48 protein-coding genes and 1 riboswitch (1 of these 49 only partly in view) are annotated in these 57671 nt (G+C 68.7%); of the genes, 33 read left to right on the plus strand and 15 right to left on the minus strand.

Annotated elements, in window-relative coordinates; all coding sequences use genetic code 11:
- The first annotated feature begins 175 nt into the window (after positions 1-175).
- From pedF to AC731_RS09610, 3 genes are read left to right on the plus strand one after another with little or no spacing between them, the layout of a single operon-like run.
- On the plus strand, positions 176-613 hold the full coding sequence (gene pedF, locus AC731_RS09600) for a cytochrome c-550 PedF (RefSeq protein ID WP_004261492.1): 438 nt from the start codon (positions 176-178) through the stop codon (positions 611-613).
- The gene (locus AC731_RS09605; protein WP_048705594.1) at positions 603-1460 is read left to right on the plus strand and encodes a substrate-binding periplasmic protein; all 858 of its coding nucleotides are present in this window, start codon (positions 603-605) and stop codon (positions 1458-1460) included. Before pedF ends, AC731_RS09605 begins: the two co-directional genes overlap by 11 nt.
- 56 nt (positions 1461-1516) lie before the next feature.
- On the plus strand, positions 1517-2410 hold the full coding sequence (locus tag AC731_RS09610) for a transporter (protein ID WP_048705597.1): 894 nt from the start codon (positions 1517-1519) through the stop codon (positions 2408-2410).
- A 63-nt stretch (positions 2411-2473) separates the two neighbouring features.
- Here AC731_RS09610 and AC731_RS09615 read toward each other — a convergent pair whose 3' ends face one another.
- The 4 genes from AC731_RS09615 to katG form a co-directional block, all read right to left on the minus strand.
- A complete protein-coding gene (locus AC731_RS09615) occupies positions 2474-3052 on the minus strand; it encodes a histidine phosphatase family protein (RefSeq protein ID WP_004261482.1) in 579 nt (192 codons plus the stop codon).
- Positions 3049-3297 carry a hypothetical protein gene (locus tag AC731_RS09620; RefSeq protein WP_156480692.1) on the minus strand — a complete coding sequence of 83 codons (249 nt, stop codon included), beginning with the start codon at positions 3295-3297 and terminating at the stop codon, positions 3049-3051. The genes AC731_RS09615 and AC731_RS09620 overlap by 4 nt, the downstream gene beginning before the upstream one ends.
- A 14-nt stretch (positions 3298-3311) precedes the next feature.
- A complete protein-coding gene (locus AC731_RS09625) occupies positions 3312-4184 on the minus strand; it encodes a bactofilin family protein (RefSeq protein ID WP_048705600.1) in 873 nt (290 codons plus the stop codon).
- Between the two features lie 624 nt (positions 4185-4808).
- A complete protein-coding gene (gene katG / locus AC731_RS09635) occupies positions 4809-6983 on the minus strand; it encodes a catalase/peroxidase HPI (protein WP_048705606.1) in 2175 nt (724 codons plus the stop codon).
- A gap of 525 nt (positions 6984-7508) precedes the next feature.
- Between katG and bioA the strand changes: the two genes are divergently transcribed.
- The 11 genes from bioA (at position 7509) to AC731_RS09690 (ending at position 19849) form a co-directional block, all read left to right on the plus strand.
- Positions 7509-8846, plus strand: coding sequence for an adenosylmethionine--8-amino-7-oxononanoate transaminase (bioA, locus tag AC731_RS09640; protein WP_048709945.1), 1338 nt, complete (start codon positions 7509-7511; stop codon positions 8844-8846).
- Positions 8812-10035 (plus strand): 8-amino-7-oxononanoate synthase, encoded by a 1224-nt coding sequence (gene bioF, locus AC731_RS09645; RefSeq protein ID WP_048709947.1) that lies wholly within the window; start codon positions 8812-8814, stop codon positions 10033-10035. Before bioA ends, bioF begins: the two co-directional genes overlap by 35 nt.
- Positions 10032-10790: a dethiobiotin synthase gene (gene bioD, locus AC731_RS09650; RefSeq protein ID WP_048705608.1), complete on the plus strand. Its 759-nt coding sequence runs from the start codon at positions 10032-10034 to the stop codon at positions 10788-10790. Before bioF ends, bioD begins: the two co-directional genes overlap by 4 nt.
- On the plus strand, positions 10787-11797 hold the full coding sequence (gene bioB, locus AC731_RS09655) for a biotin synthase BioB (protein ID WP_048705610.1): 1011 nt from the start codon (positions 10787-10789) through the stop codon (positions 11795-11797). Before bioD ends, bioB begins: the two co-directional genes overlap by 4 nt.
- Complete coding sequence (locus tag AC731_RS09660) at positions 11797-13095, plus strand: cytochrome P450 (protein WP_048705612.1); 1299 nt, start codon at positions 11797-11799, stop codon at positions 13093-13095. The genes bioB and AC731_RS09660 overlap by 1 nt, the downstream gene beginning before the upstream one ends.
- Before the next feature lie 89 nt (positions 13096-13184).
- The gene (locus AC731_RS09665; protein ID WP_004261460.1) at positions 13185-14444 is read left to right on the plus strand and encodes an Hsp70 family protein; all 1260 of its coding nucleotides are present in this window, start codon (positions 13185-13187) and stop codon (positions 14442-14444) included.
- Between the two features lie 288 nt (positions 14445-14732).
- Positions 14733-16532 carry a methanol/ethanol family PQQ-dependent dehydrogenase gene (locus tag AC731_RS09670; RefSeq protein ID WP_048705614.1) on the plus strand — a complete coding sequence of 600 codons (1800 nt, stop codon included), beginning with the start codon at positions 14733-14735 and terminating at the stop codon, positions 16530-16532.
- Between the two features lie 65 nt (positions 16533-16597).
- On the plus strand, positions 16598-17065 hold the full coding sequence (locus AC731_RS09675; protein WP_082794298.1) for a cache domain-containing protein: 468 nt from the start codon (positions 16598-16600) through the stop codon (positions 17063-17065).
- Positions 17062-17883, plus strand: coding sequence for a quinoprotein dehydrogenase-associated SoxYZ-like carrier (locus AC731_RS09680; protein WP_053085812.1), 822 nt, complete (start codon positions 17062-17064; stop codon positions 17881-17883). The genes AC731_RS09675 and AC731_RS09680 overlap by 4 nt, the downstream gene beginning before the upstream one ends.
- Positions 17880-18860: a quinoprotein relay system zinc metallohydrolase 1 gene (locus tag AC731_RS09685; RefSeq protein WP_082794299.1), complete on the plus strand. Its 981-nt coding sequence runs from the start codon at positions 17880-17882 to the stop codon at positions 18858-18860. The genes AC731_RS09680 and AC731_RS09685 overlap by 4 nt, the downstream gene beginning before the upstream one ends.
- A gap of 101 nt (positions 18861-18961) precedes the next feature.
- Positions 18962-19849 (plus strand): trypsin-like serine peptidase, encoded by an 888-nt coding sequence (locus tag AC731_RS09690; protein ID WP_156480693.1) that lies wholly within the window; start codon positions 18962-18964, stop codon positions 19847-19849.
- On the opposite strand, the gene AC731_RS09695 is transcribed toward AC731_RS09690, so the two are convergent.
- Together AC731_RS09695 and AC731_RS09700 are read right to left on the minus strand one after the other, a co-directional pair.
- A complete protein-coding gene (locus tag AC731_RS09695) occupies positions 19762-20325 on the minus strand; it encodes a DUF2242 domain-containing protein (RefSeq protein WP_048705616.1) in 564 nt (187 codons plus the stop codon). The two genes, AC731_RS09690 and AC731_RS09695, sit on opposite strands and share 88 nt — an antisense overlap.
- A 96-nt stretch (positions 20326-20421) precedes the next feature.
- Complete coding sequence (locus AC731_RS09700) at positions 20422-21930, minus strand: acetyl-CoA hydrolase/transferase family protein (RefSeq protein ID WP_048705618.1); 1509 nt, start codon at positions 21928-21930, stop codon at positions 20422-20424.
- 217 nt (positions 21931-22147) lie between these two features.
- Here AC731_RS09700 and gcvA point away from each other — a divergent pair, with 217 nt between their 5' ends.
- The 7 genes from gcvA (at position 22148) to AC731_RS09735 (ending at position 33217) form a co-directional block, all read left to right on the plus strand.
- A complete protein-coding gene (gene gcvA, locus AC731_RS09705) occupies positions 22148-23071 on the plus strand; it encodes a transcriptional regulator GcvA (RefSeq protein WP_048705619.1) in 924 nt (307 codons plus the stop codon).
- Positions 23072-23101: 30 nt separating this feature from the next.
- A complete protein-coding gene (locus tag AC731_RS09710) occupies positions 23102-24016 on the plus strand; it encodes a ketopantoate reductase family protein (RefSeq protein ID WP_048705622.1) in 915 nt (304 codons plus the stop codon).
- A 121-nt stretch (positions 24017-24137) separates the two neighbouring features.
- Positions 24138-25286, plus strand: coding sequence for an AI-2E family transporter (locus tag AC731_RS09715; protein WP_048705624.1), 1149 nt, complete (start codon positions 24138-24140; stop codon positions 25284-25286).
- Between the two features lie 123 nt (positions 25287-25409).
- A riboswitch (cobalamin riboswitch) is annotated at positions 25410-25613 on the plus strand.
- A 156-nt stretch (positions 25614-25769) separates the two neighbouring features.
- Positions 25770-26327 (plus strand): GNAT family N-acetyltransferase, encoded by a 558-nt coding sequence (locus AC731_RS09720; RefSeq protein ID WP_053085813.1) that lies wholly within the window; start codon positions 25770-25772, stop codon positions 26325-26327.
- A 93-nt stretch (positions 26328-26420) separates the two neighbouring features.
- Positions 26421-29210 (plus strand): ribonucleoside-diphosphate reductase subunit alpha, encoded by a 2790-nt coding sequence (locus AC731_RS09725; RefSeq protein ID WP_237266635.1) that lies wholly within the window; start codon positions 26421-26423, stop codon positions 29208-29210.
- Positions 29207-30379: a ribonucleotide-diphosphate reductase subunit beta gene (locus tag AC731_RS09730; protein ID WP_048705628.1), complete on the plus strand. Its 1173-nt coding sequence runs from the start codon at positions 29207-29209 to the stop codon at positions 30377-30379. The genes AC731_RS09725 and AC731_RS09730 overlap by 4 nt, the downstream gene beginning before the upstream one ends.
- A 192-nt stretch (positions 30380-30571) precedes the next feature.
- Positions 30572-33217 (plus strand): molybdopterin-dependent oxidoreductase, encoded by a 2646-nt coding sequence (locus tag AC731_RS09735; RefSeq protein WP_048705630.1) that lies wholly within the window; start codon positions 30572-30574, stop codon positions 33215-33217.
- 74 nt (positions 33218-33291) lie between these two features.
- On the opposite strand, the gene torT is transcribed toward AC731_RS09735, so the two are convergent.
- Positions 33292-34464, minus strand: coding sequence for a TMAO reductase system periplasmic protein TorT (gene torT / locus AC731_RS09740; RefSeq protein WP_205626649.1), 1173 nt, complete (start codon positions 34462-34464; stop codon positions 33292-33294).
- Between the two features lie 17 nt (positions 34465-34481).
- Here torT and AC731_RS09745 point away from each other — a divergent pair, with 17 nt between their 5' ends.
- Positions 34482-37445, plus strand: coding sequence for an ATP-binding protein (locus AC731_RS09745; RefSeq protein WP_048705633.1), 2964 nt, complete (start codon positions 34482-34484; stop codon positions 37443-37445).
- Positions 37446-37451: 6 nt separating this feature from the next.
- Here AC731_RS09745 and AC731_RS09750 read toward each other — a convergent pair whose 3' ends face one another.
- The 3 genes from AC731_RS09750 to aroG are packed head-to-tail and all read right to left on the minus strand — an operon-like array spanning position 37452 to position 40824.
- Entirely contained in the window at positions 37452-38198 is a 747-nt protein-coding gene (locus tag AC731_RS09750; RefSeq protein ID WP_004291430.1) for a response regulator, read from the minus strand.
- A 32-nt stretch (positions 38199-38230) separates the two neighbouring features.
- Positions 38231-39688, minus strand: coding sequence for an NADP-dependent succinate-semialdehyde dehydrogenase (gabD, locus tag AC731_RS09755; RefSeq protein ID WP_048705637.1), 1458 nt, complete (start codon positions 39686-39688; stop codon positions 38231-38233).
- A 50-nt stretch (positions 39689-39738) separates the two neighbouring features.
- Positions 39739-40824 (minus strand): 3-deoxy-7-phosphoheptulonate synthase AroG, encoded by a 1086-nt coding sequence (gene aroG, locus AC731_RS09760; protein WP_004291433.1) that lies wholly within the window; start codon positions 40822-40824, stop codon positions 39739-39741.
- Positions 40825-40996: 172 nt separating this feature from the next.
- Here aroG and msrP point away from each other — a divergent pair, with 172 nt between their 5' ends.
- Entirely contained in the window at positions 40997-41935 is a 939-nt protein-coding gene (gene msrP / locus AC731_RS09765; protein ID WP_048705640.1) for a protein-methionine-sulfoxide reductase catalytic subunit MsrP, read from the plus strand.
- Between the two features lie 89 nt (positions 41936-42024).
- Complete coding sequence (locus tag AC731_RS09770) at positions 42025-42705, plus strand: protein-methionine-sulfoxide reductase heme-binding subunit MsrQ (RefSeq protein WP_048705643.1); 681 nt, start codon at positions 42025-42027, stop codon at positions 42703-42705.
- 34 nt (positions 42706-42739) lie between these two features.
- On the opposite strand, the gene AC731_RS09775 is transcribed toward AC731_RS09770, so the two are convergent.
- Genes AC731_RS09775 through yjgA form a run of 3 tightly spaced genes read right to left on the minus strand, consistent with a single transcriptional unit; the run spans position 42740 to position 45143 of the window.
- Positions 42740-43891, minus strand: coding sequence for a methyltransferase (locus AC731_RS09775; RefSeq protein WP_048705649.1), 1152 nt, complete (start codon positions 43889-43891; stop codon positions 42740-42742).
- Between the two features lie 5 nt (positions 43892-43896).
- Positions 43897-44487, minus strand: coding sequence for a molybdopterin adenylyltransferase (mog, locus tag AC731_RS09780; protein ID WP_048705652.1), 591 nt, complete (start codon positions 44485-44487; stop codon positions 43897-43899).
- Positions 44488-44531: 44 nt separating this feature from the next.
- Positions 44532-45143, minus strand: coding sequence for a ribosome biogenesis factor YjgA (yjgA, locus tag AC731_RS09785; RefSeq protein ID WP_048705655.1), 612 nt, complete (start codon positions 45141-45143; stop codon positions 44532-44534).
- A gap of 63 nt (positions 45144-45206) precedes the next feature.
- Here yjgA and pmbA point away from each other — a divergent pair, with 63 nt between their 5' ends.
- Entirely contained in the window at positions 45207-46553 is a 1347-nt protein-coding gene (gene pmbA / locus AC731_RS09790; protein WP_048705658.1) for a metalloprotease PmbA, read from the plus strand.
- Between the two features lie 107 nt (positions 46554-46660).
- Positions 46661-47806 carry a TRAP transporter substrate-binding protein gene (locus AC731_RS09795; RefSeq protein WP_004291440.1) on the plus strand — a complete coding sequence of 382 codons (1146 nt, stop codon included), beginning with the start codon at positions 46661-46663 and terminating at the stop codon, positions 47804-47806.
- Between the two features lie 115 nt (positions 47807-47921).
- On the opposite strand, the gene AC731_RS09800 is transcribed toward AC731_RS09795, so the two are convergent.
- Both AC731_RS09800 and AC731_RS09805 read right to left on the minus strand, forming a co-directional pair.
- Positions 47922-49559, minus strand: coding sequence for a TRAP transporter large permease (locus tag AC731_RS09800; RefSeq protein WP_048705661.1), 1638 nt, complete (start codon positions 49557-49559; stop codon positions 47922-47924).
- Entirely contained in the window at positions 49556-50155 is a 600-nt protein-coding gene (locus tag AC731_RS09805; protein ID WP_048705664.1) for a TRAP transporter small permease subunit, read from the minus strand. Before AC731_RS09805 ends, AC731_RS09800 begins: the two co-directional genes overlap by 4 nt.
- 132 nt (positions 50156-50287) lie before the next feature.
- On the opposite strand from AC731_RS09805, the gene AC731_RS09810 reads away from it, so the two are divergent.
- The 7 genes from AC731_RS09810 to ribD all read left to right on the plus strand — a co-directional run.
- Positions 50288-50962 carry a histidine phosphatase family protein gene (locus tag AC731_RS09810; protein ID WP_048705666.1) on the plus strand — a complete coding sequence of 225 codons (675 nt, stop codon included), beginning with the start codon at positions 50288-50290 and terminating at the stop codon, positions 50960-50962.
- A gap of 131 nt (positions 50963-51093) precedes the next feature.
- A complete protein-coding gene (locus AC731_RS09815; RefSeq protein WP_048705669.1) occupies positions 51094-52176 on the plus strand; it encodes a TRAP transporter substrate-binding protein in 1083 nt (360 codons plus the stop codon).
- Positions 52177-52320: 144 nt separating this feature from the next.
- Positions 52321-52911, plus strand: a complete 591-nt coding sequence (locus AC731_RS09820) for a TRAP transporter small permease subunit (RefSeq protein WP_048705671.1) — start codon at positions 52321-52323, stop codon at positions 52909-52911.
- On the plus strand, positions 52908-54722 hold the full coding sequence (locus tag AC731_RS09825) for a TRAP transporter large permease (RefSeq protein ID WP_048705676.1): 1815 nt from the start codon (positions 52908-52910) through the stop codon (positions 54720-54722). The genes AC731_RS09820 and AC731_RS09825 overlap by 4 nt, the downstream gene beginning before the upstream one ends.
- Before the next feature lie 124 nt (positions 54723-54846).
- Positions 54847-56097, plus strand: a complete 1251-nt coding sequence (gene glyA, locus AC731_RS09830) for a serine hydroxymethyltransferase (protein ID WP_004291447.1) — start codon at positions 54847-54849, stop codon at positions 56095-56097.
- Between the two features lie 60 nt (positions 56098-56157).
- Positions 56158-56670: a transcriptional regulator NrdR gene (gene nrdR, locus AC731_RS09835; RefSeq protein WP_004291448.1), complete on the plus strand. Its 513-nt coding sequence runs from the start codon at positions 56158-56160 to the stop codon at positions 56668-56670.
- Positions 56651-57671, plus strand: partial view of a bifunctional diaminohydroxyphosphoribosylaminopyrimidine deaminase/5-amino-6-(5-phosphoribosylamino)uracil reductase RibD gene (ribD, locus tag AC731_RS09840; protein ID WP_048705680.1) — the 5' portion only. Its footprint extends 74 nt past the window's final position; 1021 of the gene's 1095 nt are visible here — the first part of the coding sequence; it begins with the start codon at positions 56651-56653; the stop codon falls past the right edge of the window. Before nrdR ends, ribD begins: the two co-directional genes overlap by 20 nt.

Here is a 57671-nt window from a genome sequence, read left to right on the forward strand (position 1 = left end):
CGCGCTGCAACCCGCGCCAGCGCAAGGCTTGCAGCGCGAACGTCCGGTCCCGGCCTTCGCTTGCGCCATCCGAGTGGCACAGCCATTGCACCCCTGCGGCAGGCCGGCCGCTGCGGGGTCGAGGCTTCGCTCCCGCGGCTGCTCCAGATCGACCAGTACAACAACGGAGGAAGACATGACCCATTCCCTCAACGGCTGCCGCAGCCTGCGAACGACCATCCTCGCGGCCACGCTGTCGGCCTGCGCTGCCCTTGCCCATGCGCACGGCGACGTCACGCCGCAGGCGGTCGACACCTCGGCGCTGAAGCAGATCGGCGGCGACTGGCTGGAACAGAACCCCTACCGCAAGAACCCCGACGCCATCCGCATCGGCGATTCCGCCTACAACCAGAACTGCGCCCGCTGCCACGGGCTGGGCGCGGTTTCCGGCGGCATCGCGCCGGACCTGCGCATGCTGCCGCTCGGCGACGAAGGCGACGAGTACTTCATCCAGCGCATCCGCAACGGCGTGACCCGCAACGGCGCGGTCTACATGCCGCCCTTCGAAGGCACGCTGACGCAGGAAGCGATGTGGGCGATCCGCGCCTGGCTGGAGACCGTCCATGAAGAATGACCGCCGCCGCCTCCTGCTGGCCGCCGGTGCCGTGCTCGCCCAGGCCGCCCTGCCCGGTGCCGCCCGTGCGCTCGCCGCGGACACCACGGTCGAAACGCAGCAGCCCGGCGCACTGCGCATCGCGGTGTATGCCGACTTCCCGCCCTACTCGGCGCGCGGCAAGGGCGTGGATGTGGCGCTCGGCAAGGCGCTGGCCGAGAAGCTCGGACTGCGCGCCGAATTCGTCGAGTTCCCCCCCGGCGAAGACATGGGCGACGACCTGCGCAACATGGTGTGGCGCGGCCACTATCTCGGCACGCGTCCGGGCGACTTGATGCTGCACGTGCCCGTCGATGCGCGCTTCGCCGCACAGCACGACAAGGTGAAGATTTTCGGCCCCTACCACCTCGAGACCATGGCCATCGCCCGCAACCCGGCACGTGTGCCGCCGGTCGCCGGATCGGCCGCGGTGGGGCTGGAGGTCTTCACCCGCGAAGCGATCGGCGCCGAGGTGGACACGCACGCCAGCGACTTCCTGCTGCACGTGCTCAACGGCCGCCTGCGCGAGCAGGTACGGCACTTCCGTTCGCTCGCCGAAGCCGTCGAGGCGATGCGGCGCGGGGAGGTCGCCGCCGTAATGGGCACGCACACCGAACTGCAGGGCGCGCTGGGTGGCGAGGGCAACTTCGCCCTCGACCGCCTAACGCTGCCCGAGATGCGCGCCAGCCAGTGGCCGATCGGCATGGCGGTGAAGGCCGATGCCGGACCGCTGGCCGATGCGCTGGCGGGCGCGCTCGCCGAGTTGCAGCGCTCCGGCGCGCTTGCCCGGCTCTATGCCGAACACGGCCTGAGCCTCAACACGCCCTGAGCTCGAGAACCTTTTCCACCCGCAGCAAAACGACAACACAAAGAGGAGACAACACGATGAATCCATCCAAGCGCCTGCGCACCGCCCTCGCCCGCAGCGCCCTCGCCGGCTATGCGCTGGCCGCGTCCGGGGCCGCCTCGGCCCTCGACGTCGATGCCGGCGACTACACCGCGCTGCCCGAAGGCACGCAGCTCGCGCTGGTGTACTACCAGCATGCCGAGATCGACCATCTCTACGCCGACGGTCGCAAGGGGCCGGGCAAGCTCAGCACCGATGCGGCCTTGTTCCGCTACGTCTACTTCACCCGCATCGGCGACTACATCATCGACCCGCAGATCATCGTCCCCTACGTCGGCATCGACGCCAAGGGCGCGCTGGCCGATGCCGGTGTCAACAGCCCGAGCGGCTTCGGCGACACCCTGCTCGGCGCCACGCTGTGGCTGCACAACGACCCGAAGGCGGGCGACTACTTCGGCCTCACCTATTTCCTGTCGGTGCCCACCGGCGACTACGACCGCCACGACGCCCTCAACATCGGCGCCGACCGCTACAGCCACATCCTGCAGGCCGGCTACATCAAGCGCCTGAGCCCGAAGTGGACGATGGACCTGGTGCTGGACGCCACGATTCACGGCGACAACAAGAAGGCCAACGCCGCCGGCGACACGCTGGAGCAGGACACGACCTGGCAAGCCCAGGCCTGGCTGCGCTACCACGTGTCGGACACGCTCGACCTGCGCGCCAGCGTGTCGCGCTACTGGGGCGGCGAGACGAAACTGGGCGGCGTGTCGCAGGACGATGAAACGAATCGCTCGAAGTTCACGATCGGTACGGCCTGGTTCGTCGAACCCAGCCTGCAGCTGATCGCCAACGTCGGTCGCGACATCTCGGTGGACAACGGCGCCAAGGAAGACAGCCGGCTCAACCTGCGCCTGCTGAAGGTGTTCTGAGCATCCGCCGGCGGACCGTGCATCGGTCCGCCGGCCTGAGCGGGCTTTTGCGCCGGCGCGTTTTCAGTCGTCCGCGCGCATCCGCCCGACCACCGTCAGCGCATCGCCGTCGGCACGCAACACTACGATCTCGCCCGACGCCGGAACGATGCCGCTGAGCGCGGTGATGTTGACCTGATGCGTGACGAGCACCAGCGGCCCCTGCGCGGGCGCGCCCGACGCCAGCTCGCGCGCGATCAGCGCACGCACTTCGGCCGTCTGCACGGCTTCGCGCGCCCCGTCGCGGAAGAAGGAATTCAGCCCGGCGAATGGCGTGATCTCGCCCAGGTCCAGCAAGCGCGCGGTATCGAGGCAGCGGCACCACTGGCTGGCGTAGACGCGCGCGGCGGCGATACCCTGCGCCCGAAAACGCTCGCCGATGCGCCGCGCCTCGTCACGACCCACCGCCGACAGGTTGCGCTGGGTAGCGCAGTCCTCGACCTTGAACCCGTCCGGGTCACCCACCCCCGGCGCGGTGGCATGGCGCATCAGCGCGACATGTCCGCCGCCGCGCAGCGCGGCCCACAAGGCATCCGCCGCCAGCACGGGGGCGGCGGCGAGGAGGCTGGCAAGGAGGAGCGTGGTGGCGACAAGGGCATTCATGTGCCCTCTGACACGCACCCTGGCGCCGAGTTTTCCGCCGGGCGCAGCACACCGCTTGCCTGCAGGCGGCTCGGGCTCCAGCCCGCGCCGAACAGGATCATGCGCGTGTTCAGGTCCTCGCGCAGGCGGGGATCGGCCTCGCTGCCGAGGTCGTGCAGGCGCTTGTCGAGGATCGCGACGTAGCGCAGGGGCGGCGGCTGCGGGAAAGCACCCGACGCCCGCGGGGAAATGGCCAGTGCGTTCACCTCCGACCCCTCCCTCAGCACAATGCCGGGCCGGCCCACCAGCCACTCATCAAGCCTGCGGGCTTCTCGGGGGCGCTGACGCGCGCACTGCTTTCCCACGACTCGACCTGCACATCCAGGCCGGCGAATACGCCGTAGCCCTTGCCCGCGCGGATGCCCTCCCCCGCTTGCAGGCTTTCGCCCGCACGGATCGCCGCTTCGGCGCTAATCAGTCCGCCGGCCTTGATGCCCCAGCCCGCCTCCAGGTGCATGGCGCCATGGACCGAGCCGCCGGCGGCAATGCCCTGACCGACGCGGACATTGGCTTCGGCGCGGATGTCACCGCCGACCTGCAGCCCCTTGCCACAGCGCAACTCGCCTTCGCTGTGCAGCTCGAGCCCGATGAAGGCATTACCGTCGATCCGCAAGCGGCCGCCGCAACGCAAGTCCCAGCCGATGCGCGCCTCGCCACCGCAGTGCAGGTCGCCAGCCGACTCCACACCCCAGCCGGCACGCAGATCGCCATCGATGGTGACGCGGCCCTCGCCCCGGACGTTGCCCTCGACGCGCAGGTCGCCACCGACGATCAGGTCGCCGCCGACGCGCACGCCGCCATCGACCTGCAGCCCGCCGCCGACATGCAGCTTGCCTTCGACGTCGACATTGCCGCGTACCTGCAGCGTGCCGGCAAACACGACGGCATCCGCCTCGATCGCATCGACCACGCGCACCTCGCCGGTCGGCCCGAACTGTTCGAGCAGCCAGCACGCATCGCCGACGCGGCCGGCGGCCACCATCGTGTCGAGCAACTCCTGATAATTTCCGCCTTCGTCGAACTGGCGCACGAACCAGCGGAATCCGTCGGTGCAGGGACGCTTCGCCCTGACGAAACTACGTGTGAGAACCATGAGACATCACCCAAGTGCAGATCGCCGCCGCGCATGCAGCGCGGCGATTCGGTTGCAGCCCGGGCGAGGAAAGGGTTCCGCCTGAAGAGGGTCTCATCCCTGAATGGGTCAGGGAACTGGCCGGTCAAGGCCTTGAGGTATCGAGGAAAGCTTCAGGTTCCCGCGCTGGCTGCACGTTGATCAGGACACGAACGACATGTGTCCTGGCAAGGTGCCGTGCGGGGTGGCCTGGGATCAGTCCCGGTTCCGGCCCCGCACGGCCGAGAAAAGCACGGCCGGGGACCCTGTGACCTTGAATGCCTGCGCCAACCTGATGGTGTCGCGGCACGATGCGGCGCTCAGCCGGCCGCCCACGCGCTGTCCCGCGGCGTCGAACGCGTGCGAGAACGGGGAGGCAGCGGAAAGCGGCATGGCAGATGGGAAGTGATGCGAAAACGAGCAGGCGGGAGTATACGCCAAAGTCCGCGCCCGGTCCGCCCGCGGAGGAAACCCGCTGCGGGCGGCGCTGGATGCGCGCCCGGAACGAAAACGGGGCACCCGAAGGTGCCCCATGCCGGCGTTCACCCGCCTGCGCCGGTCAGCGCGACCCGGATGGCCGCCCCGACCGGCGCAGGCGCACCGCGATCACTTCAGGTCGAAACGGTCGGCGTTCATGACCTTCGTCCAGGCCGCGACGAAGTCCTTCACGAACTTTTCCTTGCTGTCGTCCTGGGCATACACCTCGGCGTAGGCGCGCAGGATCGAGTTCGAACCGAAAACCAGATCGACCCGGGTCGCGGTCCACTTGGTGGCGCCGCTCTTGCGATCGACGATGGCGTAGCTGTTGCGCCCGGAGGGCTTCCAGCTGTAGCGCATGTCGGTGAGATTGACGAAGAAGTCGTTCGTCAGCGCACCGACGCGATCGGTGAAGACGCCGTGCTGGCTGCCACCGTGGTTGGCGCCGAGCACGCGCATGCCACCGATCAGCACCGTCATCTCCGGCGCGGTCAGGCCGAGCAACTGGGCGCGGTCGAGCAGCATCTCCTCGGGCTGGACCACGTAGTCCTTCTTCTGCCAGTTGCGGAAGCCGTCATGCAGCGGCTCGAGTACCTCGAAGGATTCGACGTCGGTCTGCGCTTGTGTCGCGTCGCCGCGGCCCGGGGCGAACGGCACCTCGACACTGAAGCCCGCGGCCTTGATCGCCTGTTCCAGACCGACGTTGCCGCCCAGCACGATCACGTCCGCCACGCTGGCACCGGTCTCGGCGGCGATCTTCTCGTACGCTGCCAGCACCTTGGCCAGGCGCGCCGGCTCGTTGCCCTCCCAGTCCTTCTGCGGGGCCAGGCGGATGCGCGCACCATTGGCGCCCCCCCGGTAGTCCGAGCCGCGGAAGGTGCGGGCGCTGTCCCACGCGGTGGCGACCATCTCGCTCACCGACAGGCCGGCAGCGGCGATCTTCGCTTTCACCGCGGCCACGTCATAGCCCTTGTTGCCGGCAGGCACGGGGTCCTGCCAGATCAGATCCTCGGCAGGTACGTCCGGGCCGATGTAGCGCGCCTTCGGCCCCATGTCGCGGTGCGTCAGCTTGAACCACGCACGGGCGAAGACCTCCTCGAAGTAGGCCTGGTCGTTGCGGAAACGCTCGGCGATCTTGCGGTACTCGGAGTCGAAACGCAGCGCCATGTCGGCATCGGTCATGATCGGCTTGCGGCGGATCGACGGGTCTTCCACGTCCACCGGCATGTCCTCTTCCTTGATGTTCACCGGCTCCCACTGCCAGGCCCCGGCCGGCGACTTCTGCAGCCACCAGTCGTGCTTGAACAGCATGTCGAAGTAGCCGTTGTCCCACTTCGTCGGATGCGTGGTCCACGCACCTTCGATGCCGCTGGTCACGGCGTTGCGTCCGATGCCGCGGGTGGTATGGTTCATCCAGCCGAAGCCCTGCTCCTCGAGATCCGCCCCTTCGGGCGCCGGGCCGAGGTTGGCCGCGCTGCCGTTGCCGTGCGTCTTGCCGACGGTGTGGCCACCGGCGGTCAGCGCCACGGTTTCCTCGTCGTTCATCGCCATGCGGGCGAAGGTCACGCGCATGTCGTGCGCGGTCTTGATCGGGTCGGGCTTGCCATCGACGCCTTCCGGATTCACGTAGATCAGGCCCATCATCACCGCGGCGAGCGGGTTCTCGAGGTCGCGCTGACCGGAGTAGCGCGAGCCCTCGCTGCCGCTGGGCGCAAGCCATTCCCGCTCCGAACCCCAGTAGATGTCCTTCTCGGGGTGCCAGATGTCCTCGCGACCGAAGGCGAAGCCGAAGGTCTTGAATCCCATCGATTCGTAGGCCATGTTGCCCGCGAGGATGATCAGGTCGGCCCAGCTGATCTTGTTGCCGTACTTCTTCTTGATCGGCCACAGCAGGCGGCGCGCCTTGTCGAGGTTGCCGTTGTCCGGCCAGGAGTTGAGCGGGGCGAAGCGCTGGTTGCCGGTGCCGCCGCCACCGCGGCCGTCGGCGATGCGGTAGGTGCCCGCGGCATGCCAGGCCATGCGGATCATCAGGCCGCCGTAGTGGCCCCAGTCGGCCGGCCACCATTCCTGGCTGTCGGTCATCAGGGCCTTGAGGTCGTTCTTCAGCGCGTCGACGTCGAGCTTCTTCAGCTCCTCGCGGTAGTTGAAGTCCGCACCCAGCGGATTGGTCTTGGTGTCGTGCTGGTGGAGGATGTCGAGGTTAAGCGCCTTCGGCCACCATGCCATGACCGAATTGGCCGCGGCGGTGTTACCGCCGTGCATCACCGGGCACTTGCCCGCCGTGTTCATGCTGTTCTCACTCATTTCGTTCTCCTGTCGTCACGTCGTTGGCTCAAGTCCGCGAGTAACACGATCGCCCCGATATGTCCCCGGGCCAGGCACGATCGTTCCCGTCCGCACGCATTCCGTGGTCTTCGTCATCTGCTGCGCACGAATTCAATGTAGCAAAGCGCGTTGATCGCCACAGCAATGAGAGATATTGAGTGAAACTATTAAAATATTTCCATTAACAGCATGATCAACTATCAGGCGCCAGGCGGTCCTGCGCCACACCTTCCTGCAGCAGGCGCGGGATGCCACCTGAGGCATCACGGCAGAAGGCCTGGGTTCGGGCACCGGATAGCGCGCCCCGACAGCGGAACATCGCGAGAGGCTTCGGTCGCGTATTCACATTTTGCGTCGCTGCTGACACAATCGCAGGCCTCGTAATTATGAATTCAAAATCACGAAATGCTGATCAACCCCACGTCACAGGTGCTGGGCAGCACGGACGCACAGGCTGCGTGGCAGCGCCGCAGCATCGACAACGTGTGGCACCCCTGTACCCAGATGCAGCGCCTGGGCACCGTGCCGCCGCTGCCGATCGCGCGCGGCGAAGGCGTGTGGCTGCATGACTACGCCGGAGCCCGCTACTTCGATGCCAACAGCTCGTGGTGGGTGAATCTGTTCGGCCACGCGGATGCGCGCATCAATGCGGCACTGCGCGAGCAACTGGAGACCCTGCCGCACGTGATGCTGGCGGGCTGCACGCATGCACCCGCCGTCGAGCTGGCCGAGCGCCTGCGCGCCATGACCGGCGGTGTGCTCGGCCATGCCTTCTACGCCAGCGACGGGGCCTCGGCGGTGGAGATCGCGCTCAAGATGAGCTTCCACGCCTGGCGTAACCTGGGGCGCAGCGACAAGCGCGAGTTCGTCTGCCTGCGCCAAGGTTATCACGGTGAAACGCTCGGAGCCCTGGCCGTCACCGACGTCGCCGTGTTCCGCGACGCCTACGATCCGCTGCTGATGCGGGCCCATCTCGTGATGTCGCCCGACGCGCGCCAGGCCCTGCCCGGCGAGTCGGCTGCGGACGTGGCCGCCCGTGCGCTCGCCGACGTGCGGGCACTGTTCGAGGCGCGGCACGAACACATCGCCGCCGTCATCGTCGAGCCGCTGGTGCAGTGCGCGGCCGGCATGGCCCTGCACGACGCCGCCTACCTGCGCGGTCTGCGCGCCCTGTGCGACGCGTTCGACGTCCACCTGATCGCCGACGAGATTGCCGTGGGCTGCGGCCGCACCGGCAGCTTCTTCGCCTTCGAGCAGGCGGCGCTACCCGGCGAGGCGCCGCTGTGGCCCGACTTCGTCTGCCTGTCGAAGGGTATCAGCGGCGGCTATCTGCCCCTGTCGCTGGTACTGACGCGCGATGCGATCTACGAGGTCTTCCTCGACGACGACGTGGCACGCGGCTTCCTGCACTCGCACTCCTACACCGGCAACGCGCTCGCCTGCCGCGCCGCGCTCGCCGTGCTCGACCGCTTTGCAGAGGACGACGTACTGGCGCGCAACCGTGCCACCGCCCCGCTGCTGAGTACCGCACTGGCGCCGCTTGGCGACGACGCGCGCATCGAGCACCTGCGCCACACGGGCATGATCTGGGCCTTCGACGTACGCGCCGACGTGGCAGGCGAGCGCTTCGCCGAACGCTTCCATCTCGCCGGCCGCGACAACGGCCTGCTGATCCGTCCGATCGGCCACACCGTCTACCTGATGCCGCCCTACCTGCTCGACGCAGAGCTTGCGCAGTGGCTCGCCACGCAGACCCTGACAACGCTCGAGCAGACGCTCGCCAACCGCCCGCGGAATTCGCGCCCCGATGCTGATCGCGCACCTGAACCAGCGACGGCTTGAGCGCGAGGCCGCGGCGCTGGGTCGCCGCCGGCGGATTGCCGAAACCCCCTGCGGCCCCCGGCAACGACTGCAGGCAGCAGATGGCACGACGCGCGAATTGCTGGGCTTCTGCAGCAACGACTACCTCGGGCTGGCGCATCACCCCGAACTGGTCGCCGCGCTGGCGGAGGGCGCGGCACGCTGGGGCGCGGGCAGCGGGGCCTCGCACCTGGTGAGCGGGCACAGCCGCGCGCACGCCGAGCTCGAGGCCGCGCTCGCCGCCCTGCTCTCGCCCTGCATCCCGGGTGCCGAGGCGCTGCTCTTCTGCAGCGGCTACATGGCCAACCTCGCGCTGCTGACCACGCTCGGCGACGGCGAGGCCGCGATCTTCGCCGACAAGCTCAACCACGCCTCGCTGATCGACGGCGGCCTCTTGGCCGACGCCCAGATGCGGCGCTATCCGCATGGCCGCCTCGACCTGCTCGACGCCATGCTGTGCAACTGCAGGGCAGCGATCAAGCTCATCGTCACCGACGCGGTGTTCAGCATGGATGGCGACCTCGCGCCGCTGCCCGCGCTGCTGGCGCTGGCCGAGCGCCACGACGCCTGGCTCATCGTCGACGACGCGCACGGGTTCGGCGTGCTGGGCGCGGACGGCCGCGGCGCTCTGTCGCACTTCGGCCTGCGCAGCGAGCGCCTGATCCACATGGGCACGCTCGGCAAGGCCGCCGGGGTGGGCGGCGCCTTCGTCGCAGCGCACCCGGCGATCATCGATGCGCTCGTCCAGGGCGGGCGCAGCTACATCTACACCACTGCAATGCCGCCAGCCCAGGCGCATGCGCTGGCGGCCAGCCTGCGGCTGATTGCCGGCGACGAAGGCCGACGCCGGCGGCAGCACCTCGAGGCCCTGGTGGCCGACCTGCGCACGCGCCTGCACGCGCTGATCGCACGCCGCCCCGCTTGCGGCTGGCGGCTGGCAGACTCGCAAACTGCCATCCAGCCGCTGATCGTCGGCGACAATACGACTGCGCTCGCCCTGTCGGCCGCGCTCGAGACGCGCGGCCTGTGGGTGCCGGCCATCCGCCCGCCCACCGTGCCGGCGCACACCGCACGCCTGCGCATCACGCTGAGCGCCGCCCATGCGGCGACCGACGTCGCCCGACTGTGCGATGCGCTCGAACAGCTTTCCGAGGAACCGCTCCAGCCATGAATGCCCTCCCCGCCACCCGGCCCGCTTCCGCGCTTGACGGCGTGTTCGTGACCGGCACCGACACCGAGATCGGCAAGACCGCGATCAGCGCCGCCCTGGTCGGCCTGCTCGCCCGCACGGGCCTGCGTGTCGCCGGCCTCAAGCCCATCGCCGCCGGCACCGCATTGATCGACGGCGAACGCATCAACGAGGACGTGCACGCCCTGCGCGCGGTCAGCTCGGTCACCCTCGACGTACCGGAGATCTGCCCCTGCCAGCTCGACGCCGCCTGCGCGCCACACATCGCCGCGCGGCTGGAAGGCCGGACCATCGACCGTGACGCCGTGCTCGCCGCCGTCCATGCGGCCGCCGCACGTTGCGACCGCCTCGTCGTCGAGGGCGTCGGCGGCTTCAACGTGCCCTTCGACGACGACGGCCGCTGGAGCAGCGCCGACCTCGCGGTCGACCTCGGCCTGCCGGTCATCCTCGTCGTCGGCCTGCGCCTGGGCTGCATCAACCACGCGCTGCTGACCGCCGAAGCCGTGCGCGCCCGCGGCCTGCACCTGTGCGGCTGGGTCGCCAACGTCGTCGATCCGCGGATGCCCCATCTCGACGGCAACCTCGACGCCCTGGCCCGCGGTCTCGGGTCCGCGCCCTGCCTCGGCCTCGTGCCGCGCCTGCCGGTCGCGAGCCCCACGGCCATCGCGCCCTACCTCAACGTTCCGGCGATCCACGCCCTTTTCAGATCCAACTCACTATCGACGGAGACAGCATGACCACGCTCGCCAGCCTATCCCCCGAAGACCTTCGCCGCACCGCGACGCCCGCCAACAGCCGCCCCGGGCGCTGGCGCGTCGAGGACGTCGAGGCGCTGTTCGCCCTGCCCTTCATGGACCTCGTGTTCCGCGCCCAGCAGGTCCATCGCGAACACTTCGACCCGAGCGAGATCCAGCTCTCGACCCTGCTGTCGATCAAGACCGGCGGCTGCGCCGAGGACTGCGGCTACTGCTCGCAGTCCGCGCACTTCGACACCGGCCTGAAGGCCGAGAAGCTGATGCCGGTCGATGAGGTGCTGGAGGCCGCCCGTGCCGCCAAGGCGCAGGGCGCCAGCCGCTTCTGCATGGGGGCAGCCTGGCGCTCGCCCAAGGCGCGCGACATGGAGCGCGTGACGACGATGGTGCGCGAGGTGAAGGCGCTCGGCCTCGAGACCTGCATGACGCTGGGCATGCTCGACGCCGACCAGGCCAGCACGCTGAAGGACGCCGGCCTCGACTACTACAACCACAACCTCGACACCGCGCCCGAGTACTACGGCAAGGTCATCGGCACGCGGACCTACCAGGACCGCCTCGACACCCTCGACAACGTGCGGGCGGCCGGCATCAACGTGTGCAGCGGCGGCATCGTCGGCATGGGCGAGACGCGCGCACACCGCGCCGGCCTCATCGCGCAGCTCGCCAACCTCGAGCCCTACCCCGAGTCGGTGCCCATCAACAACCTCGTTCCCATCCCGGGCACGCCGCTGGCCGACGTCGAGCCGATCGACCCCTTCGAGTTCGTGCGCACCATCGCCGTCGCCCGCATCACCATGCCGCGCACCTACGTGCGCCTGTCGGCCGGGCGCGAGCAGATGGACGATGCGCTGCAGGCGCTGTGCCTGATGGCGGGCGCCAATTCGATCTTCTACGGCGACCACCTGCTGACGACCTCCAACCCCCGTACCGGGCGCGACCGCAGCCTGCTCGAGCGCCTCGACATGCGCATCCAGGGCCAGGCCGACTGATGCTGGCCGAAGCCATCGCGCGGGCGCCGGGCGTGCCCGCCGCGGGGCCCGACGTAGCGCTCGACGATGCGTTCCTGCAGAACCCCTACCCCGTCTATCGCCAGTGGCGGGAGGCGGGGCCGCTGCACTGGAACGACGGTTTCTTCCAGGGCGCCTGGGTGCTCAGCCGGCACGAGGACGTCGAGCGCGTGCTGCGCGACCCGCGCTTCTCGTCGCAACGCACCGGCGGCTGGGTCAAGCGCATCGAGGGCGTGGATGCCGGCTACGCCGGGCGCCGCGCCCACGCGGGGCTGGACCGCTTCCAGCACCTGTTCGCGCGCGCGATGGTCTTCCTCGACGCCCCGGACCACACCCGCCTGCGCCGCGTGATGGGTGCGGGCTTCCATCCGTCGCTGGTCCGCGGCCTGGCCCCCCGGATCGAAGACCTGGTCGATGAGCTGCTCGACGGGCTCGACGGACCCGGCGCCGCCGCCGGCTTCGACTTCATCGAGACGGTGGCGCGCCCGCTGCCCTCGCGCGTGATCGGCCTAATGCTGGGCGTTGACCGGGCCGACGAGGCGCGCTTTGCCGCGTGGACGGATGACCTCGCCGCCTTCATCGGTGCCCTGCGCCCGGACGAGGCGCAGTTGCGCCGGGCGCAACGCAGCCTGCTCGAACTCGTGCGCTACTTCGAGGCCGTGCTGGCGCAGCGCCGCGGCGCGCCCGCCGACGACCTCGTCAGCCTGCTGCTGCGGGCGGAGGCCGAGGGCCTGATACGCGCCGACGGCGAGGTACTGGCGCAATGCGCCATGTTGCTGTTCGCCGGCCACGAGACCACCCGCAACCTGCTCGGCAACGGCCTGTACACACTGCTGCGCCATCCCGCGCAATGGGCCGCGATCCAGGCCGACCCGGACGCCCTGCCCGGCGCGGTGCGGGAGGTACTGCGCTTCGACAGCCCGGTGCAATATACCGGCCGACGCGTCGCCGCCGACCTCGACTGGCATGGCCACCGGCTGCGCCGGGGCGATCTCGTCATCGCGCTGATCGGCGCGGCCAACCGCGATCCCGCGCGCTACGCGGAGCCCGACCGCTTCGACATCAGCCGCCGTGAAGGCAGCCACCTCGCCTTCGGCAGCGGCCCGCATGTCTGCATCGGCGCCGGACTCTCGCTGCTGGAAGCGACGATCACGCTGCGCAAGGTGTCGCAGCGCTGGCCCACGCTACGCCTGTGCGATACGCAGCCGCGCTGGAACACGAATGCAGCGCTGCGCGGCCTGCAACGGCTCGACGTCGTCTCCGGTCACGCTGCAGGCTGAGCGGCGCGGGCTGCCCCTTGGACGCGCGGGCCGCCCTCGGTTAGCATGCGCGGCCCTTCCCGCCCCGCGGCCCGCCGCCGCCCGCCCCCATGCACGCTCCCGCCCGCGCCTGCGGCATCGACTTCGGCACCTCCAACTCCACCGTTGGCTGGCTGCGCCCCGATGCGAGCACCCTGCTCATGCTCGAGGACGACAAGCCGACACTGCCGTCCGCGGTGTTCTTCAACGCCGACGAGGACAGCACCCATTTCGGCCGCGACGCGCTGGCGCAGTACCTCGAGGGCTATGAAGGCCGGCTGATGCGCGCGCTGAAGAGCCTGCTCGGCTCCAGCCTCATCGACGGCCAGACCGAGGTCGGCGGGCGGGCGCTGCGCTTTCGCGACCTGCTGGCGAGCTTCATCGGCGAGCTCAAGCGCCGCGCAGAGCGGCAGGCCGGCCGCGCCTTCGACCAGGCGGTGTTCGGCCGCCCGGTGCACTTCGTCGACGACGACGCTGCCGCGGACGGCAAGGCGCAGGACACGCTGGAAGCCATCGCCCGCCAGGTCGGCTTTCGCGAGGTGAGCTTCCAGTTCGAGCCGATCGGCGCCGCGCTGCACTACGAGCGCTCGCTGGCCGCCGAGGAAGTCGTGCTGATCGCCGACATCGGCGGCGGCACGGCGGACTTCTCGCTGGTGCGCCTGTCGCCCGAGCGCGCACGCCGCGACGACCGTGCCGACGACCTGCTCGGCAACGCCGGCGTGCACATCGGCGGCACCGACTTCGACCGCGCGCTGAGCCTGGACTGCGTGATGCCGCTGCTGGGCTACCGCGGCCTGATGAAGAACGGCGCCCACATCCCGGCCAGCCTCTACTTCCAGCTCGCCACCTGGCACACCATCAACTTCGCCTACAGCCGCCAGGCCTGGGCCGACCTGCAGAACATCTACCGCGACGCTGCCGCCCGCACCGAGCTCGACCGCCTGGCGCGCCTCGTGAGCCAGCGCGAAGGCCACTGGCTGGCGTTGCAGGTGGAGCAGGCCAAGATCGACCTGTCGACCGCGCCGGCAGCCCGTATGGACCTCGACCGGCTGGAAGACGGCCTGCAGCACACCATCACCACGGCCGACTTCGTCGCCGCCACCGCCACGCTGGTCGAGCGCGTCGGCGAATGCGTGGGCCAGCTGCTGCGGGACGCCGGCCTGCGCCGCGACCAGGTCGACACCGTGTACTTCACCGGCGGCGCCAGCGGCGTCGCCCAGCTGCGCGCACGCATCGCCGCCGAACTGCCTGCGGCCCGCTGCGTGGAAGGCGACCTCTACGGCAGCATCGGCGCCGGCCTCGCGGTGGAAGCCGCGCGCCGCTACGGCTGACCGCCCCGCCCGTCCCTGTGGCGGGCCCTCGCCCGCTCTCCTCCTCGCCCGCTTTCCCCTCGGCCGCCGCTCCGCGTCGCCGCCCGCCTGCTCTACGGAGCGCTCCGCTCCAGCGTAGGCATCGCACGCTGGAGCATGTGGAGCAGCCCATGTAGCAGCGTCCGCGCGCGATTGCGGGCCTGCGGGCCGATGGCATGGTGCTTGCGCTGAGTGCTCCCAGGCCCGGACGCGCGCATCGCAGCCGGGCTCCCGACTGGCAACCGCGCCACATCACAAGAGGAGACCACCATGCACACCCCACTGCGCAGCGCACGCCGTCCGCGGCTGCTCGCCAGCTTCGCCGCCACGGCCTTCGCCCTCGCCGCGCTCAACGTCCAGGCCAAGGGCGTGACCGACGACGACATCGTCAACGACGCCACCATCACCACCCAGGTCGTCACCCACGGTCTCGGCACCAAGGGGCAGCGCTACAGCCCGCTCGACCAGGTCAACACCGAGACGGTGAAGAACCTCGTGCCCGTCTGGTCCTTTTCCTTCGGCGGCGAGAAGCAGCGCGGCCAGCAGTCGCAGCCGCTGATCCACGACGGCAAGATGTACGTCACCGCGTCCTACAGCCGCATCTTCGCGCTCGACGCCACGACCGGGCAGAAGCTGTGGAAGTACGAGCACCGCCTGCCCGACGGCATCATGCCCTGCTGCGACGTGATCAACCGCGGCGCCGCGCTGTACGACGACCTGGTGATCTTCGGCACGCTCGACGCCCAGCTCGTCGCGCTGAACAAGGACACCGGCAAGGTCGTGTGGCGGCAGAAGATCGAGGACTACAAGGCGGGCTACTCCTTCACCGCCGCGCCGCAGATCGTCAAGGGCATGGTCATCACCGGCAACTCGGGCGGCGAGTTCGGCATCGTCGGCCGCGTCGATGCGCGCGACGCGAAGACCGGCAAGCTGATCTGGAGCCGCCCGACCGTCGAAGGCCACATGGGCTACACCTACGACGCCGAAGGCAAGCCGGTGGACAACGGCATCTCCGGCACCACCAACGCCACCTGGCCCGGCGACCTGTGGAAGACCGGCGGCGCGGCGCCCTGGCAGGCCGCCTACTACGACCCCGACGTCGACCTGATCTACATCGGCACCGGCAACCCTGCGCCGTGGAACAGCTGGCTGCGCCCGGGCGACAACCTGTACTCGTCATCCACGATCGCGATCGACCCCGACACCGGCAAGATCGTGTGGCACTACCAGAGCACGCCGCACGACGGCTGGGACTTCGACGGCGTCAACGAATTCATCTCCTTCGAGTACAACGACCCCGCCACCGGCAAGCTGGTGAAGGCCGGCGGCAAGGCCGACCGCAACGGCTTCTTCTTCGTCAATGACCGCACCGACGGCAAGCTGCTCAACGCCTTCCCCTTCGTGAACCGCATCGACTGGGCCAAGGGCATCGACCTCAAGACCGGGCGTCCGATCTACGACGAGGAGAAACGGCCCGGCAATCCCTTCGTCGAAGGCGTGGGCGAGGACAAGAAGGGCAAGGTGGTGTTCAACGCACCCTCCTTCCTCGGCGGCAAGAACCAGATGCCGATGGCCTTCAGCCCGAAGACCGGCTATTTCTACGTGCCCGCCAACGAATGGGGCATGGACATCTGGAACGAGCCCATCTCGTACAAGCGCGGCGCGGCCTACCTCGGCGCGGGCTTCACCATCAAGCCGCTGCACGAGGACTTCATCGGCGCGATGCGTGCGGTGGACCCGGTGAGCGGCAAGATCGTGTGGGAGGTGAAGAACAACGCGCCGCTGTGGGGTGGCGTGATGACCACCGGTGGCGACCTGGTGTTCTATGGCACGCCCGAGGGCTACCTGAAGGCGATCGACGCCCACAACGGCAAGGAGCTGTGGCAGTTCCAGACCGGTTCGGGCGTGATCGCGCCGCCGGTGACCTGGGAGCAGGACGGCGAGCAGTACGTCGCCGTCGTCTCGGGCTGGGGCGGCGCCGTGCCGCTGTGGGGCGGCGACGTGGCCAAGCGGGTGAACATGCTCGAGCAGGGGGGCTCCGTCTGGGTGTTCAAGCTGCACAAGTCCTGAGCCTGCCGGCCGGGCCACGCCCGCGCGCGGCCCGGCGCCATTTCTTCCACGTAGGAGTCCCCGCAATGAAGACCCGCATCCTCAACGGCGCACTCGCCGCCGCGCTCGCTGTAACGGTCGCCGGCAGCGCGCTGGCCGCCGACCGCGGCACGCCGGCCGAAGCCCGCGCCATGTTCGACCAGGCCGTGCAGTACATGGAGGCCAACGGCGCCGAACGCGCCTTCGCCGCCTTCAACAACCAGAAAGGCCAGTTCGTCCGCAAGGACCTGTACGTGTTCGTGATCGACGACCAGGGCGTCTACCACGCCAGCGGCGCGGCGCCCGAGGCCCTGGTCGGCCTGAAGGTGCTCGACACCACCGACGCCGCCGGCACGCCGCTGTTCCGCGAGATGATCGACGCCACGCGCAAGGCGCCCGAAGCCACGGTGCGCTACGTATGGCTGAACCGGACCACCAACAAGGTCGAGCCCAAGGCGAGCTACGTGCGCAAGATCGGCGACTACGTGCTCGGCGTGGGCCATTACCTCGAATGAGGCCCGCCGTCCCCGCGCGGCGGACCGTGTGCGCCGCGCTCGGCCTCGCCTGCGCGGCGGCACTGCCGTTGGTTGCCGCGGGGCGGGTACTCGCCGCCGCGCCGGCACCGCAGCCCGGCGCGGACCCGCTCGACTCCTCGCGCTGGGACGACATGCGGCGCGCCTTCCTCGCCGACGCGCCGGTGGTGTTCGACGACCGCATCGCGGTCACCGCGCCGTTCAGCGCCGAAGACCCGCTCAACGTGCCGGTGGCCATCGACGCCACCGCGCTGGGTGCGGTGCGCGAAGTGCTGGTGTTCGCCGACTTCAACCCCATCGTCAAGGCTCTGCGGGTGGAACCGCTGGCCGCGCCGGCCGCCTTCGGCCTGCGCCTGAAGCTGCAGCAGTCGAGCCCGGTACGTGCCGCCGCGCGCACCGCCGATGGCACCTGGCACCTCGGCGGCGCCTGGGTGCGCACCAGCGGCGGCGGCTGCACCCTGCCTTCGCTCGGTTCGGGCTCGGCCGAATGGCAGCAGCGCCTCAACGAGGTCGGCGCCCGCCTGTGGCCGGGCGTGGGCCATGGCGACCGCCTGCGGCTGCGCATCGTGCACCCGATGGACACCGGGCTCGCGCCGGGCATCCCGGCTTTCCACATCGAGACGCTCGAGATCGCCGATGGCGCCGGCCGCGTGCTGGTGCGCGCGGAAGCCTTCGAACCGGTGTCGGAAAACCCCGTGTTCAGCTTCGACCTGCCGGCGGGGATCGGCACGGCCGGCCCGCTGCGCATCCGCGGACGCGACAACAACGGCAACCTCATCGACGCCGAGGTGAGACCGTGAAGCGGCTCGGCTCCGCCGCCCGCAGCTGGCGGCATGTCGTGCTGGCTTTCATGCTCGCCCCGTTGCTGCTCGCGCTCGCCCTCGATCCCGCGCGCGCCCGGGACCCCGCCGCCTTCGACTACGGCCTCGTCCCGCGCCAGATCGCCGACTGCGTGTATGTGCTGGAGGGCCGCAAGGAGGACTTCTCCACCGCCAACGGCGGCGACATCGCCAACACCGGCTTCATCGTCGGCATCGACGGCGTGATCGTCATCGACACGGGGTCCTCGCGCCGCTACGGCGAGCAGATGCGCGCCGCCATCGCCCGCGTCACCCCGCTGCCGGTGGTGCTGACGCTCAACACCCACCACCACCCCGACCACTTTCTCGGCAACCAGGCCTTCCCGCCCGACACGCTCGCCGCCCTGCCCGAGACCATCGCCGGCATCGAGGCCGAAGGCGGCGCCTTCAACGACAACCTCTACCGCCTGGTCGGCGACTGGATGCGCGACACCGAGGTGGTGGTGCCGCGTCGCCGTCTTGCCGCCAGCCGGCAGGTGATCGCCGGGCGTGACCTCGAGCTGCTGGCCCTCGGCGGCCACACCGCCGCAGACCTGGTGGTGATCGACCACGCCAGCGGCACGGTCTTCGCGGCTGATCTCGTCTTCAACGGCCGCGCCCCGACCACGCCGCACGCCGACATCCCGCGCTGGCTGGACGCCCTCGCACAGCTGGAGCGGCTTCCGGCCCGTCGCTGGGTGCCCGGCCACGGCGCGGTCCACGAGGACACCGGGCCGCTCCGCCAGACGCGCGCCTATCTCGACTGGCTGTCGCGCACGCTGCAGGGCGCGGCGGAAGGCGGGCTGGACATGGCCGAAGCGATGACGCTGCCGGTCGCGGCGGAATTCCGTGCGCTCGCGCTCGTCGAACACGAGTACCGACGCTCGGTCGTGCATCTCTTCCCGGCAGCGGAGCGCGCCGCCCTCGGCAGCCGCTGAGACGACCGGGACGCCATCGGGCCGCGTCTTGCAAGGCGCGCCCGTGGCGCGCAGCATGCAGCCGTGCCGAGACCATGCGGAATCCGCCCTGGGAGTCAGCCATGTCCCCGCCCCCGCTCGTTCGAAGTCACCGCAACGCGTCGCCTGCCCACCGTCGTCTCGTCCCGGTCGTGCTCGCAGCGCTGGCGCTGCTCGCCCTGCCGGCCCACGGAAACGTTTTCGGCAAGGACGGTCGCAGCTACAAGCCGGCAACCGGGCCGGTGCTGCGCGCGGTCGGCATGCTGAGCAAGGGCGAACGCCAGGTCGGCAGCGCCTTCCTGGTCGGGGAATGCCACGCCGTCACCGCCCACCATTCGGCCTTTCTCGGCGGCGACGAAGGTCGCGGACTGACGCTGCACATCGGCCCCGACCCGCTCAACGCGGGCCGCTTCACCGAACACATCCGCGCCCGTCCGGTACTCGCCGGCCGCTACTTTCCCGGCACACCGGTCGGCATGCGCGGCGACTGGGCGGTGCTGGAACTGGACGATTGCGTCGGCCGCCGCTATGGCTATCTGCCGGTAGCCGACGACGGCGAGGTCGACCGCCCGCCGGCCGGACCGCTGATGACGGTGAGCTTTCCGCGCGACAAGCGCCGGCCCGGCGTGGCCGTCGAGGCCGGCTGCCGCGCGCGGGAGAACGGGCCGGTGTTCGGGCTGGTCGGTGTCGATTGCGCCTTCGGCGCAGGGATGTCGGGCGGCCCAGTGCTCGAGCGCCAGTCCGACGGCCAGTGGAAGGTGATCGGGCTGATCCAGTTGCGCCACGCACCGACCGAGCGCGTGCTGCCCGCCTACAGCCATCGCCACCGCAACCAGATGCTGCACGCCGCCACTTTCGTGCGGCAGGTGCAGCAACTCATCGGTCAGCGCGGCACTTCGGCACTGCCCAGGTCGGCACTGCCGACACTGGTGCCATCGAGCGCCTCGATCAGCGCGAACAAGCGGCGGTAGAAATCGGGATCGGTCACGGTTTCCTCGCCGACCTTCACCATCGCCTCCTTGTCCGCCGACCACGGCAGCGAGATCGAGCCGAGGCCGGCCACGCTGACGCCGGTGCTGGTCGAGGCGGCCTTCAGCGCAAAGCGCGTCTGCAGCGCGTTGGCGTAGACCACCGCGCCGACGTTGCTCGGCAGGCAGACCAGGGTGATGTCGAGGCTCACGCCCTGGTCCGGCTTGGGCTGGAACAGCTTCTGCCCCTTCACCCGCACCGCGTCGCTGCCGTCGATCTGGTAGCCCTGGCTCAGCAGCGCGCGCTTGCCCAGTTCGCAGGCACCGGCCGGCTCGCGCGTGCTCCAGGTCACGAAGGGCGACTCGCGCTGGAAGGATTCGGACTGATACACCGCCGGCGGTGCCGACGCGCAACCTGCACCCACCAAGGTGACGGCAGAAGCAAGAAACGGGACGAGACGACGGCGGACGCAGGACATGAAGCAGGTTTCCGGGCAGATCGGGAAAGTCGGAGCTGGGATGTTAGTGCATCCCAGCTCCGACTGCGCATCGCCTGCCGTCGCGTTAACAGGAACTTACATCCGCTCGCCGCGCAGCGCGCGCAGGTGCCAGTCGAACACCTCGCCCAGCAGATGTGGCGTGTGGCGGCCCGGCCCATGGGCCAGCGCGCGCGCGTGATAGTCGCGCAGCGCGGGGCGGAAGTCGGGATGCGCGCAGTTGTCGATGACCACCTTGGCGCGCTGGCGCGGCGACAGCCCGCGCAGGTCGGCCAGGCCCTGCTCGGTCACCAGCACCTGCACGTCGTGCTCGGTGTGGTCGACGTGCGACACCATCGGCACGATGCACGAGATCGCGCCGCCCTTGGCCTGCGACGGCGTCATGAAGATCGACAGGTAGGCGTTGCGGGCGAAATCGCCAGAGCCGCCGATGCCGTTCATGATCTTCGAGCCCATCACGTGTGTCGAATTGACGTTGCCGTAGAGGTCGGCCTCGATCAGGCCGTTCATCGCGATCACGCCCAGGCGGCGGATCACCTCGGGGTGGTTGCTGATCTCCTGCGGACGCAACACGATGCGCTCACGGTAGCGGTCGAGGTCGGCGTTGAGTTCGGCCAGCGCCTCGCTGCTGAGCGAGAACGCGGTGGCCGAGGCATGCGCGAGCTTGCCCGACTTGATCATCTCCAGCATGCCGTCCTGCAGCACCTCGGTGTAGGCGGTGAGGTTCTCGAACGGCCCCTCGTTGAGCCCGGCCATCACCGCGTTGGCGATGTTGCCCACGCCCGACTGCAGCGGCAGCAGGTCGGCCGGCAGGCGGCCCTTCTTCACCTCGTGCTGCAGGAACTCGAGGATGTGGCCGGCGATGCGGCGCGAGTTCTCGTCCGGCGGCGAGAAGGCCGAGTTGCGGTCCGGGCTGTGCGTCTCGACCACCGCGATGACCTTGCTCGGATCACAGCGCAGGTAAGGCTCGCCGATGCGGTCGGCTGCGCCCATCAGCGGAATCGGCTTGCGGTGCGGCGGCAGCTGGGTGCCGTAGTAGATGTCGTGCATGCCCTCGAGCCTGGGGTTCTGCCAGGAATTGACTTCGAGGATGACCTTGTCCGCCTGCTCCAGCCAGGTCTTGTTGTTACCCACCGACGAGGACGGAATCAGCCGGCCGTCGGGCAGGATGCCCGCCACCTCGACCACCGCCACGTCGAGCTTGCCGAGGAAGCCGAACCACACGAACTGCGCCACGTGCGACAGGTGGATGTCGATGTATTCCATCTCGCCGGCGTTGATGCGCTCGCGGCACACCGGGTCGGACTGGTAAGGCAGGCGCATCTCGATGCCGTCGACCTTCGCCAGCGCGCCGTCGAGCTCCGGTGCGGTCGACGCCCCGGTCCACACCCCGATGCGGAAGCGCTGGCCGCGCGCGTTCTCGGCCTCGATGCGGCGCGCGAGCGCCGCCGGCACCGCCTTCGGATAGCCGGAGCCGGTGAAGCCGCTCATGCCGACGTTGACGCCGGACGGGATGAGGGCCGCGGCCTCGTCGGCCGACATGATCTTGGCGCCCAGCGCGGCGCAGTGGATGCGGGATTCGCTCATCGGATGGCTCGCAAAAGAAACGCGCCAGTCCTTGCGGAAAATGGCGCGCAAACCCGGTCGCCCGAAGGGGGTCCGGCGCCCCGCCCAAGGAGAGGAGGGAGGGACGGGGCACCGGGGGGCGTTACCGATTCATGTGCGGGCAGTCTAGCCAGCGCCTCGCCACCCCACAAACGACGATTTATTATTCGATGATTAAGTTCTGCTTAAGCATCACGCCATGACCTACCGGCTCCCCAGCCTGTCCCTGCTGCGCACCTTCGAGGCGGCGGCACGCCACCTGAGCTTCAAGAAGGCCGCTGCCGAGGTGTGCGTCACGCCCGCCGCCGTCAGCCAGCAGATCCGCGCGCTGGAAGCCTACCTCGGCGTGCCCCTGTTCCATCGCAAGGTGCGCGCGCTGGCCCTCACCGAGCACGGCGCGGCGATGCTGCCGGGCATTCGCAAGGGCTTCGACTGCCTCGCCGCCGCGGTGGAAAGCACACGGCAGGACGCCGTCGGCCCACTGGTCGTCACCGCGCCGCCCTCCTTCGCCAGCCACTGGCTCGTGCCCCGCCTGCCGCGCTTTGCCGCCGCACATCCCGACGTCGACCTGCGGCTCGCCAGCACCTCCGACACCGTGGACGGCCCGCGCGAGGCCAGCGTGCTCGACAACCTGCGCACCGACCCGCGCGAAGCGCGCAGCAACGTGGCGATCCTGTACGGCAAGGGGCGCTATCCCGGCTTCCGTGTGGTGGTCCTGTTCGCGCCCGACTACGTGCCGGTGTGCGCCCCTGCGCTGGTCGAGGCCGGACTGCGCTCGCCGGACGAACTCCCGCGCTTCGCGCTGATCCACGACGACACCCTCAGCGAGGTCGGCTGGACCGCCTGGCTGCACAAGGCCGGGCTGGACGCGCAACTCGCGCGCCGCGGACGCCATTTCTCCAACGCCGCGCTCGCGCTGGCCGCCACCCTCGACGGCCAGGGCGTCGTGCTCGCCCCCCGGCCGCTGGTGGAAGAGCGCATCCGCGCCGGGCACCTCGTCATTCCCTTCGACCTCGGCCTGCCCTCGCCCAGTGCCTACTACCTGGTGATGCACGAGCGCGTCGCGCGGCGTCCGGCGCCGGAAGCCTTCGAACGCTGGCTGCTGCAGGAAGCGGCACAATAGGGTCCGCCGCGAGACAGGAGAGCCGCCCCGATGACTGCAACGCCCGATTCACCCCGTTCCCACTACCCGGTCGCCATCGTCGGCGCGGGCGCGCTCGGCCTCGCCTTCGCCGCGCGGCTCGCCGCCACGGGCCCGGTGGCGATGATCGCGCGCAATGCGGCGCGCGCGGCCGAACTGGCGCGCGGCGTGCAGATCGGCGGCCAGTTGCGCCGGCTCGACGTCTTCGCCCCGAACGCCCTGCCCACTGCCGACTGGGCGGTGCTGCTGGTGAAGACCGGCGACACCGACGCCGCCGCCCGCCTCGCCAGCGCCCTGCGGCCGCACGGCCTGCTGTCGTTGCAGAACGGACTGATCGAGGCAGAGTTGCGCGAGGCCTGTCCCGCGCTGGCGGCCGGCCAAGGTGTGACGACCGAAGGCGCCTACCGCGATGCCACCGGCATCCATCCCTCGGGCGCCGGCGAGACCCTGCTGCCGCCCGGCTTCGAGGACCTCGCGGCGCTGTTCGTGCGCGCCGGTTTCGTCGCCCGCGTCGATCCGGACATCGCCCGTGCCCGGCTCGCCAAGCTGCTGGTGAACCTCGCCATCAACCCGCTGGCAGCGCTGTTTCGCGTGCCCAACGGCGCCCTGCTCGAACCGCCGCACCGCGTGCTGCTCGACACCCTGGTACGCGAGGCGCTGCCGGTGCTGCGCGCCAACGGCCTCGATCTGGACGAAGGGGCGGCGCTCTCACGCGTGCACGGCGTCGCCCGTGCCACCGCCGCCAACCGCGCCAGCATGCTGCAGGATGTGCTGGCCAACCGCCGCACCGAGATCGACGCCATCACCGGCGCCCTGCTCGGCATGGCCGAAACGGGTGGCTTCGAGGTGCCGACGCATCGGGCCGTACATACCCTGGTGCGCGCGGTCGAGCACGCCGCGACGGGAACCCCATCCGATCGAGGGTGATGCCGTGGCAGACCGCCGGGATTCGCAGTCGCACGCGGCCGGCCCGTCACGCGATCGCGTCGGGCAATGGCCGCCCCCTACGGTATAGTCGGGCACATCGGCGATCCGTCCAGCCCTGCCCATGCCCCCAGTCCTGCAAGCCCCCCTCATCGTCCGCACCCTGCTGCTGCTGATCCTTGCCGCGGGGGCGTATTTCCTCAGCGGTTTCCTCGTGCCGGTACTGGCCGCGCTGGTCATCGGCTTCGCCAGTTGGCCGCTGTACCGCCGGGGCGTCGTGCTGTGCGGCGGGAAGACGGCGCTGGCCGCGAGCCTGGCCCTGATCGTCGTCATCTGCGCGCTGATCGTGCCGCTGACGGTCGCCCTGCACTACGCGCTGCAGGAAGCCGGCAACTTCATTGCCTGGCTGCTCGAAGCCAACCGGACCGGCGCGCCGGTCCCGGACTGGATCCGGGCCCTGCCGATGGTCGGCAACCGGCTCGCAGAGTACTGGCTCCTGCACCTCGGCGAGCCCCAGGCGCTCGGGCACTGGGTGGAGATCATCAGCGGCGAGCACCTGGGCAACATCTACCGCGCGCTGCTGAGCGCCACCGGTGATCTCGCACGGCTGGCCCTGACCACGCTGTTCATGCTCATCACCCTGTTCTTCGTCTACAAGGACGGCAGCCGGATCGCGGCACAGCTCGACGTCGTCGGCGAGCGCATCCTGCCGACGCGCTGGCAACGCTTCTCGCGCGTGGTGCCGGCCACCGTCAGCGCCACCGTCACCGGCATGGGCCTGATCGCACTCGGCGAAGGGGTGGTGCTGGGCGTGGCCTACTGGATCGCCGGCGTGCCCTCGCCCGTGCTGCTCGGCGTGGCCACCGGTTTCATGGCGCTGATCCCCGGCGGCGCGCCGCTGTCCTTCACGCTGGTGTCGCTGTACCTGGTCGGCTCGGGCGACCTTGTCGCCGGGCTGGGGCTGTTCGCCTGGGGGTCGATCGAGCTCTTCATCGTGGACAAGACCCTCCGCCCGCGCCTGGTCGGCGGCCCGGTGAAGCTGCCGTTCCTGCCCACCTTCTTCGGCCTGGTCGGCGGCGTGCAGACCATGGGACTGGTCGGCCTGTTCGTCGGCCCGGTGCTGATGGCGCTGCTGGTGGCGATCTGGCGCGAATGGCTGCTCGGCATCGAGGAGCCCGCACCGGCGGGCACCGAGACGGCCCCGGCGGACGCCACCACGGACGCCGTCGCGCGCCCATCCCCCGCCACACGGTCGTACACGACGATCGACTGAGCGCGGGAGCGGACGCCATCGCAGCAGGCCGACACGCAACCCCTAGTAGTCAACCGGGTCGCCAAGCACTACCCACAGTATCACTGCTCACACGCCAAGCTTGACACACGGCACCCGCCGGCCCTAATGTCTGCCCGTCACGGCTGCCCGGTTCCGACCGGGCAAGGGAATCCGGTGACGCATCGCAAGGTGCGGAATCCGGAGCTGCCCCCGCAACTGTAATCGGTGAGTCTTGCGCTTTTCCATGCCACTGGACGAATGTCCGGGAAGGCCGGCGCAGGACGACGACCCGAGAGCCAGGAGACCTGCCGCGACGCTTCCCTTAACAGCTCGGGGCGGGGTGTCCCTGACAAGAGGCATGGCTCAGACCATTTCACTTGCACGCTTTCCTGATGGCACGGCAGCACCGCATGGCATGGCCATGCGCGTGACGCATCACGCCCGTCCGTCGGAGATCCGCCCCGCCCGCTCCGGATCTCCGCCATGCCCGCACCTGCCCGCCCCGCCCCGGCGCTGACGCCAGCTCCGCACGTACCGTCGATCACGGCCCCGCGCCCGATGCTGCGCTTCGGCGCCGCCGACATGCCGCGCATCCTCGAGCACCTGCATGCGCTGGATGCCGACGACCGGCTGCTGCGCTTCAGCCACGGCATCCGCGACGAGGGCATCGCCGCCTACGTCGCCAGCCTCGATTTCGCACGCGACCACGTGCATGGCCTGTGCACCGCGCAGGGCGACATCGTCGCCCTCGCCCATGTCGCAGTGCGCGATGGCGAGGTCGACTTCGGCCTCAGCGTCATCGCAGCCTACCGTCAGCGCGGGCTGGGACGCGCGCTGTTCGGCCACGTCATCGCGCTGGCCCGCCTGCACGACGCGGTCCGCATCGTGTGCCACAGCGTCAGCCCGGCGGTGCTGCACATGGCAGCCGCCAGCGGCTTCCGCCGTCCCGGCGGCTGCCACACCGCCCCGCTGACGCTGGAACTGCGGGCCGCGTCCCGCTGCGCCGACGACGCCCCCGCAAGCAGCCGGGCAGTCGCCTGACGCTGCCCTTGCCTCCCAAACCCCGCTCATTCGAATTCACCCAGACGAGGACATCCCGTGGACCGACTTCCGACCGAAGCGCTTGATAGCGCCATGCAACTTGCCGCATTCCAGATCATCCGCCGCAATGGCGCCGTCGTCGCCTTCGATCCGAACAAGATCGCCGTCGCCATGACCAAGGCCTTCCTCGCCGTCGAGGGCCGCCAGGGCGCGGCGTCCTCACGCGTACGCGACATCGTGGCCCGCCTCACCGATACCGTGGTCGGCGCCCTCACCCGCCGCCTGCCCGACGGCGGCATGCTGCACATCGAGGACATCCAGGACCAGGTCGAGCTGGCGCTGATGCGCTCGGGCGAGCACGACGTCGCGCGCGCCTACGTGCTCTACCGCGAACGCCGCGCTGCCGAACGCGCGGCGCAGAAGGACGCCGAAGCGCAGGCGGGCGGCGCCGGCCCCGTGCTGCACATCGTCGATGGCGAAGCGCGCCGCCCGCTCGACCGCGCCGCCCTGCTCGCCGTGTGCCGCGAGGCCTGCGCGGGGCTGGACGGTGTGTCCGCCGACACCGTGCTCGAACACGCACTGCACAACCTCTACGACGGCGTGCCGATTGCCGCCGTGCGCCAGGCGCTGGTGCTGGCCGCACGCACGCTGATCGAGCGCGAGCCGGACTACGGCCGTGTCGCCGCCCGCCTGCTGCTGTCGGCGATCCGCGTCGAAGTGCTCGGGCACGAGGCCTCGCAGGCCGACATGGCCGACCCCGACCAGGGTTATGCCGCCTGCCTGCCCGCCCTCATCCGCCGTGGCATCGAGGCGGAGCTGCTCGATCCCCGGCTGGCCGACTTCGACCTCGCCCGCCTGGCGGCGGCGATCCGGCCCGAGCGCGACCTGCAGTTCGACTACCTCGGCCTGCAGACGCTGTACGACCGCTACTTCCTGCATGTCGACGACCGCCGCATCGAGCTGCCGCAGACCTTCTTCATGCGGGTGGCGATGGGCCTGGCGATCAACGAGATCGACCGCGAGGCACAGGCCATCGCGTTCTACGAGCTGCTGTCGAGCTTCGACTTCATGAGCAGCACGCCGACGCTGTTCAACAGCGGCACCCGCCATTCGCAGCTGTCGTCCTGCTACCTGACGACGGTGGCCGACAGCCTCGAGGACATCTACCAGTCGATCAAGGAAAACGCCCTGCTGCAGAAGTTTGCCGGCGGTCTGGGCAACGACTGGACGCCGGTGCGTGCGCTCGGCAGCCGCATCAAGGGCACCAATGGCCAGAGCCAGGGCGTGATCCCCTTCCTCAAGGTGGTCAACGACACCGCGGTGGCGGTGAACCAGGGCGGCAAGCGCAAGGGCGCGGTGTGCGCCTATCTCGAAACCTGGCACCTCGACATCGAGGACTTCCTCGAACTGCGCAAGAACACCGGCGACGAGCGCCGCCGCACGCACGACATGAACACCGCGAACTGGATCCCCGACCTGTTCATGAAACGCGTGCTGGAGAACGCCGAATGGACCCTGTTCTCGCCGGTCGACGTGCCCGACCTGCACGAGCGCTACGGCCAGGACTTCGAGGCGTCCTACCGCGCGTATGAGGAAAAGGCCGAGCGCGGCGAGATCCGCCTCTTCAAGCGCCTGCCCGCCCTCCAGCTGTGGCGCAAGATGCTGACCATGCTGTTCGAGACCGGGCATCCGTGGATCACCTTCAAGGACGCCTGCAACCTGCGCTCGCCGCAGCAGCACGTGGGCGTGGTGCATGGCTCCAACCTGTGCACCGAGATCACGCTCAACACCTCGGCCGACGAGACCGCGGTGTGCAACCTCGGCTCGGTGAACCTGCCCGCCCATCTGGTGCGCAACGGGGCCGGGCGCTGGACGCTCGACCACGACAAGCTGCAGCGCACCGTGCGCGTCGCGATGCGCCTGCTCGACAACGTCATCGACCTCAACTACTACGCCACGCCCAAGGCGCGCGCCGCCAACCTGCGCCACCGCCCGGTAGGCCTGGGCATCATGGGCTTTGCCGACGCCTTGCACATGATGGGCCTGGCCTACGCATCGGACGCCGCTATCGAGTTCGCCGACCGTTCGATGGAAGCCGTGTGCCACGCCGCCTACTGGGCCTCGACCGAGCTGGCCGAGGCGCGCGGGCCGTATTCCAGCTTCCGCGGCAGCCTGTGGGACCGGGGCATCCTGCCGCAGGACAGCCTCGCGCTGCTGGCCGAGGGCCGTGGCCGCAGCAGCGCCGGCGGCGGCGCCCTGCTCGAAGTCGACCGCTCGTCCGCGCTCGACTGGGGCCCGCTGCGCGAACGCATCGCCCGCCATGGCATGCGCAACTCGAACTGCGTCGCCATCGCGCCGACCGCGACGATCTCCAACATCGTCGGCGTGTCCGCCTCGATCGAGCCGGACTACCAGAACCTGTACGTCAAATCCAACCTGTCGGGCGAGTTCACCGTGGTCAACGCGCATCTCGTGCGCGAGCTGAAGGCGCTCGGCCTGTGGGACGAAGTGATGGTGGCCGACCTCAAGTACTTCGACGGCTCGCTCGCCCCGATCGAGCGCATTCCCGCCGAACTCAAGGCGCGTTACGCGACCGCCTTCGAGATCGAGCCGCACTGGCTGGTTGAAGCCGCCTCGCGCCGGCAGAAGTGGATCGATCAGGCGCAGTCGCTGAATCTCTACGTCGCCGCCGCGTCGGGCCGCAAGCTCGACGAACTCTACCGTCTGGCCTGGCTGCGCGGGCTCAAGACCACCTACTACCTGCGCACGCTGGGCGCCACCGCCATGGAGAAGACCGGCACCACCACGCCGTCCGCCGCCAGCGCCGAACCGGTGCCCAAGACCTGCTCCATTCTCGACCCCGACTGCGAGGCCTGCCAATGACCACCTTCTTCGACGACTGGGACACGCCGGTTCGCCCCCAGCCAGCCACCTCTCCAGCCAACACGCCCCTCGCCCGCGAGACAGACTCCCCGGCTTCCACGGTGACGCCCACGACATCCCGCCCCGACGCGACCCTGTCCGCCACCGATGCCCGGCCGGGCGCGCTGGCGCCGGTGCGCGCGGCCGACAAGCGCATCGTCAACGGCCAGGGTGACATCAACCAGCTCGCGCCCTTCAAGTACCCCTGGGCGTGGGAGTTCTTCCTCAACGCCAACAAGAACCACTGGACGCCGCTGGAAATCTCCATGGCGCAGGACGTTCACGACTACCACCATCGCCTGACGCCGGCCGAGCGCCATGTGTTCGAGAACGTGCTGTCCTATCTGACCACCTCGGATATCCTCGCCATGCGCAACATCGGCCTGGCGGTGATGGAAAAGATGACCGCGCCCGAACTGCAGATCTACCAGGCCCGCCAGGTGTATGAGGAAGCCCTGCACACCTGGACCTACCAGCACTGCATCGAAAGCCTGGGCCTGGACCAGCAGGAGATCTACAACCGCTACCGCGTCGTGCCCGAGATCCACGGCAAGATCGCGCTCGCCAACCGCCGGCTCGAGCGCGTGATGCGGGCCGACTTCAACCTCACCGACCGCGACAACCTGCACGAATTCGCGCTCTCCTACCTCTTCTTCGCGGCCATCTTCGAGGGCTGCTGGTTCTACAACGGCTTCACCCCTATCTTCGCGCTGCAGCGGCGCGGGCTGATGAAGGGCACGGCCGAGCAGCTGCAATACATCATGCGCGACGAGGTGCTGCACTGCGCCTTCGGCATCCGCACCGTGCGCACGCTCATCGCCGAGGAAAACCTGCAGCTCGATCCCGCGGCGCTCGCCCGCCTGTGGGAGGAAGCCGAGGCCGTCGAAGCCGCCTACGCCGGCTATCTGCTGCGCGAGCCCATCCTCGGCTACTCGGCCGCGCAGCACATGGGCCAGTTCCGCTACATCGCCAACCGCCGCGCCCGCCAGCTCGGGCTGGCCGAGCCCTTCCCCGGTGCGGAGAACGTGCTGCCGTGGCTGGACGAGCAGGCCAACCTGCGCAAGGAGAAGAACTTCTTCGAGACGCGGGTCACGGAGTACCAGACCGGCGGCGCACTGAGCTGGGAGTGAGTCGCTGCCGGGTAGCAGACGCGGGCATCGGGCCGCGCTGCACCCGGCGCCCGGCGGTTTCGTTAATCCCATTCACACACCCGCAGCCTGCATTAGCAATTCTCCGGCCGCCGTTAACCCGTGCGGCGGAAGATCACGCTCAACAGGACCGCCGACCTTCGTCGGACGGGAGCGTGATCAAGGAGAAGCATCATGTCGTTCAGCCGCCGCGCCTTTCTGAAGTCCACCGCCGCCTTCGCCGTCGCCAGTGGCGGGCTCAAGCTGTTCGGGGTCAACGAGGTGTTCGGCGCGGACACCGTGCTGATCCCCCACGCCTCGCACTACGGCCCGTTCAAGGCGGTGGTGAAGAACGGGGTCCTGGTCGGCGTGCAACCGCTGAAGCACTTCGACCCGATGCCCACGCAGATGCTGCTCGAAGGGGTGCTGAGCCGCACCTACCACCCGACCCGGGTGCAGTATCCGATGGTGCGCCGTTCCTACCTCGCCAACCCGCGCGGCGACATCAAGGGGCACCTGCGCGGCAAGGAACCCTTCGTGCGCGTGTCGTGGGAAGACGCGCTCGCGCTGGTCGCCGACGCCAGCCTGCGCACGATCGAGCAGCACGGCAATGACGCGGTGTTCAGCTCATCATACGGCGGCTGGTCGCACGCCGGCGTGCTGCGTCCGCAGGTCCTGCAGGGGCGGCTGTTCGGCCTCATCGGCGGCCACAGCGTCACCACCGGCGACTATTCCGGCGGCGCCTCGCAAGTCAGCCTGCCGCACATCATCGGCGACATGGAGGTGTATTCGCCGCAGACGTCCTGGGAAGTGATCCGCGACAGCACCGAGGTCTTCGTGCTGGTCGGCTGCGACCCGTGGAAGAACAACCGCATCGAATACACGGTGGCCGACCACCAGATGTACTCGCGCTGGGAGGCGATCCGCGATGCCGGCGTGAAATTCGTGTCGATCAACCCGCAGCGCACCACCACCGACGAGGCCATGCGCGCCGAGTGGGTGAAGATCGTTCCCAACACCGACACCGCGCTGTTCCTCGCGATGTGCTGGCACGTGTACACGACCGGCAAGTACGACAAGGCCTACCTCGACAAATACACGGTCGGTTTCGACCGGTTCCTGCCCTACCTGCTCGGCAAGGACGCCGACGGCACGCCACCCAAGACGCCGGAATGGGCCGCGAAGATCACCGGCATCCCGGCGGCGAAGATCGTCGAGATGGCCGACCTTTTCGCCAGCAAGCGCACCCAGTTCGCCGGCGCCTGGGCGCTGCAGCGCGCCCACCACGGCGAGATGACGCACTGGGCGATCATCGCCTTCGCCGCCATAACCGGCAAGATCGGCAAGCCTGGCCAGGGCGTGGGCTTCTCCTGGCACTACGGCGGTGGCGGCATGCCGGTGTCGGGCAAGCGCGGCGCGGTCGGCATCCCGCAGGGGCGCAACCCAGCCAAGGGCCGCTGCCCGGCCTCGCGCATCTCGGAGATGCTGCTCAACCCCGGCAAGCCCTACACCCGCGACGGTGCGAACTTCACCTTCCCCGACGTGCACATGATCTACAACGCCGGCAACAACTTCGTGCATCACCAGCAGAACACCAACGAGCTGATCGAAGCGATGGCGAAGAAGGTGCACACCGTGGTGAACCAGGACCCGTGGTGGTGCGCGTCCTCGCGCTACGCCGACATCGTGCTGCCCGCCACCAGCCACCTCGAGCGCAACGACATCAGCACCGGCGGCACCTACAGCAACGACAAGATCTGGGCGATGCGCCAGGTGATCCAGCCCTATGGCGAGAGCCTGGACGACTTCGAGATCTTCCGCCGCCTGGCCGAACTGTTCGGCGTCGAGTACGGCTTCACCGAAGGCCTGACGGTGATGGACATCGTCAAGAACAGCTACGCCAACACCGACGCCAGGATCCCGTTCGAGGAATTCTGGGAGACCGGCGTGGCCGAGATGGAGGTGCCCGATGCCGCCCGCCGCTGGGTGCGCCATGGCGACTTCTACGCCGACCCGGTCAAGAACCCGCTGCACACCGCCACCGGCAAGATCGGACTCTACGTCGAAGCCTTCGAGCGCTTCGGCACCAAGGAATGCCCGCCGATCCCGAAGTACCTCGAGCCGGCCGAGTTCCTCGGCAACGCCAAGCCGGGCCAGGTGCATGTGGTGAGCCCGCACCCCTTCATGCGCGTGCATTCGCAGATGGCCAACGCCGAATGCTCGAAGCACCTCAACATCCAGGGCCGCGAATTCGCGCTGGTCAGCGAGGAGGACGCGCGCGAACGCGGCGTCAAGGACGGCGACCTGATCGAGGTCTACAACGATCGCGGCGCGGTCATCGTCGGCGCCCGGGTGTCGCCCAACATCATGAAGGGCGTGATCAGCATCTATGAAGGCGCCTGGCTGTCGAAGGACAGCAAGGGCCGCTGCAACAGCGGCGCGATCAACGTGCTGACCACGAGCGTGGCGGCGAGCGACCTCAGCCAGGCCACCAGCGCCAACACCTGCCTCGCCTCGTTCCGCAAATGCACCGACGCCGAAGGCCCGAACCGTGCCTACGAGCCGCCGGTGGTCGAGAACAGCACCGTCCGCATCGAAGCCGCCGCACTGAGCCTCACCGAGCGCGCGCAAAAGGCCAAGGCCGCCTCCACCGCCGGCCTGACGCCGGGCGAGAAGCTCTTCTACGAGCGCTGCACGCTGTGCCACGTGCCGCGCGAACCGGGCGACTACACGGTGAAGCAGTGGCACGGCATCACCGAGAGCATGTTCCCGCGCGCCGGCCTGACCGACGACGAGCGCAAGCTGGTGCTGGAATTCCTCGAAAAGAACGCGAAGAAGTGAGCCCTTCCGACCCCAACCCCAACCCCGACCCCAACCCCTAAGCGGCGCAAGCCGGCATGGCGCCGGCCCGGTCCTCAAGGCCGGGTCGGCGCAACTTCGTAGACCGGCACGAAACCCGCCGGCGGCAGCATCCAGTGCGCCGGAAAGCGCTTCAGCGTGGCGGCATCGACCAGTTCCACGCCAGGGCCGACGTGAGGTTCGATCTCCATGCCTTCCAGCGCGCGCAGCGCCTGCCGTACCGCCATGCGTCCCTGCAGCACCGGAAAATCGCTGACCGATACCCGGATGCGCCCGCGCAGCAACCCGCTATACACGCCGGGCGTCACGTAGGACGACACGATGCCGACCTCGTCCTCCCGACCGCGCCGCCTCAGCTCGGCAATCGCCGCCTCCGCCATCGGCGCGTTGCCCACCAGGTAATCGAGCCGGGGATGGGCGTCGAGCACCTCCTCGACCAGCTGGCGCTGGATCGAGCGCCCGGTATCGCCGCCGCGCACGGCGACGATGCGCACCGCGCTGCCCGCGACCGCGTCGCGAAAGCCGCGGTCGATGAAGTCCACCCAGCCCGCATCCGGCGGCCCGGGCAGCCAGGCGATGTCGGCCCCGGCGGAACCCGCCGGGTGGCGCTCGGCCAGCCAGCGGCCGATCTTCCAGCCGAGCTGGTACCAGGGCACGCCGACCTTGCCCCGCACCACGCCGGCGTCGATGTCGTTCACCAGCGCCAGCACCGGCCGCCGCGCGGCCTCGGGCGCGAGCAGGTCGTTGAGGCCGGCGTAGCTCACCGTGCCGACCAGCAGCGCATCGCTGCCTTCGTCCGCAAGGCAGGCCCGGACGCGCTCGCGCTGGCGCTCGAGGTGCTCGTAGCCGGCCGACTCGAGCACATGCAGGCCCAGGCCCAGCGCGCGGGCCTCCTCGACCATGCCGAAGTTCACCGCCAGCCAGTAGCTGTCCTTCAGGTGCGGATACACGGCGCACAGACGCCACGGCCGTGACACGACGACGCGCTCGAACATGCCCGATGCCGACCCTGCGCCGTCCGGCGCGCGCTGGTCGCCGCGCCAGCGCTCGACGGGCCAGCGCTCCGCCAGCCAGTCGGCGTACCCTGCCGCGGGCGAGGCCAGCGCAGCGGACGAGGCGACGCCTGCTAAGAAGAGCGTCGCACGCAGCGCGGTTTGCAGCGCCCGGCAGGCGCGCCGCCGGTAAGATGAGGGCCAGCCCGGTCTGGCAAGGGCGCGAAGCGGATCCACGACGAAATCACCTCTATATGGACGCCCCATCTTACGTGAAAGCCCCGCCACGGCGCCGCTTCGGCCTGCGCGAACGGCTGATGCTCGGCCTGCTGTTCGGGGCACTGGGCACGATCATCGTCGCCGTCGTCGGCTGGATCAGCTTCCAGCGCGTGGTCGGCAGCCAGCAGGCCATCGTCCGCGAGACCCTGCCCACCGCCGACGCCCTGCACGACGCGGTGCGCGGCAACGCCCGCCTGGCCGCCCTGGCCCCGCGCCTGGCGCGCGCCGACACCACCGGCGAGCTCCACCAGTTGCGCGCGACCCTGGATGCCGAACTGCCGCTGATCCGCGACCGCCTCGCACGGCTCGACTCGCCGCACGTCGAACCCGAGTTGCGCGCGCGCCTGCAGGCAACCGGCGACACCCTGGCCGCCCGCCTCGGCATCATGGCCGACACCATCGCCGCCCGCCTGCAGGTTCGCGACGCACGTCTCGCCGCCGCCCGCGCCCTGCGCGACAGCATCGACGAGCTGGGTGCGCTCGCGCGGGCGCAGACCGACAACGCCACCGCCCTGCTGGTGTCGACGCTGACCACGCTGCTGCAGGCCGAGACGGGCGCCCCCTCGACGCCAGCCTCCCTACCCGATCGCACCGCGGCAAGCGACCGCCTGCTCGACGTCGACCTCGACACCCTCGAGCGCATGCATGAACTCGTGCTCACCGCCCACGCCCTCGGCAGCCTCGTCGACCGTCTCGACGAAGTCGACACCCCCGCGCGGCTGCAGGAGGCGCGTGCCGCGTTCGACACCCAGCTCGCCTTGCTGGCGCGCCGGGTACGCGACGTCGCCGACCCGGGCGCCCGCGCGCAGGGCGAGACGCTGCACGCCACGCTCGCCGGCGCGACGGGGCCTGGCGGCGCCTTCGACATGCGCGGCGCAGAACTTGAACTGCGCGCCCGCAGCGAGTCCTCCCAGGCCGAGGTCGGCACGCTGACGACCGAACTCGACGCGCTGGCCGGCGAGCTGATCCATCGCGGCGGGCGCATCCTCGCCGAAGCCGGCCTGAGCGCCGAGCGCAGCGCCAGCTCGGGCGTACTGGCCTTCGGCGTGATCGGCGCGGCACTGTTGCTGGTCACCGCGCTGGTCCTCATCCAGGTCCTGCGCCGGCATACCCTCGGCCGCCTGCTGGCACTGGAGGAGGCGACGCTGGCACTGGCCAGCGGCAAGCGCGACGTGCGCATCGACACCGACGGCGACGACGAGCTGGCCTCGCTGTCCCGTGCGCTCGCCCGCTTCCGCGACGACGCCGTCGAGCGCGACCAGCTCGCCGCAGCCCTGCGCGTACAGCAACAGCAGCTCGAGCACGAGGTCGCCGCCCGCACCGCGGAACTGCGCGACAGCAATGCCGCACTGGCACGCGAGACCGCCGAACACGCCGCAGCACGCCTCACCGCCGAGAAGGCCGACCGCGCCAAGACCGCCTTCCTCGGCACCGTGAGCCACGAACTGCGGACCCCGATGGCCGGCATCCTCGGCCTGCTGGAACTGCTCGAGGACACCGACCCCGCGCCCGGGCAGCAGAAGTACCTCGAGCAGATCCGCTCGGCCGCGGTGCTGCTGCTCGAACTGCTGGAGGACATGCTCGACTTCGCCCGCATCGAGGCCGGCGGCGTGCAGGTGGAGAACACGCCCTTCAGCCTGCGCGACACGGTCAACGACGTGTTCGCGGTGCAGGGCACGCGGGCGGCGGCGCGCGGCCTGGCCCTGGTGGCCGACATCGACCCGGGCGTGCCCGACGCCCTGCTCGGCGACCGGCGCAAGCTCAGCCAGATCCTGCTGAACCTCGTCGGCAATGCGATCAAGTTCAGCGACGAAGGCGCCGTCACCGTGCGCATCGCACCGGGGACGCGACCCGACGGCCTGCGCTTCGCGGTCCAGGATCATGGCATCGGCATCGACCCGGCACGCCAGCGCGAGATCCTCGAGCCCTTCGTGCAGGTACGCGACAGCGGCCGCCACCACGGCGGCACCGGCCTCGGGCTGGCGGTGTGCAAGCGCCTGATCGAGGCCATGGGCGGCGAGATCGCCATCGACAGCGCCCCCGGACAAGGCACGACGGTGAGCTTCGAATTTGCCTTCACGCCGGCTCCGGCACCGGCGTCCTCCAAGGCAAGCGCCGGTGCGGCGCCCGTGCAGCTTGCGCCAGGCCACACCGTGCTGCTGGTGGAGGACGACGCCGTCAATCGCATGGTGGTCGAGCGCTTCCTGCAGGCGCTCGACCAGCACCCGCTATGCGCCGGCGATATCCAGGCCGCGCTCGCGACCGTCGATCGGCACAGGCCGGACATCGCTCTCATCGACATGAACCTGCCGGACGGCGACGGCCGCGAACTGCTGGCGCGCCTGCGCGCCCTGCCCGGCGTAGCACAGCTGCCCGCCGTGCTGATGTCCGCGCACGTGCCTGCGAACGAGGTGAAGGCCTTGCTCGATGCCGGCTTTGCCGCCTTCCTGCCCAAGCCCTTCACGCGCGCGCAACTGCAGGCCCTGCTCGCGCGCGTGCTGGGCGACGGCGCGGCGACAGCGCCCGAGCCGGATGGCGGCGACGCGCAGGCACCCGACGCACGTAATGCGGCAAGGCTGGAATGGGTCAGCGAGGACTTCCTGCGTACCGAACACGACGCGCTCGGCGATGCCGTGCTCGGCGAGATCGCAGCGGTCTTCGCGTCGCAGGGCGACACCCTCGTCAGCGCGCTGCTCGACGCCGCGCACGCGGGCGATGCCGGAGAGTGCCGCAGGCTGGCACACAAGCTGCGCGGTGCGGCGTCCAACCTCGGGCTGGAAGCCCTCCGGACACAAGCGGGAAGCCTGGAACAGGATCTCCTGGACGAGGCGCAGCACATCTCGCTCCCCGAGCGCGCGAGTGCCCTGCAGCAGACCTATCGCGAAACCGTCCGCGCGCTACGCGCCACACTGGCCCGGCTCGCCGACGACCGGCGCTGAGGCGCTTCAGGACGCGCGGGCCTGGACCTCGACCGCGAGGCGGTAGCCCTCGCCACGGACGGTGGTGATCAGCGAGTCGGACTCGCCTTCGGCGTCGATCTTGGTCCGCAGGCGACGCACGAGCACATCGATCGTGCGGTCCTGCGGATCCCAGTCATGCCCATTGACGGCCCGCGACAGGCGGTCGCGGCTCATGACCTCGCCGGGGTGGCGCACCAGCAGGCCCAGCACCTCGAACTCGCCGCGCGTCAGGGCCACCTCGGCCCCTGCCCGGTCGAACAGCCGGCGGCGGGGAAGATCGAGCGTCCAGCCGGCAAAGCGGAACACCTCCGCGCGCTCGGCCGCCCGTCCCCCGGCACGCAGCTCGCCCGCCCGGCGCAACAGGCTCTTGACGCGGGCCAGCAGCTCGCGCGGATTGAAGGGCTTGGTGACGTAGTCGTCTGCGCCGACCTCGAGGCCGACAATCTTATCCACGTCGTCGTTGCGGCTGGTGACGAGGATGATGCCGATCGCACCGTTACGTGCCCGCAGGTCGCGCGCCAGCGACAGGCCGTCCTGCCCGGGCAGGTTGATGTCGAGCAGCACGAGGTCGACCGGCGTGTGTGCCAGCGTCTGCCACAGCGCCTCGCCGTCCCCCGCCAGCAGGACGGTGTAGCCCTCCTGGCTGAAGTAGGCGCTCAGGCGGGCCTGGGTGACGAGATCGTCATCGACGACCAGCAAGGTGGGCGCGTGCGCATCGCGGGCGGGCTGCATGGCGTTGCCTATCGGGCGAGACAGGATCCGGACTAGCGGATCCCGCCCATGCACAGGTACTTGATCTCGACGAAGTCGTCGATGCCGTACTTCGAGCCTTCACGGCCGATGCCGGACTCCTTGACGCCACCGAAGGGCGCGACCTCGGTCGAGATGATGCCTTCGTTGATGCCGACGATGCCGTACTCCAGGCCCTCGGCCACGCGCCACACGCGGGCGATGTCGCGCGCGTAGAAATAGGCGGCCAAGCCGAACTCGGTGTCGTTGGCCATGCGGATGGCCTCGTCCTCGGTGTGGAAGCGGAACAGCGGCGCCACCGGGCCGAAGATCTCCTCGCGCGCGATGCGCATCGCCGGCGTCAGCCCGGTGACGATGGTGGGCTCGAAGAAGGTGCCGCCCAGCGCATGGCGCTTGCCGCCGCAGACGATCTTCGCGCCCTTGGCCACCGCGTCACCCAGCAGTTCCTCGACCTTCGCGACGGCATCGGCGTTGATCAGCGGGCCCTGCTGCACGTCGCCCGACAGGCCGGGGCCGACCTTGAGCTTCGCCACCGCCTCGGCCAGCCTGGCGGCGAAGGCGTCGTAGATGCCGTCCTGCACCAGCAGGCGGTTGGCGCACACGCAGGTCTGGCCGGCGTTGCGGTACTTGGAGGCCATCGCCCCGGCCACCGCGGCGTCGAGGTCGGCATCATCGAAAACGATGAAGGGGGCGTTGCCGCCCAGTTCGAGCGCGACCTTCTTCACCGTGTCGGCCGACTGGCGCATCAGCAGCTTGCCGACCTCGGTCGAACCGGTGAAGGAGAGCTTGCGTACGATCGGGTTGGCCGTCAGCTCGCCACCGACTTCGGCCGCCTTCATGGTCGTGACGATGTTGAGCACGCCCTTTGGCAGGCCGGCACGCTCGGCCAGCTCGGCCAACGCCAGCGCGCACAGGGGCGTGTCCTCGGCCGGCTTGATCACCATCGTGCAGCCGGCAGCCAGCGCGGGGCCCGCCTTGCGCGTGATCATCGCGATCGGGAAGTTCCACGGCGTGATCGCCGCGACCACGCCAATCGGCTCCTTGAGCACGAGGATGCGCTTGTCGGCGCCATGGGCGGGAATCACGTCGCCATAGACGCGCTTGCCCTCCTCGGCGAACCACTCGATGAACGAAGCGCCGTACGCGACTTCGCCGCGCGCCTCGGCCAGGGGCTTGCCCTGCTCCGAGGTCATCAGCACCGCCAGATCCTCCTGGTGGGCCATGATCAGCTCGAACCACTTGCGCAGGATCGCCGCGCGCTCCTTTGCGGTACGCGCACGCCATGCCGGCAGGGCCGCCGCCGCGGCCTCGATGGCGCGCCGGGTTTCGGCCGCGCCCATGTCGGGCACGCTCGCCAGCACGCCGCCATTCGCGGGGTTGAGGACATCGAAGCGGGCGCCATCGTCCGCCTCTGTCCAGGCGCCATCGATGTAGGCACGTGTGCGCAGCAGGGTGTCGTCTTTCATTCGCATTGGCTGCAGCTCCGAGAGTTCGTCCGTTCCGGGGGTGGCGTGCGTCGCGCTCACTCGAACTGCGCCGCGCGCTTCACGCGGCGCTGACGCACGCCTTCGGCCAGGGTGTCGAGCACCAGCAGGCTGTCTTCCCAGCCGATGCAGGCGTCGGTGATGCTCTTGCCGTACTCGAGCGCCTTGCCCGGCACCAGATCCTGGCGCCCTTCCTTGAGGTGGGACTCGACCATCACGCCGATGATGCGGTCCTCGCCCGCCGCCATCTGCGCGGCGACGTCGTTCGCCACCTCGATCTGCAGGCGGTGCTGCTTGCGGCTGTTGGCATGCGAGAAGTCGATCATCACCTTGCCCTGCACGCCGCTGGCGGCGAGCTCCTTGCACGCGGTGTCGACGCTGGCGGCATCGTAGTTCGGGGCCTTGCCACCGCGCAGGATGACGTGGCAGTCCTCGTTGCCGCGGGTCGACACGATGGCCGAGTGGCCGGCCTTGGTCACCGACAGGAAATGGTGCGGCGACTGCGCGGCCTTGATGGCATCGACCGCGATGCGCACGTTGCCGTCGGTGCCGTTCTTGAAGCCGACCGGGCAGGACAGGCCGGAAGCGAGCTCGCGGTGCACCTGGCTCTCGGTGGTGCGAGCGCCGATCGCGCCCCAGGAGATCAGGTCGCCGATGTACTGCGGCGTGATCATGTCGAGGAACTCGGTGCCCGCCGGCAGGCCCAGCTCGTTGATCTCCCACAGGAGCTTGCGCGCCAGACGCACGCCGTCGTTGATGCGGTAGCTGTTGTCGAGGCCGGGATCGTTGATCAGGCCCTTCCAGCCCACGGTGGTGCGCGGCTTCTCGAAGTAGACGCGCATCACGACGAGCAGGTCGTCTTTCAGGCGCTCGGCCTCGGCCTTGAGCTTGCCGGCGTACGCCATCGCGGCTTCCGGATCGTGGATCGAACAGGGGCCGATCACGACCAGCAGGCGGTCGTCCGCGCCGTACAGGATGCGGTGGATCGACTGGCGTGCCTCGAACGCGACTTCGGCCGCCTTCGGCGTAGCCGGGAACTCGCGCAGCACGTGGGAAGGCGGCACGAGCTCCTTGATCTCCTGGATGCGGACATCGTCGATGTGGATCTTGTTCGAAGCGGGCATGTCGAAACTCTGCGTCATGACTAGGGGTAGCGCGCGATTCTAGCTGAAATCGCCACCACCCCGCCCTGCGACCTCGTAATAACACTTATAGGCTGAACCGACCGGCGGTTTCAGCGTCTGTTCGTACGGTTTCATCGTTTTTCCTGCCAACCACACGCCAGGCACATCTGCCATGCTTATACACCGCCCCTCAGACATCGTTCCTTCCGAGATCACTCCTCGCACGCTTTTCGAACAACGTCGCCAGTTCATGGTCCGCAGCGGACTCGGCCTCGCGGCAGGCGCGGCGCTCTGGCACGGCCTGGGCGGCGAAGCCCGCGCAGCGAACAAGCTGTCGACCGTGGCGTCGCCGCTCAGCACCACCGAGCCGCTGACGAACCTCAAGTCGGTCACCACCTACAACAACTTCTACGAGTTCGGGACCGACAAGGGCGATCCGGTGCAGTACGCGCACCGGATGGCGACCCGCCCGTGGACGGTGAAGGTCGAGGGCCTGGTCGGCAAGCCGCGCACCTTCGACATCGACGAACTACTCAAGCTCGCCCCGCTGGAAGAGCGCATCTACCGCCTGCGCTGCGTCGAGGGCTGGTCGATGGTGATCCCGTGGGTCGGCTTCCCGCTCGCGGCGCTGCTGAAGGCGGTCGAACCGCAGGGCAGCGCGAAGTACGTCGAGTTCCTGACCCACTACGACCCCGAGATCATGCTGCGCCGCCCGGTGCTGGCCTGGCCCTACGGCGAGGGCCTGCGCCTGGACGAAGCCCTGCATCCGCTGACGATCCTCGCCGTCGGCCTGTACGGCGAGGTGCTGCCCAACCAGAACGGTGCGCCGATCCGTCTGGTCGTGCCCTGGAAGTACGGCTTCAAGAGCGCAAAGTCGATCGTGACGATCCGCCTCACCGAGAAGCAGCCGCCGACGGCCTGGAACCGCGCGGCGCCACACGAATACGGTTTCTACTCCAACGTGAACCCCGAGGTGTCGCACCCGCGCTGGAGCCAGGCCACCGAGCGCCGCATCGGCGAGATCCGCAAGCGCCAGACATTGATGTTCAACGGCTACGGTGAACAGGTCGCATCGCTGTACCAGGGCATGGACCTGCGCAAGGATTACTGACCCCCGCGACCGCCGTGCCGGCAGGCTTGCGAACGGCTGCCCGGCGCGGACAATGCAGCCCGCAACCACACGATAGAGCGTCTCCCGCAATGCCCACTTTCCTGCGCGCGCCCTCCGGCGCGCAGATTGCCCTGATCAAGGCGGTCGTCTTCCTGATCTGCCTGCTGCCTGCCCTGAACCTCGCGCTCGGGTGGTACGAGGACGCCCTCGGCGCCAACCCGATCGAGACCATCACCCGCGCCAGCGGCGAATGGACGCTGCGCTTCCTGCTGATCACGCTCGCCGTCACCCCGCTGCGCCGCTACACCGGCCTGCACTGGCTGCTGCGCCTGCGCCGCATGCTCGGGCTCTTCGCCTTTGCCTATGGCGCAGCGCACCTGACGACCTACCTCTGGCTGGACCAGTTCTTCGACTGGCAGGCGATCGCCAACGACATCCTCGAGCGCCCCTTCATCACCGTGGGATTCGCCGCCTTCGTGCTGCTGATCCCGCTCGCGGCGACCTCGAACAGTTTCGCCATCCGCAAGCTGGGTGGCCGGCGCTGGCAATCCCTCCACCGCTCGAGCTACGCGATCGCCATCCTCGGCGTGGTGCATTTCTGGTGGCTGGTGAAGGCCGACCTGCTCGAACCGCTCGTCTATGCGCTGATCCTGGCGGTGCTGCTCGGCCTGCGCGCCTGGTGGCGCGAACTCGAACGGCGGCGTCAGCTGTCGGTGCCGCCGCCAGCCAAGCATCTCGAGCGGCCGGTCATCCGCATCGTGCCGAAGTAGACCGACTCAAGTAGGCCGCCTCAAGTAAGCCACCTCAGGCGCCCCGCACGCCCAGCCGCCACAACGAGGTGATTTCGGCCGCGCGCGCCTTGTAGAGCGGATCGGTCTCGTCCGCAGCCTTGCCGTGGCGCGGGCGGATGTCGTCGCGGCCAAGGACCTTCAGTCCCGCGGCTTCGATCCAGCCAAGCAGTTCGTCTCGGCTGCGCAGGCCGAGATGCTCGGCGAGATCCGACAGGATCAGCCAGCCCTCGCCGCCCTCCTCCAGGTGCGCGGCCAGCCCGCTCAAGAAGCCGCGCAGCATGCGGCTGTCGGGGTCGTAGACCGCCTGCTCCACCGCAGCGGTCGGCTTGGCCGGCACCCAGGGCGGATTGCACACCACCAGGGGCGCACGACCCGGCGGAAAGAGGTCGGCCTCGGTCACCTCGACACGAGCGTCGAGCCCGAGGCGGGCGAGGTTGTCGCGCGCACAGCCCAGCGCCCGCGGCGACAGATCGGTGGCGACCACCTGCTGCACGCCGCGGCGCGCGAGCAGCGCGGCGATGACGCCGGTGCCGGCACCGATGTCGAAGGCCCGCGCCGTTGAAGGCAGCGGCGCGCGCGCGATGAGGTCGAGGTACTCGCCGCGGATCGGCGAGAACACGCCATACCAGGGATGGATGCGGTCGCCGAGCGCCGGCACCATCACGCCCTTGCGCCGCCACTCGTGCGCGCCGATCAGGCCCAGCAGCTCGCGCAGCGCAAGCACGAAGGGCGCCTGCAGCAAGGCGGCGTGCTCGTCGCCGAAGGCTTCGGCCAGCGCCTCGCGCACCTCGGGCGCCCGCCGCAGCGCGATGCGTCCGCCCGCCTCGACCGGGATCAGCAGCATGCCCAGCGTGCGGGCGCGCTGCGCCTGCGCCATGCGGTGCAGATGGAAGCTTTCGGCGAACGGGCGCGCCTTGTCGGCTCCCTTCTTCGGCCGACGGTCGGCACGCCGCGCCATCGCCTGCAGCAGCTGGCGGGCGTTGTGATAGTCGCCCCGCCACAGCAGCGCCGTGCCTTCGCAGGCCAGGCGCCAGGCAGCGTCCGCCGTCATCGTGTCGTCGGCCACGACCACCCGTCTGGGGGCCGGCTGGCCGTTCTCGGAACGCCAGGCGGCGCCGTGCGGGGTGTCGCCCTCGGTCCAGTGCAACTGCGGTTGTTCGCTCACGCCGGTCAGGCCTGCTTCGGCCGGATCGCGTGCTTGGGGCGGAAGGCCTTGATCACAGCGTCGTCCGTTTCGATGTAAGGCCCGCCGATGAGGTCGATGCAGTACGGCACGGCGGCGAAGATGCCGACGTGGCGCACAGTGCCGTCGGCGTCGCGCACTCCCTCGAGCGTCTCGCGGATCGACTTGGGCTGGCCCGGCAGGTTGATGATCAGGCAGCGACCGCGGATGACCGCGACCTGGCGCGACAGGATGGCGGTGGGCACGAAGTTGAGGCTGATGCGGCGCATCTCCTCGCCGAAGCCCGGCATCTCCTTGTCGGCGATGGCGAGCGTGGCCTCGGGTGTGACGTCGCGCACCGCAGGGCCCGTGCCGCCAGTGGTCAGCACGAGGTTGCAGCCGGCGGTATCGACGAGGTCGACCAGCGTTCGCTCGATCAGCGGACGCTCGTCCGGGATCAGCCGGGTCTCGGCGCACCAGGGCGAGGTCAGCGCCTTGCCGAGCCAGTCCTTCAGCGCGGGAATGCCCTGGTCTTCATATGTGCCGTCGGAGGCGCGGTCGCTGATCGACACGAGGCCGATGCGGATGTGTTCGCTCATGGATTCAGTCTCGCTATCAAAGGTCGAACGGGAGGTACGCGGTCTCAGGCGCGCAGTTCACCGCTCTCGCCGTCGTCTTCGTGTTCGTCAACGCCTTCCCCCGCCTGCGCCTCGGCGGCGGCGTCCTGCGCCTCCTGCAGCTCGCGCAGCACGCGAAAGATCTCGCGGAAGGACTTCGGCGGCTTGCCCGCCTCACGCTCCTTGAGCGCATTGCGGCGCAGCGTGCGCAGATACTGCAGGTCGGCCTCGGGCCAGGTCTCGGCGATGGTGCCGAGGGTCCTGTCGTCCTCCAGCAGCTGCTCGCGCAGGCGCTCGAGGCGGTGCATCTTCGCGACTTCGGCGGCCGAGTTGCCGCTGAAGATGTCGAGCTGGGCCTGGATCGGCGCGGGGTCGATCTTGCGCAGCAGCTTGCCGATGTACTGCATCTGGCGGCGGCGGGCTTCCATCCTGAAGCCCTGCGCGGCGCGGACGGCCTCATACAGGGAATCGGGCAGCGGCACCTTCTTAAGGCGCTCGGGCGACAGCGCGACGAGCTGCTCGCCGAGATCCTGCAGCGCATGCATCTCGCGCTTGAGGCTGCTCTTGCTGGGCGGTTCGATGAAGTCGTCTTCCTCATCGTGGCCGTGATGGCCGTGGTGGCGCGAATCTGAACGCATTGCGGGTGGGCTTGAGGCTTGAACGGGTTAAGATTATAGCCTTTGCCCGACACCCGCCCGCTCATGTCCGATCAAGGCTTCTCCTTCTCCCAGGCGCACCTGCGCGAAATCGCCACCGACATCCTCAGATACGCCCGCAAGCGTGGCGCCTCGGCCTGCGAGACCGACGTGTCGGAGGGCTTCGGCCAGTCGGTCGGGGTGCGCAAGGGCGAGGTCGAGACGATCGAGTACAACCGCGACAAGGGCGTGGGCGTCACGGTCTATGTCGGCCAGCAGTGCGGCTATGCGAGCACTTCGGACTTCTCGAAGAAGGCACTGAAGGCCACGGTCGAGGCCGCGCTGTCCATCGCCCGCTTCACTGCGCCGGACCCCTGCGCCGGCCTGGCCGACGCGGCGCTGATGGCGCGCGAGAAGGACATGCCCGACCTCGACCTGTTCCACCCGTGGACGATCGACGTGAACGAGGCCATCGCGCTGGCACAGCGTTGCGAGGATGCGGCCTTCGCGGTGGACGCGAAGATCACCAACTCCGAGGGCGCCAACACCTCGATCCAGCAATCGCATTTCGTCTCGGCCAACAGCCATGGCTTCATCGGCGGCTACGCCACGACCCGCCACGGCCTGTCGTGCTCGGTGATCGCCGGCGAGGGCGACGGCATGCAGCGCGAGTACTGGTACGACTCGCGGCGCGACCCGGCCGACCTCGCGAGCCCGGAAGACATCGGCCGCCTGGCGGGTGAACGCGCGCTGGCGCGCCTGGGCGCGAAGAAGATCCGCACCTGCGAAGTGCCGGTCATCTTCGAGGCACCGCTGGCGGTGGCCCTGATCGGCAACTTCGTGCAGGCGGTCAGTGGCGGCTCGCTGTATCGCAAGTCGAGCTTCCTGCTCGACAGCCTGGGCCAGCCGGTGTTCTCGCCGGTGGTGAGCATCGCCGAGCGACCGCACCAGAAGAAGGCCTTCGGCGCCTCCCCCTTCGACAGCGACGGCGTCGCCACCCGCGAGCGCGAGGTCGTCACCGACGGCGTGCTCAACGGCTACTTCCTGTCGACCTATTCGGCGCGCAAGCTCGGCCTGCAGACCACCGGCAACGCCGGGGGCTCGCACAACCTGATCGTGAAGCCGGGCGACAAGGACCTGGCGGGCCTCGTCAGGCAGATGGAACGCGGACTGCTCGTGACCGAGCTGCTCGGCCACGGCGTGAACTATGTCACTGGCGATTATTCGCGCGGCGCGGCAGGCTTCTGGGTCGAGAAGGGCAAGATCAAGCACGCGGTGGAAGAAATCACCATCGCCGGCAACCTGCGCGACATGTTCCGCAACATCGTCGCGGTGGGTAACGATGCCCTGCCGCGCGGCGCCAAGCTGTGCGGCTCGGTGCTGATCGAACGCATGAAGGTGGCCGGGCGCTGAGGAAGCTGCCCGCATCCAGCCCCCAAGCGCGGCAGCCCTCGTGCTGTCGGCCGCGCGGGATCTATAATCATCTCCAAATATTTCACACGCAACCGCAAGGAGAACTCGTGGAACGTCGTTCATTCCTCAAGAAGGCCGGCGTCGGCCTGGCTGCCGGCGCTGCAGTCGGCCTCGCCGCCTGCGGCAAGACCGAGCAGCAGCAGGCCGCGCCGACAGCCCCCGCGGCGCCTGCCGCACCCGCCGTGCAAACCGGCCTGCCATCGATCCAATGGCGCATGACCTCGAGCTTCCCGAAGAGCATCGATACGCTCTACGGCAGCTCCGAACTGCTCGTCAATCGTCTGCGCGAGATCACCGGCGGCAAGTTCGACATCCGCGTATTCCCGGCCGGCGAGATCGTCCCCGGCCTGCAGGCGCTCGACGCCGTGCAGCAGGGCACGGTCGAGATGTGCCACTCGTGCTCGTACTACTACGTCGGCAAGGACAAGACCTTCGCCTTCGGCACCGCGGTGCCCTTCGGCCTCAACGCCCGCCAGATGGACGCCTGGATCATCGGCGGCGGCGGCCAGGAACTGCTCGACGAGTTCTACAGCGCCTACAACGTGTATTCCTTCCTCGGCGGCAACACCGGCGTGCAGATGGGCGGCTGGTACCGCAAGCAGATCAACACCCTGGAAGACATCAAGGGCCTGAAGATCCGCATCGCCGGCATCGGTGGCGAGATCCTGTCGCGCATGGGCGCGATCCCGCAGCAGATCGCCGGTTCGGACATCTACCCCTCGCTCGAGAAGGGCACGATCGATGCCGCCGAATGGGTCGCCCCGTATGACGACGAGAAGCTCGGCTTCTACAAGGTCGCGCCGCACTACTACTCGCCGGGCTTCTGGGAGCCGGGCCCGGTGGTGCACTTCTATGTAAACAAGGCCGAGTGGGACAAGCTGCCGAAGGAATACCAGGCCGCCTTCCGCGCAGCCTCGCGCGAGGCGCACATCCAGATGACCGCGATGTACGACCACAAGAACCCGCAGGCGCTCGCCCGCCTGCTGGCGCAGGGCGTGAAGCTGCAGAACTTCTCCAACGAGATCATGAAGAAGGCCTACGACGTGTCGCGCGAGCTGTACGCCGAGGAGGCCGCCAAGAACCCGGCCTGGGCCAAGATCTACACCGAGTTCGAGCAGTACCGGAAGTCGCAGAACGCCTGGTTCAGCGTCGCGGAAGCGGGCTTCGACCGCTTCATGCAGTCGGTGCGCTGATTACGCTTCGCACAGGCAGACCCAACAAAAAACCCGCGCAATGCGCGGGTTTTTTGTTGGCGCCGCGAAGCACCATGGGCCGGGCGCATTACGCCCAACCCTGCGGCAGCTCCCGTCAGTTGCCCTGAAGTTGCCGCAGCAGGTCGCTGGCGTCCTGGTCGGCCGCCCCACCCCCGCCCGGCAACAACTGGTCGAGCCTCAGTTCTTCCTGCGGTACCGCCTTGGCGCTCTTGTCGCCGTAGGAGACGATGCCCGGGAAGGCGATGATCAGGCCCACCGCTACCAGCTGAATGATCAGGAAGGGCACGGCACCCCAGTAGATCGATGCCGTCTTCACCTTCTCCGATGCGACCGAGCGCAGGAAGAACAGCGCAAAGCCGAATGGCGGGTGCAGGAAGGAAGTCTGCATGTTCACCGCCAGCAGCACGCCGAACCAGATGAGGTCGATGCCCAGCTTGTCCGCCACCGGCGCGAGCAGCGGCACGATGATGAACGCGAGCTCGAAGTAATCGAGGAAGAAGGCAAGCACGAACACCAGCAGGTTCACCGCGATCAGGAAGCCGGTCTGGCCGCCGGGCAGCGAGGTCATCAGATGCTCGACCCACAGGTCGCCGTTGACGCCGCGGAAGGTGAGGCCGAACACGCTCGAGCCGATCAGGATGAAGAGCACGAAGCACGACAGCTTGGTGGTCGAGTCCATCGCCTGCTTGAGCAACCCCATCGACAGCCGCTTGCGCGCCACCGCCATGATCACCGCACCGAGCGCCCCCATGGCACCGCCTTCGGTCGGCGTGGCGACACCGATGAAGATGGTGCCGAGCACCAGGAAGATCAGCCCGAGCGGTGGGATGAGCACGAAGGTCACGCGCTCGGCCATGCGCGACAGCAGGCCGACGCCGAACAAGCGGTTCACCATCGCGACGACGAAGGCGATGCCGATGCCGACCATGGACGACACGACGATGACCTCGTCGCGCGGCGCATCGGCACGATAGACCTGGCTCGCGAACAGCCATGCCCCGAGCACGGACACGCCGGCAAGCACCGTCAGCGAACGCATGCCGCTCGAACCGTCGGCCTCGCGCAGCGTGCGCGCCTCGAGCGGCATCGCAGGCGCGTGGGACGGCCGCAAGATCGCCACCAGCGCGACATAGGCGACGTACATCGAGGTCAGCACCAGGCCGGGGAGCAAGGCGCCCTGGTACATGTCGCCGACGCTGCGGCCGAGCTGGTCGGCCATCACGATCAGCACCAGCGAGGGCGGAATGATCTGCGCCAGCGTGCCGGAGGCAGCGATGACGCCGGTGGCCAGCCGATGGTCGTAGCCGTAGCGCATCATGATCGGCAGCGAGATCAGGCCCATCGAGATCACCGAGGCCGCCACCACGCCGGTGGTCGCCGCCAGCAGCGCACCGACGAAGATCACCGCGAAGGCGAGACCGCCGCGGATCGGCCCGAAGAGCTGGCCGATGGTGTCGAGCAGGTCCTCGGCCATGCCGCTGCGCTCGAGGATCAACCCCATGAAGGTGAAGAAGGGCACGGCGAGCAGCGTGTCGTTGGCCATGATGCCGAAGATGCGCTCGGGCAGCGCCTGGAACAGCGCGCCGTGCAGCAGCCCGAGCTCGATGCCGATGAGCCCGAACAGGATGCCGTTGGCGGCGAGCGCGAACGCGACCGGGAAGCCGAACAGCAGGAACAGGATCATGGACGCGAACATCAGCGGCGCCATGTTTGCGATGATGAATTCGGTCATTTCGCCGCCCCTCCCTTGTCGCTCTGCGCCTTGATCGCGGCGACGAGGTCTTCGGTCCCGGCTCCTGCCGACTTCCTGCGCAGCGGGTTGGGGCCGTGTCCCGTCAGGAAGGCGATGCGCTTGATCAACTCGGAGAGGGCTTGCAGCACGAGCAGCGCCAACCCGGCCGGCAGCAGCGTCTTCACCGGCCATCGGATCAGGCCGCCGGGGTTCTGCGACATCTCGCCCGACTGCACCGAGGTCATCACGATCGGCCACGACAGCCACAGGATGAGGCCGGCCATCGGCAGCAGGAAGAACAGGATGCCGATGACGTCGACAATGTTCTGCCCGCGCGGCGACAGCCGGCTGGTCAGGATGTCGATGCGCACGTGCTCGTTGCGCAGGAAGGTGTAGCCCGCGGCGAGCATGAAGATAGCCGCAAACAGGTACCACTGGATCTCGAGCAGGGCATTGGAACTTGTGTTAAACAGCTTGCGGACGAGCGCGTTGCCGGCGCTGATCACGACCGCGATCAGTACCAGCCACATCACGCTACGGCCGACCCGTTCATTGATCCAGTCGATCAACCGGGATAAGCGCAGCAGAGAGGACACGGGGGAAACTCCACGACGAAGGGCGGCGCAAAACCGTCCCGGCGCCCGCGACGGGCGCACATGAGAAATCAGAAACGCCTAATTATTCCATACCGGGGCACGATCCCGTGCAGCGTCGGTCGTCTTGAAACGATGAAATCACAACAAACGCCAATCTCCAGCAACACATGCCGAGTCTGCCTCGTGCGCCACGGCGAGACTGCCTGGAACACGGAGCGCAGGCTGCAGGGCCACATCGACATTCCCCTCAACGACACCGGCCTGAGCCAGGCGGAGGCCACCGCGCGCAGCCTCGCGCACGCCGGTCTGCGTTTTTCTGCGCTGTACAGCAGCGACCTCGAGCGCGCACGCCAGACCGCCGCCGCGATCGCCCGCGCCCACGCATTACCGCCGAAGCACGACCCGCGCCTGCGCGAACGCCACTACGGGCACTTCCAGGGCCTGACCTTCGATGAGGCCGAGCACCGCCACCCCGAGAACTTCCGCCGCTTCAAGGCGCGCGACCCGCACTTTGCCCTGCCCGACGACGGCGAGAGCCTGAATACGCTCGCCGCGCGCGTGCACGCGGCGCTCGAGGATATCGCCCGCGAGCACGGCGGCGAAACGGTGGTGGTGGTCACCCACGGCGGCGTGCTCGACATCGCGCATCGCCTGGCTACCGGGCAGGCACTGCAGAACGCGCGCGAGTTTCCGATTCCGAATGCGGCGCTGAACTGGATCGAGCACACCGCCGGAAGCTGGAAATTGATCGCCTGGGCCGACGAAAGCCATCTGCAGGGCGCGCTGGACGAACTGCCCGACACCTGATGCTGTTGGAATAGAAAATGCCAGATGTCGCCATTGTTAGGGTTTTCCGTAGATTACGGACACCAATCGGCGGTACCTATAATCCCATCCATATTTTCGATTCACCTCAACACACGAGACAAGGAGTCACTGTGGAGCGTCGTAAATTCCTGCAGGGCGCCGGCATGGCCGGCATTCTGGCGGCCGGTACCGCACCGGCCATCGTCCACGCCCAGCAACAGATCCGCTGGCGCCTGGCCTCCAGCTTCCCGAAGTCGCTCGAAACCGTGTTCGGGGCGAGCGAAGCCTTTTCCAAGTACGTGTCCGATGCGACCGGCGGCAAGTTCGTGATCTCGGTCCATCCGGGCGGTGAACTGGTACCCCCCTTCGGCGTGGTCGACGCCGTGCAGCAGGGCACGATCGAGTGCGCCCACACCGCGCCCTACTACTTCTTCGGCAAGGACGAGACCTTCGCCTTCGACTGCACGATCCCGTTCGGCATGACCTCGCGCGCGATGAGCGCGTGGATGTACGCAGGCAACGGCATGAAGCTGCTGCGCGAGTTCTATGCGCAGTTCAATATTGTCAACTTCCCGATGGGTAACAGCGGCGCGCAGATGGGTGGCTGGTACCGCAAGGAAATCAAATCGGTGAAGGACTTCGAGGGCCTCAAGTTCCGCGTCGGCGGCTTCGGCGGTCGCGTGCTCGCCAAGCTTGGCGCCGTGCCACAGAACATCGCCGCGGGCGAGATTTACCAGGCCCTGGAGAAAGGCACGATCGATGCGGCCGAGTGGATCGGCCCCTACGACGACCTGCGCCTGGGCCTGCACAAGGTTGCGCAAAACTACTACTACCCCGCCTGGTGGGAGGGCAGCACCCAGTTCTCGCTCTACATCAACGACAAGCAGTGGAACGGGCTGTCGGCCGAGTACAAGGCCATCATCGAGCAGGCAAGCCGCGCAGCCCACCTCGAATGCCAGGCGCGCTACGACGCCCGCAACCCGACTGCGCTCAAGCAGCTCATCGCCGAAGGTGCCAAGCTGTCGCGCTTCCCGAAGGACTTCATGGATGCCGCGTTCAAGGCCTCCCGTGAAGTCTATGCCGAACTGAACGACAAGAACCCGAACTGGAAGAAGGTCTACCCCGACTACAGCCGCTTCCTGGCTGACCAGGTCCAGTGGGAGTCGGTTGCCGAAGGCAACTACGCCCAGTATCTGGCCGCCCAGAAGCTGTAATCCGCCCTGCCGCCGAGGACGCTCAGTCGTCCTCGGCGTTGTCGTTTCTGCACCACTCGTTTCTGCAACACCCGCATTTCTCCGCCGAGCGCGCCACCCGCCCAGCTCGGCATTTTTGTGCTCAAAAGGTTCCAGGCCACCCCAATGGACGCCCTTCTTCGCATTTCCGGTGTCATCGATGCCGTAAGCCGGTTCTTCGGCAAGTTCATCATCTGGCTAGTCTTGGCAGCGACGCTGATCAGCGCAGCCAACGCCATCGCCCGAAAGGCCTTCAACATCGGCTCGAACGCCTTCCTCGAGATCCAGTGGTACCTGTTCGGTGCCGTCTTCCTGCTCGGCGCCGGCTATGCGTTCCTGCAGAACGCGCACGTCCGCATCGATGTGATCGCGGGCAAGCTGTCGATGCGCACCCGCATGTACATCGATATCGCCGGCATCCTGATCTTCCTGCTGCCGATGTGCTGGTTCATGATCCAGTTCGCCTGGCCCGTCGTGCAGGGCGCCTACGAATCGGGCGAAGTCTCGTCCAACGCCGGCGGCCTGATCCGCTGGCCTGTCTACGCCCTGGTGCCGGTCGGCTTTGCGCTGCTCGGGCTGCAAGCCATCTCCGAACTCATCAAGCGCTTCGCTTTCCTGCAGGGCAAGGCGCCGAACCCGCTGCTGCACGGCGCGCACGGCGGGCACGACGAAGCCCACGCGCACAATGACGAGGCCAAGGGCGAGGTGCAGAAATGATCGAACTCTTCGCCGCCCACATTCCCGAACTGATGTTCGGGTCGCTCATCCTGTTCCTGCTCACCGGCTTCCCTGTCGCCTTCTCGCTCGCCGCCTGCGGCCTGATGTTCGGCTTCCTCGGCATGGAGCTCGGCCTCCTGCCGCCGAGCCTGTTCCAGGCGCTGCCGCTGCGCGTCTTCGGCATCATCCAGAACGACACCCTGCTGGCGATTCCCTTCTTCACCCTGATGGGCCTGATCCTCGAACGCAGCGGCATGGCCGAGGACCTGCTCGACACGGTCGGTCAGGTGTTCGGCCCCATCCGTGGCGGACTTGCGCTGGCAGTGATCTTCGTCGGCGCGCTGCTCGCGGCGACCACCGGCGTCGTTGCCGCATCGGTGATCTCGATGGGCCTGATCTCGCTGCCGATCATGCTGCGCTACGGCTACAGCCCTGCGATCGCCAGCGGCGCAATCACGGCGTCGGGAACCTTGGCACAGATCATTCCGCCCTCACTGGTGCTGATCGTCATGGCCGACCAGCTCGGGCGCAGCGTCGGCGACCTGTACAAGGGCGCCTTCATCCCGGCCTTCGTGCTCGTCGGACTCTACGCCCTGTTCATCATCGGCCTCGCCATTTTCAAGCCGACGATGGTGCCCGCGCTGCCGCCCGAGGCACGCGCCTACCGACAGCCCGACGGAAGCTCCGGGATCCGCTCGCTGGTGGTGTTCGGCCTGCTTGTATCCGCCGTATCCATGGCATTCGGCCTAAGCTACGGCGACATCCTCAGTGCGATCAAGGGCGAGGACGTCACCCCCGCGCTGGACGAAACCATCGTCATCGCACTGACGGGCGGCACCCTGCTTGCGCTGGTGGGCGCGCTGATCAACAAGGCCCTTGGTCTCGGCCTGCTGTCGCGCATCACCGAGCGCGTGACCTTCGTGCTGATCCCGCCGCTGGCGCTGATCTTCCTGGTGCTCGGCACGATCTTTCTCGGCATCGCGACGCCGACCGAAGGCGGCGCGATGGGCGCGGTCGGCGGCATGATCATGGCGTGGGCGCGCGGCAAGCTCGACATGGGGCTGCTCAAGCACGCGCTGGAGTCGACGGCCCGCCTGTCCTGCTTCGTGCTGTTCATCCTGATCGGCTCGACCATCTTCAGCTTCACCTTCACCGCGGTCGATGGCCAGATCTGGGTCGAGCACCTGTTCGACAAGCTGCCGGGCGGCGAGATCGGCTTCCTCGTCTTCGTCAACACGGTCATCTTCATCCTCGGCTTCTTCATCGACTTCTTCGAGATCGCATTCATCCTGGTGCCGCTGCTGGCGCCGGTGGCCGACAAGATGGGGATCGACCTGGTGTGGTTCGGCGTGCTGCTGGCAATGAACCTGCAGACCTCGTTCCTTACGCCGCCGTTCGGCTTTGCGCTGTTCTACCTGCGCAGCGTGGCACCGGCCAAGGATTACCTTGACCGGATCACGAACAAGCGCATCGCCGGCGTGAAGACGATGGACATCTATCGCGGCGCCATCCCCTTCGTGATCATCCAGATCGCAATGGTCGCAGCACTGATCGCCTTCCCGGGCCTGGTCACCTTCGGCCTGGACAAGAAGATCGAAGTCGATCTCGACACCATCGAGATCAATGTCCAGAGCGGCAGCGAAGGCGGTGGTGGCTGGGGTCAGCAAAGCGACACCTGGGGCGGTGGCGGCGCAGCACCGGCCGACGACGGCGGTGCGGCCAGCGAGCCCGCACCCGCCGACGGGCAAGCGCCCGCCGACAGCGGCACTCAATCCAGCGAAGGGTTCGGCACCAACCAGCGCGGCTGGTAAGCCTCCTCCGCCCTTCTGCAGCGCGCGCCCCTTGGCGCGCGCTGCTTTTTCGTGCACCGCCGCGTGCTAGAATCCGGCGCTCGAATCAATCGATTCCCCCTTTCCCATTTCAGACGGGCAAGCCATGTTCTCCTCGCAAGACACCCTCGCCAAAGTCGATCCCGAGCTGTGGTCCGCCATCCAGGCCGAAAACAAGCGCCAGGAAGACCACATCGAACTGATCGCCTCCGAAAACTACGTTTCCCACGCGGTGATGGAAGCCCAGGGCTCCCAACTCACCAACAAGTACGCCGAGGGCTATCCCGGCAAGCGCTACTACGGTGGTTGCGAGCACGTCGACGTCGCAGAACAGCTGGCCATCGAGCGCCTGAAGACGCTGTTCGGCGCCGAAGCCGCGAACGTGCAGCCGAACTCCGGCTCGCAGGCCAACCAGGCCGTGCTGATGGCCTTCGCCAAGCCGGGCGACACCATCATGGGCATGAGCCTGGCCGAAGGCGGCCACCTTACCCATGGCATGCCGCTGAACATGTCGGGCAAATGGTTCAACGTCGTCGCCTACGGTCTCAACGAAAAGGAAGAGATCGATTACGACGCGATGGAGCGCCTCGCACGCGAGCACAAGCCGAAGATCATCATCGCCGGCGCCTCGGCCTACGCACTGCGCATCGATTTCGAGCGCTTCGCCAAGATTGCCAAGGAAGTCGGCGCGATCTTCTGGGTCGACATGGCGCACTACGCCGGCCTGATCGCCGCGGGCTTCTACCCCAACCCGGTACCGCACGCCGACGTCGTCACCTCGACCACCCACAAGACCCTGCGAGGCCCGCGCGGCGGCATCATCCTGATGAAGGCCGAGCACGAGAAGGCCCTCAACTCGGCCATTTTCCCCGGCCTGCAGGGCGGCCCGCTGATGCACGTGATCGCCGCCAAGGCAGTGGCCTTCAAGGAAGCCGCCACGCCCGAGTTCCGCAACTACCAGGAACAGGTGATCGCCAACGCCCGCGTGATGGCCCGCGTGCTGTCGGAGGAGCGCGGCCTGCGCATCGTTTCCGGCCGCACCGAGAGCCACGTCTTCCTGGTCGACCTGCGCAACAAGAAGATCACCGGCAAGGCCGCCGAAGCCGTGCTGGGCAGCGCCCACATCACGGTGAACAAGAACTCGATCCCGAACGACCCGGAAAAGCCATTCACCACCTCGGGCATCCGCATCGGCTCGCCGGCGATGACCACCCGTGGCTTCACCGAGATCGAGGCCGAGAAGATCGCCCACCTGATCGCCGACGTGCTCGACGCACCGGAAGACCAGGCGGTGATCGAGCGCGTGCGTGGCCAGGTGGCCAGTCTGTGCGCGAAGTTCCCGGTCTACGGCAAGTAAGCCGCGCGGCAGGGGGAGTGCCCGTCCGGCACACCCCCTGCCCGCCACGAGCTTCCGGCCATGAAATGCCCCTTCTGCGCTGACCCCAACACCCAGGTCACCGACACACGCGAGAACGAGGACGGCGACGTCGTCAGGCGCCGTCGTCGCTGCGTGAAGTGCGACAAGCGCTTCACCACCTACGAGCGCATCGATCTCAAGATGCCGCACATCGTCAAGCGTAACGGCAATCGCACCGAGTTCGACCACGCCAAGCTCGCCGGCAGCATGAAGCTGGCGCTGCGCAAGCGCCCGGTGACGATCGAGGACATCGACGCTGCGGTGGACCGCATCGAGGCGCGCCTGCTGTCGATGGGCGAGCAGGAGGTGCCGAGCGAAAAGATCGGCGAACTGGTGATGAAGGAGCTCAAGAAGCTCGACAAGGTCGCCTACATCCGCTTCGCATCCGTCTATCGCAACTTCGCCGACGTGGACGAGTTCTCCGAGGTCATCCGCGAAGTGCAGGCGCGTCCGCGCCGCAGCAAGACCGGCAAGGCCGGTCCGGATCCCGAACATGACCTTTTCGGCAGCTGACCATGCTGCCATGGCGCGCGCGCTACAGCTCGCCGCCCTGGGTCTGAACACCACCGCGCCAAATCCGCGCGTGGGCTGCGTGCTCGTTCGCGACGGCGTCACGGTCGGCGAAGGCTGGCATCGGCGAGCGGGCGAGGCCCACGCCGAAGTCCATGCCATCCGCCAGGCCGGCGAGGCCGCACGGGGCGCCACCGCCTACGTCACGCTCGAGCCCTGCTCCCATTTCGGTCGCACCCCGCCGTGCGCAGACGCACTGATCGATGCAGGCGTCTCACGCGTCGTCGTCGCCATGGAAGACCCCAACCCGCTCGTCGCCGGCCGCGGCCTGGCACGCCTGCGTGCAGCCGGCATTGTGACCGAGCACGGCCTGCTGGAGGACGACGCGCGCGAACTGAACATCGGCTTCGTGGCCCGCATGACACGGGGCCGCCCGTGGCTGCGCCTGAAGGCCGCGACCACCCTCGATGGCAAGACGGCGCTGCAGAATGGCGTCAGCCAGTGGATCACCGGCCCCCAGGCACGACGCGATGGCCACACCTGGCGCGCCCGCGCCTGCGCGGTACTAACCGGCATCGGCACGGTCAAGGAAGACGACCCCCAACTGACGGTGCGCGACGTGCCCTGCGAGCGCCAGCCGCTGCGCATCCTGATCGACGCCCGGCTGGACGTGTCGCCCACCGCCCGCATCCTGCAGGGCGAACCGATCCTGATCGCCACCGCCAGCGAGAACCCCGCTCGCCTTGCCGAACTGTCGGCCGCCGGCCACCGCCTGATCGTGTTGCCCAACCCGGCAGGCAAGGTCGACCTACCCCGGCTGATGAGCGAACTGGGGGCCCTCGGACTCAACGAGATCCACGCCGAGGCGGGCTTCAAGCTCAACGGCTCCCTGCTGCGCGAGGGCTGCGTGGACGAGCTGCTCCTCTACCTGGCGCCGATGCTGGTTGGCGACGCGGCCCACGGCCTTTTCAACCTGGCCGCACTCAGCAGGCTGGAAGATGCAC

The organism is Thauera humireducens (genome assembly GCF_001051995.2).
In the GTDB taxonomy this organism is placed as follows: Bacteria; Pseudomonadota; Gammaproteobacteria; order Burkholderiales; family Rhodocyclaceae; genus Thauera; species Thauera humireducens.

Bases quoted from the DNA above. Each gene is read 5' to 3' on its own strand.
- AC731_RS09610 (WP_048705597.1), top strand. From the start codon at position 1,517: ATGAATCCATCCAAGCGCCTGCGCACCGCCCTCGCCCGCAGCGCCCTC.
- AC731_RS09675 (WP_082794298.1), top strand. From the start codon at position 16,598: ATGAAGACCCGCATCCTCAACGGCGCACTCGCCGCCGCGCTCGCTGTA.
- nrdR (WP_004291448.1), top strand. From the start codon at position 56,158: ATGAAATGCCCCTTCTGCGCTGACCCCAACACCCAGGTCACCGACACA.
- AC731_RS09615 (WP_004261482.1), bottom strand. From the start codon at position 3,052: ATGAATGCCCTTGTCGCCACCACGCTCCTCCTTGCCAGCCTCCTCGCC.
- AC731_RS09735 (WP_048705630.1), top strand. From the start codon at position 30,572: ATGTCGTTCAGCCGCCGCGCCTTTCTGAAGTCCACCGCCGCCTTCGCC.
- mog (WP_048705652.1), bottom strand. From the start codon at position 44,487: ATGAGCGAACACATCCGCATCGGCCTCGTGTCGATCAGCGACCGCGCC.
- AC731_RS09720 (WP_053085813.1), top strand. From the start codon at position 25,770: ATGCCCGCACCTGCCCGCCCCGCCCCGGCGCTGACGCCAGCTCCGCAC.
- AC731_RS09800 (WP_048705661.1), bottom strand. From the start codon at position 49,559: ATGACCGAATTCATCATCGCAAACATGGCGCCGCTGATGTTCGCGTCC.
- bioA (WP_048709945.1), top strand. From the start codon at position 7,509: ATGCAGCGCCTGGGCACCGTGCCGCCGCTGCCGATCGCGCGCGGCGAA.
- glyA (WP_004291447.1), top strand. From the start codon at position 54,847: ATGTTCTCCTCGCAAGACACCCTCGCCAAAGTCGATCCCGAGCTGTGG.
- AC731_RS09700 (WP_048705618.1), bottom strand. From the start codon at position 21,930: ATGAGCGAATCCCGCATCCACTGCGCCGCGCTGGGCGCCAAGATCATG.
- AC731_RS09660 (WP_048705612.1), top strand. From the start codon at position 11,797: ATGCTGGCCGAAGCCATCGCGCGGGCGCCGGGCGTGCCCGCCGCGGGG.
- AC731_RS09695 (WP_048705616.1), bottom strand. From the start codon at position 20,325: ATGTCCTGCGTCCGCCGTCGTCTCGTCCCGTTTCTTGCTTCTGCCGTC.
- AC731_RS09770 (WP_048705643.1), top strand. From the start codon at position 42,025: ATGCCCACTTTCCTGCGCGCGCCCTCCGGCGCGCAGATTGCCCTGATC.
- pedF (WP_004261492.1), top strand. From the start codon at position 176: ATGACCCATTCCCTCAACGGCTGCCGCAGCCTGCGAACGACCATCCTC.
- katG (WP_048705606.1), bottom strand. From the start codon at position 6,983: ATGAGTGAGAACAGCATGAACACGGCGGGCAAGTGCCCGGTGATGCAC.
- AC731_RS09680 (WP_053085812.1), top strand. From the start codon at position 17,062: ATGAGGCCCGCCGTCCCCGCGCGGCGGACCGTGTGCGCCGCGCTCGGC.
- AC731_RS09810 (WP_048705666.1), top strand. From the start codon at position 50,288: ATGAAATCACAACAAACGCCAATCTCCAGCAACACATGCCGAGTCTGC.
- AC731_RS09725 (WP_237266635.1), top strand. From the start codon at position 26,421: ATGCAACTTGCCGCATTCCAGATCATCCGCCGCAATGGCGCCGTCGTC.
- AC731_RS09730 (WP_048705628.1), top strand. From the start codon at position 29,207: ATGACCACCTTCTTCGACGACTGGGACACGCCGGTTCGCCCCCAGCCA.
- AC731_RS09670 (WP_048705614.1), top strand. From the start codon at position 14,733: ATGCACACCCCACTGCGCAGCGCACGCCGTCCGCGGCTGCTCGCCAGC.
- AC731_RS09715 (WP_048705624.1), top strand. From the start codon at position 24,138: ATGCCCCCAGTCCTGCAAGCCCCCCTCATCGTCCGCACCCTGCTGCTG.
- AC731_RS09710 (WP_048705622.1), top strand. From the start codon at position 23,102: ATGACTGCAACGCCCGATTCACCCCGTTCCCACTACCCGGTCGCCATC.
- gcvA (WP_048705619.1), top strand. From the start codon at position 22,148: ATGACCTACCGGCTCCCCAGCCTGTCCCTGCTGCGCACCTTCGAGGCG.
- AC731_RS09690 (WP_156480693.1), top strand. From the start codon at position 18,962: ATGTCCCCGCCCCCGCTCGTTCGAAGTCACCGCAACGCGTCGCCTGCC.
- AC731_RS09820 (WP_048705671.1), top strand. From the start codon at position 52,321: ATGGACGCCCTTCTTCGCATTTCCGGTGTCATCGATGCCGTAAGCCGG.
- aroG (WP_004291433.1), bottom strand. From the start codon at position 40,824: ATGCCCGCTTCGAACAAGATCCACATCGACGATGTCCGCATCCAGGAG.
- bioF (WP_048709947.1), top strand. From the start codon at position 8,812: ATGCTGATCGCGCACCTGAACCAGCGACGGCTTGAGCGCGAGGCCGCG.
- bioB (WP_048705610.1), top strand. From the start codon at position 10,787: ATGACCACGCTCGCCAGCCTATCCCCCGAAGACCTTCGCCGCACCGCG.
- pmbA (WP_048705658.1), top strand. From the start codon at position 45,207: ATGTCCGATCAAGGCTTCTCCTTCTCCCAGGCGCACCTGCGCGAAATC.
- gabD (WP_048705637.1), bottom strand. From the start codon at position 39,688: ATGCGAATGAAAGACGACACCCTGCTGCGCACACGTGCCTACATCGAT.
- msrP (WP_048705640.1), top strand. From the start codon at position 40,997: ATGCTTATACACCGCCCCTCAGACATCGTTCCTTCCGAGATCACTCCT.
- AC731_RS09825 (WP_048705676.1), top strand. From the start codon at position 52,908: ATGATCGAACTCTTCGCCGCCCACATTCCCGAACTGATGTTCGGGTCG.
- AC731_RS09625 (WP_048705600.1), bottom strand. From the start codon at position 4,184: ATGGTTCTCACACGTAGTTTCGTCAGGGCGAAGCGTCCCTGCACCGAC.
- AC731_RS09750 (WP_004291430.1), bottom strand. From the start codon at position 38,198: ATGCAGCCCGCCCGCGATGCGCACGCGCCCACCTTGCTGGTCGTCGAT.
- AC731_RS09665 (WP_004261460.1), top strand. From the start codon at position 13,185: ATGCACGCTCCCGCCCGCGCCTGCGGCATCGACTTCGGCACCTCCAAC.
- bioD (WP_048705608.1), top strand. From the start codon at position 10,032: ATGAATGCCCTCCCCGCCACCCGGCCCGCTTCCGCGCTTGACGGCGTG.
- yjgA (WP_048705655.1), bottom strand. From the start codon at position 45,143: ATGCGTTCAGATTCGCGCCACCACGGCCATCACGGCCACGATGAGGAA.
- AC731_RS09745 (WP_048705633.1), top strand. From the start codon at position 34,482: ATGGACGCCCCATCTTACGTGAAAGCCCCGCCACGGCGCCGCTTCGGC.
- AC731_RS09605 (WP_048705594.1), top strand. From the start codon at position 603: ATGAAGAATGACCGCCGCCGCCTCCTGCTGGCCGCCGGTGCCGTGCTC.